We start from the raw sequence: 56,328 nt of genomic DNA, 5'->3' as shown, positions 1-56,328 counted from the left end.
AGCGGCTGCATGGACGCCCACCGCGCACCGCGCCGCAGCCACGGCGCGCTGCCCGCGGACAACTCCCGGACGATGAGCTCGCCGTCCTCGCCGCCGCCGTCCGGATCGAGCAGTTCGAAGAGGTCCTCGGTGCACACCGCGGCACCCGTGTGTCCGACGAGCGTGCTGCCCGCGACGATGAACGCGTCGACGGCGCCGGTCAGTGCCGAGACGTCACGGCACAGGCCGTCGAGCGTGTAGGTGAGCGCGGTCCCCGCCAGCGGCTCCGAGCCGCGGTCGGCGATCACCTGCATCCACCGCACCCGCGCCTGCGCGCGTTCGAAGGCGCGCGCATTGTCCACGGCGATGCCCGCGGCCACGGCCAGCACCGCGACGATCTTCTCGTCCAGCGGAGTGAACTCCGGTTCGCCCTGCTTCTCGGTGAGGTAGATGCTGCCGAACAGCTCGTCGCGCACGATGATCGGCGCGCCGAGGAAGGTGTCCATCGGCGGATGGTTCGGGGGGAACCCGACGGACGCCGGATGGTCGGAGAGCTTCGGGATCCGCAGCACCTCGGGATGGTGCAGCAGTTCGCCGAGGACGCCGCGGCCCACCGGCAGCGGTCCCATCGTCGCGCGGATCTCGGGCGCGATACCGGTGTGGACGAACGCCTGCAGTCCGAGTTCGGGACCGCGAACCCCCAGCGCGCAGTAGCGGGCCGAGAGGACGTCGGCGGCCACCTCGACGATCCGCTGGAGTGCCTGATCGAGCTCGAGTCCGCGGCCCACCAGCAGCACCGCTTCGAGCAGGTCCCGCAGCGCCGTCGGATCGCCGACGCTCGCGTGGGCCAGCGCGTCGAGCGCGGCGTGGACTTCGGCGAGGTCGCGCCTGCGAGTCATCGGACTGCCTCCTCCTGCGCTGTCCGCGCATCGGTCGCCGTCGATGCGGCCGCCGACACGAATCGTGCCACGGCGCGGGGCCGTCCCGCCGGGTGAACGTGAAGGTACGACGCGTGGACGCCGGCGTGCACCACGCCGTCCACGGCGCTTGCTCCGTCGGCCCGCCACGCCCACGCGGGCGACGCCGAACCCGCGAGATGGACTGTGCTGCGGTGGAATTCGTGTCCGGTCACCCGTTCGCCGGCGCGGTACATCGTGGAGTCGGCGAGCGCGACGGCGTCGCGGTAGCCGAGCGTCAGTCGCGGCCCGAACGTTCCCGTCCCGTCGAGGGCCCCGACCATCGGCACGCCGTCCAGCGTCGACAGCAGGTAGAGCAGGCCCGCGCACTCCGCGTGCACCGGCCGCCCGGCCGCGACATGGGCGCGCAGGTCCGACCGCAGGTCGGCGTTGGCCGCCAGATCTTCGGCGTGCGCCTCCGGGAACCCGCCGCCGATCACCACCGCGTCGGTGCCCGCGGGCAGCCTGTCGCGCAGCGGGTCGAAGCCCACCACCTCCGCGCCGGCCGCTCGGAGCAGTTCGGCGTGCTCGGCGTATCCGAAAGTGAACGCCGCGCCCTGTGCGACGGCGATCGTCGGGCGGGCGCGGCCCGCCGGCCGATCGACGCCGACCGCCGTCGTGGCCGACCACGGCTCGACGACCGGTGGCCGAGCCTCGTTCGCAATCCGCACGATCGCTGGAATATCCAGAGCCGCCCCGACTTTCCCTACGATCGCCGCCACCGACTCCACCGCCTCGTGCTGTCGTTCGGCAGCAGGGATCAGTCCCAGGTGACGGGAGGGCACGCTGAGGTCGGCGTCTCGTGCGACGACGCCGAGGACCGGCAGCCCCACGCGCTCACAGGCCTGTCGCAGCACCTGCTCGTGCCGCGGGGAGCCGACGCGGTTGAGGATCACCCCGGCGACCCGGACCCGCGACTCGTAGCCGAGGAAGCCGTGCAGGACCGCCGCGAGCGACTGACTGTGCCCGCCCGCGTCGACGACGAGCACGACCGGTGCCCCGATCAGCGTCGCGACATGGGCCGTCGACCCGACACCGAGCGGATCGGGGTCGTCGGTGATCCGGCCGTCGAACAGCCCCATCACGCCCTCGACGACGGCGATGTCGGCATCGGCGGTGGCCGCGGCGTACAGCGGTGCGATCAGGTCCGCGCCGACCAGATTGGGATCGAGGTTGCGGCCGACGCGTCCGGCGGCGACCCCGTGGTAGCCGGGATCAATGTAGTCCGGGCCCACCTTGAACGGCGCCACTCGGTGACCGGCGGCCACCAGGGCGCCGATCAAGCCCGTCGTCACCGTCGTCTTGCCGCTGCCCGACGCGGGGGCGGCGATCACGACGGCGGGAACTACCACTCGACGCCCTTCTGCCCCTTGCGACCGGCGTCCATCGGATGCTTCACCTTCGTCATCTCGGTGACCAGATCGGCGGCGTCGATCAAGGCCTGCGGCGCATAGCGGCCGGTGATCACCACGTGCTGCCTTCCCGGTCGGTTCCGCAGCACCTCGACGACCTCCTCGGTGTCGATCCAGCCCCAGTGCAACGGGTAGGTGAACTCGTCGAGCACGTAGAAGTCGTGCTCCTGGTTCGCCAGCCTGCGCGCGATCTCCGCCCAGCCCGCGCGGGCCGACTCCGCATGGTCCTCCGTCGCGTCCGCGCCGCGTTGGATCCACGACCAGCCCTGACCCATCTTGTGCCATTGCACGGGTCCCCCCGCGCCGGTCTGTCGGTGCACCTCGTCGAGTGCGAGCATGGCGCTCTCCTCCCCGACCTTCCACTTGGCGCTCTTGACGAACTGGAACACCGCGAGGTCCAGCCCGGCGTTCCACGCGCGCATGGCCATCCCGAACGCCGCCGTCGACTTCCCCTTGCCCGGACCGGTGTGCACGGCCAGCACCGGGAGGCTGCGCCGCTGCCGGGTGGTCAGGCCATCGTCGGGAACGGTCTCGGGTACGCCCTTGGGCACGGTGATTCTTCCCTTCGGAGTCGAGCGTCAGGCGACGCCGCGAACGTGGTCGGTCAGTCCGGTGGAGGTCAGCGCCTCCATCGTCGTGTACTCGGCGCCGAGGCGGCGCGCGAGCTCGACGGCGAGGCCGAGCCGGACCACACCCTGCTCACAGTCCACCACAACAGCCGAGATGCCGCGCCGGGCGATCTCGTCGGCGGCGGCGTCGGCGCGCCGGGACGCATCAGGGCCGGCCGTCGCCCGACCGTCGGTCATCACCACCAGGAGCGGACGTCGGGTCGGGTCCACCCGCGCAGCGCGCTCGATCACCTCGAGTCCGCGATGCAGGCCCTCGGCGAGCGGCGTTCGTCCGCCGGTGCGTACCTGGGCGAGTCGTGCGACGGCGATCTCGACCGACCGCGTGGGCGGCACGGCGACATAGGCGTCCTTGCCGCAGGCCACGACGACGGCTACGCGATCACGCCGCGTGTAAGAGTCGCGGAGCAGATCGACGCACGCATTCCGCACCGCAGCCAGACGCGAGCGCGCCGTCATGGATCCGGACAGGTCGACGACGAAGACGACCAGGTTCGACTCGGTCCCGATGCGCTCGGCGCCACGCAGGTCGGCGGGGGTCAGCGCAGGCAGGCCGGAGCCGTTGCTCCGCTGTGCCGCCGCAAGCACCGTACCGAACAGGTGCACCCCGGTACGCGGACCGAAATCTACTGCGCGAGTGGTGATTCCGCGGGAACTGCGGGCCTTGGACCGGCGGCCGGCGTCACCGTCGCCGACCCCTTCGGTCCGGAACGCGCGGACCCGGCCGCCGATCGACGGCCCGGAGCCGAACGCCGGACCGGACGGCGCACCGCCGCCGGGCGGGTCCGTCTCGGGACCGTCGGGATCGGTGTCGGGACCGTCGGGATCGGTGTCCGGACCATCGGGACCGGTGTCACCGGCATCCGGCTCCTGGGTGCCGCCGTCGTCGGGATCGGGACCCGCGGCCTGGTCCCCCGCGTCGAGCGCGTCGTCGAGCTGGTCGTCACTCAGTCCCGACTCGTCGAAGGGATTCCGTCTGCGCCGGTGCGGCAGGGCCAGCTCCACCGCCACGCGCACGTCGTCGGCGTCGATCTCATCGGCTCCGCGCCAGGCGGCGTGGGCGGCGGCGGTCCGGGCGACGACGATGTCGCCGCGCAGCCCGTCGACGTCGAGATGAGCGCACACCCCGGCGATCCGGCGCAGTTCCCGCGGCGGCAGTCCGACCGCGGTGACACGCTCGCGCGCAGCCCCGATACGGGCGGCGAGCTCGGCTTCCGCGCCTTCGTACCGGGCGGCGAACGACTCCGGATCGGCGTCGAACGCCAACCTCGAGGTCACGATCTCCACACGCTCCTCGACGTCGCGTGCGCCGGCCACGTCGACCACCAGGCCGAACCGGTCGAGCAGCTGCGGGCGCAGCTCGCCCTCCTCCGGATTCATCGTCCCGACGAGGACGAAGTCGGCAGCCTGCGTGTGCGAGACGCCGTCCCGCTCGATGGTGACCCGGCCACTCGCGGCGGCGTCGAGCAGCACGTCGACCAGGTGGTCGGACAGCAGGTTGACCTCGTCGATGTAGAGCACACCGCCGTCGGCCTGCGCGAGCAGACCGGGGGTGAAGTGCGCCTGCCCGTCGCGCAGCACGCGCGTCAGATCGAGGGAGCCGATCACTCGGTCCTCGGTGGCGCCGATCGGCAGGTCGACGACCCGACCCCCGTCACCGAGCAACGGCGCGAGACCGCGGACGATCGTCGACTTCGCGGTCCCCTTCTCGCCGCGGATCAACACACCGCCGATGCCCGGCGAGACCGCGGACAGGATCAGCGCGAGCTTCAGCCGATCCTGTCCGACGACGGCGCTGAACGGAAAACGGACGTCCGCGTGAGTCATGAGTGCTCAGGCGTCGCCCTGTCCGGTGAGCTGCAGGCTGCGACCGGTCCAGTCCCACAGTTCGCGGAACAGCGCCGGGTCCGAATCCAGCTTCTGACCGAACGACGGGATCATCTGGGTGAGGGTGCTCTTCCAGCCGTCGAAGCGGCCGCTGAAGCACTGCTCGAGCACCGAGATCATCGCGGGAACGGCGGTGGACGCACCCGGCGAGGCGCCGAGCAGACCCGCGATGGTGCCGTCACCGGCGGCGACGACGGCGGTGCCGAACTCGAGCTGGCCGCCGACGCCGGTCCTGCGGATCACCTGGACGCGCTGTCCGGCGGTGATGAACTCCCAGTCCTCGCCGAGCGCGCGCGGGGCGAAGTCCTGCAGGGTCTTGATCCGGTCCGCGGGGCTCGCGGCGAGCTCCGAGATCAGGTACTTCAGCAGACCGAACTCCTGCGGTGCGATCGACATCATCGGCAGCAGGTTGTTCGGCTTCACCGACTTCGGCAGGTCCATGACGCCGCCGGACTTGAGGAACTTGGGCGACCACCCGGCGTACGGACCGAACAGCAGTCCCTTGTCGTGGTTGATCACGCGGGTGTCCAGGTGCGGCACCGACATCGGCGGAGCACCGACCGCGGCCTGACCGTAGACCTTGGCCGAGTGCTTGGCGATGACGTCCGGGTTGGTGCAGCGGGCGAACTCGCCGCTGACCGGGAAGCCGCCGAAGCCCTTCGCCTCGGCGATGCCGGACTTCTGAAGCAGGTGCAGCGCACCGCCGCCCGCGCCGACGAAGACGAACTTCGCCTCGACGCGGATCTTCTCACCGGTGCGGCCGTTGCGGACCTTCATCACCCAGCTGCCGTCGGACTGCTTGGTGAGGTTCCGCACCTCGTGGCCGTAGTAGAGATCGGCCTCGCGGCCGACGTAGTTCAGCAACTGCTGGGTGAGCGCGCCGAAGTCGACGTCGGTGCCGTCGGTGAACCAGTTCAGACCGACCGGGTCCGAGTAGTCCCGGCCGTCGGCCATCAGCGGCAGTCGGGCCGCGAACTCGTCATCGTCATCGATGAACTCCATGCCCTCGAACAGCGTGTGGCTCGCGAGGGCCGCGTGGCGCTTCCGGAGGTAGTCGACGCCGTCCGGTCCGTGGCAGAAGCTGACGTGCGGGATCGGGTTGATGAACTCATCCGGCGCACCCAGCAGGCCGTTGTCGACGCCGTACGCCCAGAACTGACGCGACACCTGGAACTGCTCATTGATGTTCAGCGCCTTGGTGATGTCGATGTCACCGTTGGCGTCGGCGGGCGTGTAGTTGAGCTCGCACAGGGCGGAGTGGCCGGTGCCCGCGTTGTTCCACGGGTCACTGCTCTCCGCGGCGGCGGCCTCCAGACGCTCGAACAGACTGATCGACCAGTTCGGCTCCAGCTGACGCAGCAGCGCTCCGAGCGTGGCGCTCATGATTCCAGCGCCGACCAGCGCCACATCCGTCTTAATCACCTTGGCCACGCTGCTGCACTCCTCCACCCATAGGGCATTCACGACCTGTTTCGCGGATCATTGTTCCCCATTGTCCTGTCAGAGACAGCATCGGTTCGCGCAAGTGTGGGGTGTGCGACACCCGGTGCCACCGTGCCGCCGCCTAAGCTGGTCGGCGTGACCACCGTCAGAAGCCGCCAGTGGCGTCCCGATGAACTCCTCGACCGATACGAAGTGCTCACCATCCCGCTCGGCGACGATCCGGACGGCGAAGGCGCCATCGAGGCCACCCTGGTTCGGCAGGCGGGTTCCGCACCGGCGACCGCGGGCGCGGTGCTGTACGTCCACGGCTTCACCGACTACTTCTTCCAGGAGGAGCTGGCGGAGTTCTTCCATGATCGCGGCTACGCCTTCTACGCCCTCGATCTCCGCAAATGCGGGCGGTCGTTGCTGGACGGACAGCAGCCCCACTTCACCACCGACCTCGAGTTCTACGACGCCGAGCTGAACGCCGCACTCGACATCGTCACCGAGGAGACCACCGGCGACACCGGAGCGGACGGCGCCTCGGTGATCGTCGCGGCCCATTCCACCGGCGGACTGATCGCTCCGCTCTGGCTCGACCGGCTGCGCCGCACCGACCCCACCCGCCATCGGCGCATCAAGGGACTGGTTCTCAACAGCCCCTGGCTCGACCTCCAGGGCGAAGCGGTGCTCCGCACCGACGCCGTCGGGCTGCTGATCAAAGGCATCGGCAAGGCGCGCGCCAAGACCGAACTGCCGCGCGAACTGTCCGGCGCCTACGGCGAGAGCCTGCACGTCGACGCGCACGGCGAATGGACCTACGACCTGCGCCGCAAGCCGCTGGGTGGCTTCCCGGTCACGTTCGGGTGGCTGTCGGCGGTCCGTGCCGGTCAGCGCCTGCTCCATCGCGGCCTGGACATCGGGGTGCCTGCGCTCGTCCTGCGGTCGGACAAGTCCCGCTTCAAGGGGGCCTACCACCCCGCCGTCGACACCGCGGACTGTGTGCTCGACGTCAAGCAGATCGCCCAGTGGTCCGGCGTCATCGGCCGTCGAGTGTGGGCGGTCGCCGTCCCCGACGCACGCCACGACGTCTTCCTGTCCCTCGAGAAACCTCGCCGCACCGCCTACGACGAGGTCCAGACGTGGCTGAACGCCGTGTTCGGCGAAGGAGCGCAGCAGTAGTGGGTACCCAGCAAGTCGACCTCGCGATCATCGGTTCGGGCAGCGGCAACTCCATTCCCGACGAGCGATTCGACGATGTGAGCATCGCGATCTTCGAAGAGGGCGTGTACGGCGGCACCTGCCTCAACGTCGGCTGCATTCCGACGAAGATGTTCGTCTACGCCGCCGACGTCGCCGACACGATCCGTTCGGCCGAGCGCTACGGCGTCGCCGCGACCGTCGACTCGGTGGACTGGCCGGCGATCGTCGACCGCGTCTTCGGCCGGATCGATCCGATCTCGGCCGGCGGTAAGGAGTACCGCGTCGACCGGTGCGAGAACATCACCGTCTACTCCAGTCACGTCCGCTTCGACGGCCGCGACGACGACTCCGGCCGCTACCGCCTGGTGACCGCCGACGATGATCTGGTGCTGGCGCGGAAGGTGGTCGTCGCCGCCGGTTCCCGATCGCAGGTTCCGGACGTGATCGCCGATTCCGGCGTCCGCTTCTACACGAACAGCGACGTGATGCGGCTGCCGGCGCTGCCTGCCCGCATGGCGATCGTCGGCAGCGGATACATCGCCGCCGAGTTCGCGCACGTCTTCTCGTCGCTGGGCGTGGACGTCACCGTGATCGCCCGGAGCGCGCGACTGCTGCGCAAGCTCGACGACGACCTCAGCGCGCGGTTCACCGAAGTCGCTCAGACGCAGTGGAACGTCCGTCTCGCGACCGACCTCGCCGGTGCCGTCGAACTCGGCGACGGCGTGCGGCTGAGTTTCGCCGACGGCTCGCATCTCGACACCGACGCCCTGCTGGTCGCGACCGGACGGGTGCCGAACGGCGACCGCCTGAGTCTGGACTCGATCGGGATCGCGCTCACCGACGACGGCCGCGTGCCCGTCGACGCGCACGGTCGCACCCCGGCGCCGGAGGTCTGGGCGCTCGGCGACGTCAGTTCCCCGTACCAGCTCAAGCACGTCGCCAATCACGAGCAGCGCGTGGTTCAGGAGAACCTGCTGCTCGGCTGGCATTCCGAGGATCTGCGGTCGTTCGACCACCGCTACGTCCCGGCCGCGGTGTTCACCGACCCGCAGGTCGCGACGGTGGGGCTCACCGAAGCGGAGGCACGCGCCACCGGACGCGACATCACGGTCAAGATCCAGAACTACGGCGATGTGGCCTACGGGTGGGCGATGGAGGACACCACCGGCTTCTGCAAGCTCATCGCCGACCGCGACACCGGTGAACTCCTCGGCGCCCATCTCATCGGCCCGCAGGCCTCGACGGTCGTCCAGCCGGTGATCCAGGCGATGAGCTTCGGCCTCACCGCCCGCGAGATGGCACGCGGCCAGTACTGGATCCACCCGGCGATGCCCGAGGTGCTCGAGAACGCGCTTCTGGGTCTCGACCTGGCCTGATTCGGTCTACTGTAACCGGATGACCGGCATCGAGATCCAGGGCGCGAATGGCGAATCCATCGTCTACGACGGTGCGACCGTCGCCAAGTTCAAGCACGCGGGCAAGCAGGAGACGGCCCGCAATCCGGTGTCGACCTACCGCGAGGTCCGGATCAAGGAGAAGACCTCCCTCTTCGGGAAGCCGCGCTCGCCACGCGAGTACGACGTGCTCCTCGCGATGTCGTCGATCATGAGCCTGACGGTCGACGACGCGGGCCGGGTCGCCGTCGAGGAGCTCGTCGCGAGACTCGAACGACGGTGACCCGGCCGCGCACCGCGCGCGTCAGAACCGCGACGACCGCAGCGAGATCTCGCTGGCCAGCGCGGCCGCGGCGTTCTCCGGAATCCAGTGGTCGACACCGTGCAGTTCGGAGAAGCGGAAGTCGGAGTACACGTAACGGCCGCTGAACTCGGCCTGCTCGCGGCCGAGCGCCGCGTCGCCGTCGCTCCACACCATCGTGGTCGGAATCTCCACCGGCGGGCACGCGAGTGCGGCGGCGATGTCGCCGGAGAAATTGGCCCGGTACCAGTTGAGCGGTCCGGTCAGGGCGCCCGGCTGCAGGATCGGCTCGAGTTCGGCCGCGGTCACACCCGCCCGCCGGAGCAGCACGCCGTCGCGTCCGCTCAGCTTCTCCTCGGCGCCGTCGGCGATGAAGTCCTTGATGTAGGCCGACCGATTGCGCTGATCGCTGCCCGCCATGAGCGCATCGCGCATCGCCGACGGATGCCCGGTGCTCGCCGCCACCAGCCCGGTGAACCGGTCCGGGTACTTGGCCGCCAGATGCCAGGCGACGATGCCGCCCCAGTCGTGCCCGACCACCATCGAGTACGAGATGTTGAGGTGATCGAGGATGCCGATCACGTCGCCGACGAGCTTGTCGAGCCGGTACTCGTCGACGCCGTCCGGGCGGGCACCGGGGCTGTAGCCGCGCTGGTCGATGCGCAGGGTCCGCAGGCCGGCCTCATGGACGCGCGGCACGACGTCGTCGTAGCACTGCGAGTTCACCGGGAACCCGTGCAGGAGAACCACCCAGGGGCCGCGCGCGGGTCCGCTCTCTTCGACGGAGAAGGAGAGTCCGTCATGCTCTACGGTCAGTCTCGAGGTGGTCACCAAGCCAGGATATGACGGTCGGGAGCCGGCCGGGGCCGTCGGCGATCAACCCGTGGATACTCGGCATGTCGAGATGCTCGGTCACCAGATCCGCCATCAGGTCGAGCTGCGCGAGACGGACATCCGCGACACTCATCGCCGGGTCCGGCTCGAACCCGACGACCCCAGCGAGGCGCGCGGCCTCGCGCAGGTAGGTCCGCCGGAAGGCGTCACTCTCCAGCGCCCCGTGACAGTGCGTTCCGAAGACCGCACCGCGTCGTGCGCCCTCCGGACCGGTCCGGTGGTCGCGCAGCCACGGCTCCTCCGCACTGCGGACCACGCGTCCGTGGTGGATCTCGTATCCCCGCACCGGTACGTCGTAGGCGTGCCCGTCGAACTCGCGGAGCGTCTTCTCCGGGGCGAACTCGACGTCGACGTCGAGCAGTCCGAGCCCTGCCGTCTCCCCCGCGGCGGACTCCACGTCGTCGACGATGCGCCGGCACAGCATCTGGAATCCACCGCAGATCGCCAGGATCGGGCCGCCGCGCGCCGCGCGCTCGATCAGCGCCTCGGCGAGGCCGCGATCCCGCAACCATGCGAGATCGCTGACCGTCGCGCGAGTGCCCGGAAGCACGACGAGATCGGCGCCGCGGACGGCGGTGGCATCGTCGACCCAGGTCACGTCGACGCCCGGTTCGCAGGCCAGCGCCTCCACGTCCGTGCTGTTGGACACACGCGGCAGACGGATCGCCGCCACGGTCAGCCTGCGACGTCCGGTCGACGGCGGCCGCGGCCCACCGACTCGCCGGCCGACCGGTGCCGCGAGCGAGTCCTCGGCGTCGATCCAGAGTCCGTCGGTGTACGGGATCACCCCGAGCGTCGGTCGTCCGGTGCGTTCACGCACCATCTCGAGTCCGGGCGCCAGGATCGACGGATCGCCGCGGAACTTGTTGACGATGTAGCCGGCGACGAGCGCCTGGTCGTCGGCGTCGAGCACGGCGGTCGTGCCGAAGAGGTGGGCCAGCGATCCGCCGCGATCGATGTCGGTGACCACGACCACCGGGATGTTCGCCGCGCGCGCGAGACCCATGTTCGCGATGTCGGTGGCGCGCAGGTTGATCTCGGCGATCGAGCCGGCGCCCTCGCAGATCACCACGTCGAAATCGCGGCGGAGCGAGGCCAGCTCGTCGGCCACGATGCCCGAGAGCGCCGACCGCCACTGCTGGTAGTCGACCGCCCCGACCTCGCCGACCGTGCGGCCGCGGACCACGACGTGCGAGCGGCGGTCACCGCCGGGCTTGAGCAGCACCGGGTTGAATCGGGTGTCGGGTTCGAGTCCGCACGCTCGCGCCTGCAAGGCCTGGGCCCGGCCGATCTCGCCGCCGTCGAGGGTGACCGCCGAGTTGTTCGACATGTTCTGCGCCTTGAACGGTGCGACGCGGACACCGTCGCGGGCCAGCGCCCGGCACAGGCCGGCGACGATCAGGCTCTTCCCGGCGTCGCTGGTCGTTCCGCCGACCAGGAGCGCCCCACTCATCGTCGGGCCCGGCGAGAGTCTCGATGCGACGGCACCTCAGTCCGCATCGGGCAGCGTGAGGATCTCGGCTCCGCTCTCGGTGACGACCAGGGTGTGCTCGAACTGGGCAGTCCACTTGCGGTCGACGGTGACGACGGTCCAGCCGTCGTCCCACATCTCCCAGGGCAGTCCGCCGAGGTTGATCATCGGTTCGATGGTGAAGACCATGCCGGGTTCGAGCACGGTGTCGACGCTGGGCTGGTCGTAGTGCAGGACCACCAGTCCGTTGTGGAAGGTCTCGCCGATCCCGTGCCCGGTGAAGTCGCGGACCACGGTGTACCCGAATCGGTTGGCGTAGGCCTCGATGACCCGTCCGACGACGTTCAGCTCGCGTCCCGGCTTCACGGCCTTGATCGCCCGCTCGGTGGCGATGCGGGTCCGCTCCACCAGGTCGCGGGCCTCCTGCGAGACGTCGCCGGCCAGGAACGTCGCATTGGTGTCGCCGTGCACCCCGTCGATGTACGCGGTCACGTCGATGTTGACGATGTCACCGTCCTCGATCACCGTGGAGTCCGGAATCCCGTGGCAGATCACCTCGTTCAGCGACGTGCAGCACGACTTCGGGAAGCCCTTGTAGCCGAGCGTCGACGGGTAGGCGCCATGGTCGACCATGTACTCGTGTGCGATCCGATCGAGTTCCGCGGTGGTGACACCGGGAGCGACAGCTCGACCCGCTTCCGCAAGCGCATTCGCCGCGATCCTTCCCGCGATCCGCATCTTCTCGATCGTCTCGGGGGTCTGCACCCAGGGTTCGTGGCCTTCGTTCACCGAGTTCTTCCACGCGTACTCCGGGCGGGCGATCGAATCGGGGACGGGCAGTGTCGGCGCGACGACGCCGGGGACGAGAGGTGCGCGAACTGTCATGGACGTGATTCTACGGATGGCACCGATGTGCATCGGCATCCGATCGGGCAGTAAGGTGTGCCTAACAGAACTGCGAGCACGACAAGGCGGATTCAGGTGACGACTCCCTCCCGGTCCGCGGCCTCGGTCACCGCTGTCTGGGTTCTCGTCCTGGTCGCCGGACTCTTGCTCTCCGGGTGCACCACCGAGCCCATCGACACCGGCGCCACCGCCGCCGCCGCACACGCGACGCTGCGCTCGGGTCCGACCACCGCGACGCTGCCGAACCCGGACGTCGTCCCGGTCTCCCCCGGTCTGACGCCCGGTGCGGGGGCCGAGCGAATCGTCGCGCTCGATCGCAACGGCACCCTCGGCAGCATCGTCTTCGCCCTCGGCCTCGGGCCCCATGTCGTGGGTCGTGACCGCTCCACCACCTTTCCCTCCGCCTCGCCGCTGCCGTATGTGACCGACACCGGGCACGCGATCAATCCCGAACGAGTCCTCGCACAGAATCCGACGATCGTCCTCGTCACCGACGATGCCACGCCCGCCGGGGCGGTCGACCAGATCCGCGCCGCGGGGATCCGCGTCGCGGTCTTCACCGGGCAACGGTCCATCGCCGGCACACCCGACCTGATCCGAGGCGTCGCGGATGCTCTCGGTGTCCCCGCCGCGGGCGAGGCACTCGTCGCGCGCACGGAGAAGCAGATCGACGACGCCCGCCGATCGGTGCCGAAGCCGTCCGGCGACCCGACGATCGGCTTCCTGTACATCCGCGGGGAGCACCTGATCCTGCTCGCCGGGCCGCGCTCCGGGGCCGACGATCTGATCGCCGCCCTCGGCGGCACGGACGCGGGTACCGAGGCCGGTCTGACATCGCCCTTCACCCAGGTGAGCGCGGAGTCGATGATCCGCGCCGATCCCGAGGTGATCCTGGTGATGACGCAGGGCGCGGAATCGGTGGGCGGCATGGAGAAGGTGCTCGCGCTCCCGGCCGTCGCCGACACGTCCGCCGGGCGCAACCGCCGCATCGTCGAGATGGACGAGACGCAGATCCTGATGTTCGGCCCGGACACCGGTCTGGTCCTCGGCGCGCTGGCGAAGGCGATCTATGCGTAGCGGCCTGCGGCTGCGCGGACGCGCACTGTGGGTGATGGCGGGAACCCTCGTCCTGCTGGCTGTCGTCGTGGTGATCTCCGCAGGCACCGGTCAGGTCGACATCCCGCCGCTCGAGGTCCTCGGTTCGATCGCCCACCACTGGCACCTGGATCTCGGTCCCCTGCCGTCGCATCCGCAAGGCGAGAGCGCCCTCTGGGTCTCGCGCTTCCCGCGCATCCTGCTCGGCCTGCTCGTCGGGGTCGCGTTGGGCACGGCGGGCTGTCTCCTGCAGGGCGTGCTCGCGAATCCCCTCGCCGAACCCGGCATCATCGGCGTCTCCTCGGGTGCCGCGGTCGGCGCCTGCCTGATGATCGTCATAGGCGGTACCGGCACCAACGGATGGGCGGTGGCCGGTGCCGCGGCCCTGTTCGGGTTGATCACCACGGCCGGCGTCTATGTGCTGAGCATCCGCGACGGCGCCTCGTCGACGATCATGCTGGTGCTGACCGGCATCGCGGTCAACGCGTTCGCACTCGGCATCATCGCGTACCTGACGTACATCGCATCGACCGCGGCACGTGAGCAGATCGTGTTCTGGCAGCTCGGTTCCCTCGCGGGCAACGTCTCGTGGACGCAGGTGAAGATCGTGGCGCCGCTGGCGATCGCCGGTCTCGCGGGCGGAATGCTGCTCGTCAAGAAGCTGGACCTGCTGGCCCTCGGTGAAGTGCAGGCGGCCTCACTGGGCGTCAACGTCGAGGCGGTGCGCAGGCAAGTGATCGTGCTCGTCGCGATGCTGACCGCGGCAGGCGTCGCCTTCACCGGCATCATCATGTTCGTGGGCTTGATCGTCCCGCACGTGATGCGCCTGCTCGTCGGCCCCAGACACGCCCTGCTGCTACCCGCGAGCGCGCTCGGCGGTGCCCTGGTGATCGCCGCCGCCGACCTCGCCGCCCGCACTCTCACCGGCGGCGAACTGCCGCTCGGCATGCTGACCTCACTGATCGGCGGACCGGTCTTCTTCCTGCTCCTCCGGCAGCGGAACGCGGCGGCGAGATGGTGACGGTGACATGGCGACGGAGGAGGCGCGGATGAGCACCGGGATGACTGCAGACGGCGTCACCGTGCGGCTCGGGAATCGGGAGATCGTGCACGGCGTCGATCTCGACGCGCGACCGGGCCAGATCCTCGCGCTGGTCGGCCCGAACGGCTGCGGCAAGTCGACTCTGCTGTCGGCGGTCGCGGGCCTCCGTGCCCCGGATTCGGGAACGGTCCGCATCGGCGACCTCGACGTCCATCGCGCGGACTCGCTCACCCTCGCGCGTGCGCGCGCACTCGTGACTCAGCAGAATCGCGCCGACACCCCGTTCCCGGTCCGGGAGGTCGTCGAGATGGGCCGCTTCCCCTGGACTCGCACACCGCAGGCGCGTCGATCGGAGGACCTGATCGACGCCGCGATCGCCGAATGCGACCTGTCGGATCTGGTCGACCGTCCGTTCTCTCACCTCTCCGGTGGCCAGCAGGCACGCGTGTCACTGGCTCGCGCGCTGGCGCAGGACACGCCGGTCATGCTTCTCGACGAACCGACCGCGGCTCTCGACATCGGTCACACCGAACAAGTGCTCACGATCCTGCGCCGACGAGCCGCCGCCGGTGCCACGGTGGTGCTGGTGGTCCACGATCTGACGCTCACCGCCGCGTACGCGGACCGCGTCGCCGTGATGAAGTCCGGCCGGCTGCTCGCGACCGGCGCGGTCGACGAGGTGATGACCGCCGAACTGTTGAGCGAGACCTACGATCACCCGGTGCTCGTCTGGGACCACCCGCAGACGGGTGAACGGATCATCACACCCGCACGGTGAGCGCCGTCGTCAGGACTGCTTGGACTTCCGCTGCAGCAGGACCGTCACGACACCCAGGCCCACGAGCACCAGGCCGCCGAGGAGGGTGAGCCACAGACCGATGCCGATGCTGAAGTCCACCGACTGCGCGTAGATCCCGAGCTTGTCCTTGGCGTCACTCACGTCGGACATGTCGGCGATGGAGATGAGCGAGATGATGACACCCGCGACTATCGACGCGATGCCCGCGGCCATCGGCAGCACGGGCTGCTTGTCGGTCAGGTAGACGGTGGCCGCGGCGGATGCGGCGGCGATCAACGCCAGAATCAGGGTGAAGACGCCGTCTTTTCCGTCGGACGTTCCCGAAGCCGAACCGCTGGTGAGCGCACCGGAGTACGACACCCACGGCAGAAACGCCGAGATCAGCACCAGCACACCCGCGCCGACGGTGGCCCAGAGGTATGGGATCAGCTTGCCATCGACCGGTCCGCTCTGCGACGGCAGTCCCGGGTACTGCTGACCGTACTGCTGGTAACCGCCCTGCTGACCGTACTGCTGGTAGCCGCCCTGCTGGCCGTACTGTTGCTGGCCGTACTGCTGCTGACCGTACTGGGCCTGACCGTACTGCTGCTGGGGCTGATTGGATTGCTGCTGGCCGTACTGCTGCCCATACTGCTGATTCGGGGGCTGGCCGTACTGCTGGGGCTGGGCACCGTACTGCGGCTGCTGAGGCGCGCCGTACTGCGGGTACTGCTGCGGATTCTGTCGAGGATCCTGCGGGGGCGTGGGATTCGGTCCACTCATGCTCGGGCCGCCTTTCGTACGGTCATTGCTGCAAGAATTACACAGCACCCGCGTCGGCGTCCGTCGACCAGCCGACGGTCTACGGCCGATACCCCTCGGGAACGCCGTTCAGGAAGTCGCGACTGACGTTGACCGAGTTCGTCGAGTCGCCGCCCAAGACGATGAGGGTGGCGAAGGCGATATCGCCGCGATAGCCCGCGAACCAGGCGTGCGAACCGCCCGCGACCTCGGCTTCACCGGTCTTCCCGTACACCTCTCCGGATTCGGCGACGGACGTCGCCGTGCCCTCGGTCACCACGGCGCGCATCATCGGCCGCAGCCGCTGGTACACCTCGGCTTCCAGCGACGCCTTCGGTCCGGTGACCTTGGTCTCGCGGCCGTCGATCAAGCTCGGCACCTGTGCGTGCCCGGAGGCCGCGGCCGCCGCCACCAGCGCCATGCCCAGCGGGCTCGCGAGCACCTTGCCCTGACCGAAGCCGTCCTCACTTCGTGGGACCAGCTCCGGCTCGACGGGCACCGACCCGGACTTGACGTCGAGGCCCGGTACGTCGTAGACCGCACTGAGCCCCATCGCCGCCGCCGCATGGGCGAGGTCGGTCGGACCCATCCGGCTGGCCAGGTCGGCGAATGTGGTGTTGCAGGAATGCGCGAACGCCGTGCGCAGCGGAACCGCTCCGAGCGAGAACCCGTCGTAGTTCGGGATCGACCGCTCGCCGATCTGGATCTCGCCCGGACAGGGCACGATCGCCTCGGGCTCGGTCATCTTGTCGTGGAAGGCCGCGGCCGAGGTGACCATCTTGAAGGTCGACCCCGGGGGATACAGACCGGCGGTCGCGATGAGGCCGTCCCGGTCGGCGTCGGCGTTCTGCGCGATCGCCAGGATCTTGCCGGTCGACGCCTGAACGGCGACCAGCATCGCCTGCTTGCCCTGGACTGCGTTCACCGCGCGCTGCGCGGCGTCCTGCACCGACCTCGACAGCGTCAGCAGGACCGCGGGTGCGGGCTTGCCCGGCTCGTCCGCCACCACGTCCGCCACCAGGCCGTTGGGATTGAGCACCGACACCCGCCACCCGCTCGCGCCGGTGAGTCCACCGGCCACCTGATCGCGCACCTTCGCCAGCACCGCGGGAGCGAACCCGGGGTCGCGCGGCACCAGCACCGACTGGTCGGTGGTGACGATTCCCGGAACCGCCAGTCGGTCGCGGAGGCGGTCGAAGTCCGCAGTCTGGATCCGGCCGATCGGCAAGGGGTCGCTCTGCGCCGTCGACCGCTCGGCGATCACCTGCGGATTCAGTCCCGGAATCAGAGGACCCAGTACCTCGACGAGCCGGTGCGCCGAGTCGCTGACGCTCCCGGAGGCAGCTGCCTTCGCGGCGTCGAACGAGACACCGACGACGGTCCCGTCGACCATCACCTCCGACCCGTCCGATTCGTTCACCGCAGCCCGTGGGGGGCTCGTCTGTGACAGCGAAAGCTGTTGATCTGCACCGAGTTTCGGGTGAATCGCGGACGACTTCCAGCGCACCGACCACCCCGCGTCACTACGGCCCATCGCGATGTTCGCCGAGTACTCCCACGTGCGGCCGCCGGGGAGTGTCCAGGTGTAGGTGACCGGGACGTCGGCCACGTCCCGATCGATCCGGACTCGCCCGGTCGACGCCGACATCGACGTCGCCGCCAGACCCGTCCACGTCTCGGCGAGTTGACTCCGGGACCGCTGCGGGTCGGTGGTCAGGCTCGCGGCGCCTGCGAAGTCGTGATCGGCGAAACCGTTCAGGAACGACTGCGCCGCCGAACGCGGCCCGTCGTCCTCGGTCGCACACGAGGTCGATGCCAGGACCAGCGAGACCACGACGAGTACGGGGATCAGAACCGTCCGGGTGCGGCGTGCGCGGAATCTACTGGGCATCGGCTCCGATCTTAGGCGATCGCGCCGCGGCGTCCGTCAGTCCACCAGAACGGTCGCGAAGGTGCCGACCTGCCGGAATCCGACACGCTGGTACGTCTGTCGGGCGGCACCGTTGAAACTGTTGACGTACAGGCTCGCGATCCGCCCCTGGCGCGCGATCGCCGCGGCCACCGCCGCCGTGCCGAGCGCACCGTACCCGCGCCCGCGCCATTGTGGATCGACCCACACGCCCTGGATCTGGCCCACCTTCCGGGACATCGAACCGATCTCCGCCTTGAACACCACGCGATCACCGTCGAAGCGTGCGAAAACCCGCCGTGCCGAGATCAGAGCGGCCAGTCGACGGCGGTACGACCGCCCCTCGTCGCCGGCCGTCGGATCGACTCCCACTTCGCCGATGAACATCTCGACCGCCGCCGGGAAGTACGCATCGAGGTCGGCCATCGTGACAAGACGCACGTGCGAGTCCGGCGTGATCTCCGGATAGCCCGACAGCGACAGCAGCGGCTGGTCGGCCCGCACCTCTCGCGCGGGGCCCCACGACGGCGCGACGCGTTCCCACAGCGGAAGCACCAGCTCGGCGGCGCCGACCACTGAGGAACACAGTCGCGGCGCGCTCAACGCGCGGTCGGCGAAGACGTCCACATCGGGAAGGCCGCCGATGAGCGGCATCAGATTCGCGCCGGAGAAGGCCAGCGACACCCCCGGCTCCGACGCCGTCCACATCTCACCGCCGAGAAAGCGAGGCGACAGGCCGTAGGCCTCGACGCGAGCCGAGACCATGCACGACGCGACCGGATCGAGGTCGAGCGCCCGAGCCACCGCGTCGGCGTCCTTCGCGCCGAGCGGCCGGTCACCGAGAATCCCCAGCACGGCACACCTCCCTGCTCACCTTGCTCCGGAGGGTCTACACCACGGGAGCGTCAACTCACCGAGACGACCGGAGCGCCTCCTCCAGTCTCCCCCGACTCCTCGGCGATACGCAGCGCTTCGGTGATCAGAGTCTCGACGATCTGGGCCTCCGGAACCGTCTTGATGACCTCGCCCTTGACGAAGATCTGGCCCTTGCCGTTGCCGGACGCGACACCCAGGTCCGCTTCGCGCGCCTCGCCCGGTCCGTTCACCACACAGCCCATGACCGCGACGCGGAGCGGGATCTCCATCCCCTCCAGGCCGGCGCTGACTTCCTCGGCGAGCTTGTAGACGTCCACCTGGGCACGACCGCACGACGGACACGACACGATCTCGAGCTTGCGCGGACGGAGGTTCAGCGACTGCAGGATGGCGTCGCCGACCTTGATCTCCTCGGCCGGCGGTGCCGACAGGGAGACGCGGATGGTGTCGCCGATTCCCTCGCTCAGCAGCGCGCCGAAGGCGACCGCCGACTTGATGGTCCCTTGAAACGCCGGACCGGCTTCGGTGACACCGAGGTGCAGCGGGTAGTCGCACTGGGCCGCGAGCTGGCGGTAGGCCTCGACCATCACCACGGGGTCGTTGTGCTTGACCGAGATCTTGATGTCGCCGAAGCCGTGCTCCTCGAACAGGCTCGCCTCCCAGAGGGCCGACTCGACCAGCGCCTCGGGGGTGGCTTTGCCGTACTTCTCCATCAGCCGCTTGTCGAGCGAGCCGGCGTTCACGCCGATGCGGATCGGGATCCCGGCGTCCCCGGCCGCCTTCGCGACCTCCTTGACGCGGCCGTCGAACTCCTTGATGTTGCCCGGGTTCACGCGGACCGCGGCACAGCCCGCGTCGATCGCCGCGAAGATGTACTTCGGCTGGAAGTGGATGTCGGCGATTACCGGGATCTGCGACTTCCGGGCGATGATCGGCAGGGCGTCGGCGTCCTCCTGCCGCGGGCACGCCACACGGACGATGTCGCAGCCGGACGCCGTGAGCTGAGCGATCTGCTGCAGCGTCGCGTTCACATCGTGGGTCTTGGTGGTGCACATGGACTGCACGGAGATCGGGAAGTCGCTACCGACACCGACGTCGCCGACCCGGATCTGCCGCGTCTTGCGGCGCGGCGCCAGCACCGGCGGCGGGCCGGACGGGATACCGAGGCCGATCGAATCTGTCATGAGCCATTCTCTCCTCGAAGATCGTCACCTGCACTGCCTTCACCGGCCATCTCCGTCCGGCTTCCGACATCGGACGGCGTGCAGTATCGCCTTCTGAGTCTACCGACTCAGGAGTGCGATGATCCGGCTGCGCCGCTAGTCGCGGATCACACAGCGGAAGCCGATGTGGCACGAGCTGGTGTCGGAGTCCTGCGACTGTCGCGCCGCCGGGCGATAGCGCAGGCAGTAGTTCGGGGCGCACAGGAACGAACCGCCCTTGACGACATAGTGGTCCTCGCCGCCGTCACCGGTGCGGGTCGGGGGACAGCAGGTACTGCGCCGGTGACTGTCGGAGTACCGGTCCTCGGTCCACTCCCAGACGTTGCCCGTCATGTCGACGAGATCGAACGCGTTCGGCGGGTACGTTCCGACCGGAGTCGTCCCCGGTACCTCAGACTGCCCGCGGCCGGGTACGAACTCGGAGGGGAACGCACCCATCCAGGTGTTCGCCATCCGCCTTCCGCGCGGCGCGAACTCGTCGCCCCAGGCGTACGTCGTGTCCCCGCGGCCGGACGCGGCCGCGTACTCCCACTCGGCCTCCGTCGGGAGCGCCTTGCCCGCCCACTCCGCGTACGCGCGCGCGTCGTCGATGCCGACCTGTGTGACGGGATGTCGGTCCCGGGCGCGAACGTCGGAGTCCGGACCGAACGGTCTGCGCCACTGCGCGCCGGGGACATAAGCCCACCAGCGCCGCCAGTCGTCGAGCGGGACCTGCCGCGGCGGACGCACGAAGACCAGACCGCCGGCACGGAGTTCGCCCGGGAGGGCGTCCGGGTAGCGCGCTGGATCCGGGTCGCGTTCAGCCACCGTGACGTAGCCCGTCGCCTGGACGAAGCGACGGAACTCCGCGACGGTCACCGGATGCCGGTCGATCCAGAACGCGCCGACCTCCCGCGCGTGCGCCGGCCGTTCCTCCGGGAAGAAGTCGTCGCTGCCCATCGTGAACTCACCGGCAGGCACCCGGACCATGTTCCGGTGGATCGCGGATCGGGTCTGCACGGTGGGCGGCACGGCACCGTCCTTCTGCTGTCTCGGCGTGATGGGAATCGCAGCGAATTCTAGTCTCGCAGCGGTGCCGAGCACGATCGAACTCGCCTTCCCGGCGCGCATCGGACGCCCGGCGCGGCCTGTTCGGTCCGCACGCTCGTCCCGTGGCACGTCACCTACCGACCGCCTGTCCAGGCCTGACCGGCCGGACCGCGACCGGCCGAACCGTCAGAAGACCTTGATCGGGTTGATGACGTCCGCCGTCACCGTGAGCAGCATGAACCCACCCATGACGACGACGACCGCGTAGGTGATCGGCAGGAGCTTGTAGTAGTCGACGGGACCCGCGGGGATCTTCCCCCGCCATCGTCGGAGGGTGTTCCGGATCTTCTCGAAGATCGCGATCGCCATGTGCCCGCCGTCGAGCGGGAGGAGCGGGATCAGGTTGAAGGCACCGAGGAAGAAGTTCACGCTCAGCAGCAGACCGAAGAACATGTCCCAGTAGCCGTGCTCGACGGCCTGGCCGCCGAGCACCGATGCACCGACGACGCTGACCGGGCTGTCGGCCGCACGCTCACCTCCGGTGACCGCATGCCACAGGCCGACGACCTTGGTCGGCAGCGAGATCAGCGCCTTGAAGGTCTCTTTGAAGATGTCCCCGGTGAAGCTGAGCGCACCGCCCCAGACGGTGACGATGTCGTACTCGTTCACGTACTGGGTGTCGAGACCGACGCCGATCGCGCCGACCTCGGCGGGCGCGAGGGTGTCGCCCTCCCCCGCGACCATCCGCTGAACCTGCGTGACCGGGACCGTCAGATCCATCTGCTGCCCGTCGCGCTCGACGGTCAGCACCACGCTGCCGGTGGACTTCTGCACCTGCTGGACCATGTCTGCGGGACCGGTGACCTGATGGCCGTCGACCGCGAGGATCTGATCGCCGACCTGCACTCCGGCTTGGGCGGCGGGCGCCGGGCCCGTGCAGTCGACCGGTACGCCCTTGGCGTCGGTGCTGGTGGCGACGCATTCGACCGATTTGGCGTAGACCGGATGGTCGCCGATGATCGGCAGTCCCCAGCCGAGTCCGAGGATCACGACCAGCGCGAAGCCGAGGATGAAGTTCTGCATCGGTCCGGCCGCGAGCACCACGAGACGCTTCCAGGTCGGCTGGGCGTACATCGCCCGCGCCCGTTCGTCGTCGGTGAGCTCCTCATGCGGCGTCATGCCCGCGATGTCGCAGAAGCCGCCGAGCGGCACCGCCTTGACGCCGTACTCGGTCTCGCCGCGACGGGTGGACCACAGGGTGGGCCCGAAGCCGACGAAGTACCGCCGCACCTTCATCCCGGTCGCCTGGGCCGCCCACATGTGGCCGAGCTCGTGCCAGGCGATCGAGATCAGCAGTGCCAGCGCGAAGAGCGCGACGCCGAGCACCAGACTCACTGAAACGTCTCCCTAAGACCGTGGGAGCTCCGTGCCCCTCTTGACTTCCCTGGTGTGCCCGCGAGCGCGACGGGACGCTACGCCCCTGATCACGCTTCCGCCGCGACGAAGGCCGCGGCTCGCCGCCGCGCCCACTGGTCCGCGGCGAGCACCTCGTCCAGGGTACCCGGCCGGGACGACCACTGATCGGCGTCGGCGAGCACGTCGCCGATGATCCCGACGATTCGCGGGAAGCTGACGGCCCCGGCGAAGAAGCCCTCGGCGGCGACCTCGTTGGCCGCGTTGTAGACCGCGGTGAGGCTGCCGCCTGCCGTGCCCGCCGACCGCGCCAGGCTGATCGCCGGGAACACCGCATCGTCGACGGGCTCGAAGGTCCACGCCGACGCCGTCGACCAGTCGCACGCCGCGGACGACCCGGGCACGCGATCGGGCCAGCCCAGCGCCAGTGCGATCGGCAGTTTCATCGACGGCGGCGACGCCTTCGCGATCGTCGCGCCGTCCACGAACGTCACCATCGAGTGCACGATCGACTGCGGATGGACGGTCACATCGATCCGGTCGTAGTCGACGCCGAACAGCAGGTGCGCCTCGATGACCTCGAGCGCCTTGTTCACCAGGGTCGCCGAGTTCAGCGTGATCATCGGGCCCATCGACCACGTCGGGTGCTTGCCCGCCTGCTCCGGCGTGACATCGGCCACCTGCTCCGCGGTCCACCCCCGGAACGGTCCGCCCGACGCGGTCAGCACCAGCCGGTCGACCTCGTCGGGAGTGCCGCCGCGCAGGCACTGCGCGATGGCCGAGTGCTCGGAGTCGACCGGCACGATCTGGCCGGGCGACGCCGCATCGAGCACCAGCGCGCCGCCGGCAACCAGCGACTCCTTGTTCGCCAGCGCCAGGCGCGCGCCGGTGCCGAGCGCCGCCAGACTCGGCCGCAATCCGATCGCCCCGACGACGCCGTTGAGGACGACGTCGGCCTCGACCGACTCGATGAGCTGCACCATCGCGTCCTCGCCGCCCAGGACGCGGGCACCGAGACGGTCGCCGAGGACGGTCGCGGCGCCCGAATCGGCCACCGCGACCCGGTCGGCGGACAGCCCGGTCGCCGCGACCTGCCGTTCGAGCAGATCGAGGTTGCCGCCGCCCGCACCGAGGCCGACCACTTGGAATCGTTCCGGGTGGTCGGCGATCACCTCGAGGGCCTGGGTACCGATGGATCCCGTGGATCCGAGAATCAACACACGCGTCGTCACACCCGCCATTGTCGCGCACACCGGGCGGGTTATGCTGTAGCCCGGACTACTACCGGCCGTCATAAGGAGTGAACGTGGCAAGCACTGAGGTCGAGACCATCGATACGGGATGGGTTCGCGAGCCCGCCGACGCCCCGTCGGCACGCTTCGGCTGGCACGGCGTCGCGCGCAAGTCGATCGCGGCCGCCGCGTTCGTCACCGCGATCATCATGCTCGGCATGCTCAAGGGCAACCACGTCGGGCACATCGAGGACGTCTTCCTGATCATCATCGCCGTCGCCCTGATCGGCTACACGGTGTACGAGATGATCCCCCGCAAGGGCACCTGGAAGCGCTGACGCTCGCCAGACAGCTACGAGAAGACCCGGACGCCACGTCGTCCGGGTCTTCTCGTATATCGGTCGGGTACCCGCCGGTGGCCTACTTCTCTTCGGCGGCGAGCTGTCCGCACGCCGCGGCGATCTCCTGCCCGCGGGTGTCGCGCACGGTGCACGACACGCCGTGCTCGCGGACGCGACGAACGAACTCCGCCTCCACCGGCTTGGGGCTCGCATCCCATTCCGAGCCGGGCGTCGGGTTCAGCGGGATCAGGTTGACGTGCACCAGCGAGCCGAGCGCCTGACGGAGCTTCTTGCCGAGCAGATCGGCGCGCCACGGCTGGTCGTTCACATCGCGGATCAGCGCGTACTCGATCGACACGCGCCGCCCCGTGGAGTCCGCGTAGTAGCGCGCGGCCTCGAGCACCTCGGCCACCGACCAGCGGTTGTTGACGGGCACCAGCGTGTCGCGCAGCTCGTCGTCCGGCGTGTGGAGTGAGACGGCGAGCGTCACCGACAGACCCTCGTCCGCGAGCCTGCGGATCGCCGGTGCCAGCCCCACGGTCGACACCGTGACCGATCGGGCCGAGATGCCGAATCCGTCCGGCGACGGTGAGGTGATCTTCCGCACCGCGTCCACCACGCGCTTGTAGTTGGCGAGCGGCTCACCCATGCCCATGAAGACGATGTTCGACAGGCGTCCGGGCTCCCCGACCTCGCCGTCGCGCAGCGCACGCGCCGCCGCCCGCACCTGGTCGACGATCTCGGCGGTCGACAGGTTCCGGTCCAGGCCACCCTGCCCCGTCGCGCAGAACGGGCAGGCCATCCCGCATCCCGCCTGTGAGGAGATGCACAGTGTGTTCCGCTCCGGATAGCGCATCAGCACCGATTCCAGGAGGGTTCCGTCATGCAGTCGCCAGAGGGTCTTCCGGGTGCTGTCGTCGTCGCACGAGATGTGCCGGACCGGGGTCATCAGCGTCGGGAAGAGCTTCTCGCCGACCGCGTCACGCTTGCCCGCGGGCAGGTCGGTCATCTCGTCCACGTCCGCGTTGAGCCGGCCGTAATACTGCTTGGCCAGCTGGTTCGCCCGGAACTTCGGCAGTCCGAGGTCGGCGACGGCGTCGATCCGCCCCTGTTCATCGAGGTCGGCGAAGTGCTTCGGCGGCAGACCGCGCTTGGGGGCGTCGAAAACCAGGGGCAGAGAACTCACGCGATCCATTCTCTCATGTCACGATGGAGCTATGACGACTCCCGATCGCAGGCCAGGCGACGAGTTCGACGAATCGGCGGCCGATCCCCAGCGAAATGACACCGCACCGATGGACGTTCCGCAGGACCATCGGGTCGACGATCCGGTCGAGGCGGAGCGGCGCCGAGTCGCGGCCGCCGCCTCGGCCGCATCCGGCACTCGCACCCAGGCGACGTATGTCGGCTGGGTGGTCGGAGTCATCATCACCATCCTGTTGATCGTGTTCATCCTCGTCAATCTCGCCACGGTGCAGATCAACTTCATCTTCTTCAAGGCTGATCTCCCGATCGGCGTCAGCCTGCTGATCGCCGCGATCGCGGGCGCGCTGATCACCGCGCTGCTGGGCGGCGCGCGGATCTTCCAGCTCAACCGCGCCCTCAAGAAGGCGGGAAAGCGCAAGTAGCGGCGGGGCCGATCAGCCCCGACTCAGAGCAGCCAGGCCAGGACGGCCCAGGTGATGAACGCCGACGGCAGCAGCGAGTCGAGACGGTCCATGATGCCGCCGTGCCCGGGCAGCAGCGTGCCCATGTCCTTGATGCCGAGGTCGCGCTTGATCTGAGACTCGACGAGGTCGCCCGTCGTCGCCACGACCACCAGGAGTGGTCCGAGGACGAAGCCGATCCACCAGTGCGGGGTGTCGAGCAGCCAGATGGCGCACGCGAGAGCGCCGACGGTGCCGACGACGAGAGAGCCTCCGAGGCCCTCCCACGACTTCTTCGGGCTGATCGCGGGCGCCATCGGATGCTTGCCGAACAGCACGCCGGCGGCGTAGCCGCCGACATCCGAGCAGACCACCACGATCACCAGGGTGAAGACCCGGAACGCGCCCTCGTCCTCCCGGACCATGAACGCGCCGAACGTCGCGAGCATCGGCAGCCACGCGGTCACCAGGATCGCGACCGACAGGTCGCGCATGTAGTTCTCCGGCGCGTTCGACAGCCCTTGCGCGAACAGCTTCCACACCATCATGACCAGCACGGTCGCCGCCATCGCGACGTAGGTGCCGGTCAGCCCGTACGGCCACGACAGCCAGATCATCGCCTGACCGCCGACCAGCAGCGGAATGACCGGGACGGCGAAGCCGCCGTCCCGGAGTCGCTTTGCGACCTCCCAGGTCGCGATCGCCAGCGCCACCGAGACGACCGCGTACCAGCCGTCCGGGATCAGCAGTAGGACGGCGATGAGCAGTCCCCCCAGACTGCAGCCGACGCCGATGGCCGCCGGGAGGTTCCGCCCGGCCCGGGAGCTCCCCCCGGAAGGTTTCTCAGCCTGCTCCGGTGTGCTCGTCATACCTCGAGCAGCTCGGCTTCTTTGTTCTTGACGAGTTCGTCGACGGCGTCGGTGTACGTGCGCGTCGTGGTGTCGAGCTCCTTCTCGGCGCGAGTCACCTCGTCCTCGCCTGCGTCGCCGTCCTTCTGGATGCGCTTGAGCTCGTCGACGGCCTTACGGCGGACGTTGCGGATCGCGACCTTCGCGTCCTCGCCTTTGCCGCGAGCCTGCTTGCCGAGCTGCTTGCGCCGCTCCTCGGTCAGCTGCGGGACCGCGACGCGGATGACGGTGCCGTCGTTCGTCGGGTTGACGCCGAGGTCGGAGTTGCGGATCGCGGTCTCGATGTCGTTCATCGTCGACTGCTCGTACGGCTTGATGACGACCAGCCGCGGCTCGGGCGTGTTGATGCCCGCCACCTGCGTGATCGGAGTCATCGCACCGTAGTACTCGATGACGACCTTGTTGAACATCGCCGGATTGGCGCGGCCGGTGCGGATGGAGGCCATGTCGTCGCGCAGGTGGGCGACGGCCTTCTCCATCTTCTCCTCGGCGTCGAGCAGAGCTTCGTCGATCATGGTGCGTCTCGTTCCTTTGCTTGTGGCGGTGAAAGTGAGTGGGTGGCCGGTGGGTCAGTCGGCCCGCTCGGTGCGGACGAGGGTCCCGATCGGCTCCCCCGCGACGGCGCGCGCGATGTTCCCTCGCTCGAGCAGGTTGAAGACGAGGATCGGCATGTTGTTGTCCATGCACAGGCTGAACGCGGTCGCGTCGGCCACCTTCAGCTCCTGCTCGATCACCTCGCGGTGGGTGATCTCGCGGTACAGCCGCGCCTCCGGATTGGTACGCGGATCGTCGGAGTAGACGCCGTCGACGGCCTTCGCCATCAGCACCGCCTCCGCCTTGATCTCGAGCGCCCGTTGAGCGGCGGTGGTGTCGGTCGAGAAGTACGGCATGCCCATGCCCGCGCCGAAGATGACCACGCGCCCCTTCTCCAGATGCCGAACCGCGCGCAGCGGCAGGTACGGCTCGGCGACCTGCCCCATGGTGATGGCGGTCTGCACGCGGGTGGTGATTCCCCGCTTCTCCAGGAAGTCCTGCAGCGCAAGGCAATTCATGACGGTACCGAGCATGCCCATGTAGTCGGACCGCGACCGGTCCAGACCGCGCTGCTGCAGTTCCGCGCCGCGGAAGAAGTTGCCGCCGCCGATCACGATGCCCACCTGGACACCCGAGGAGACGACCTCGGCGATCTGATCGGCCACCGTGCCCACGACGTCGGGGTCGAGGCCGACGGACCCGCCGCCGAACATCTCGCCACCGAGCTTCAGAAGCACGCGCGAGAAACCTGCTCTGCCCTCATCTGCGGTCGACTGCGATTCGCTCATCTCTTCCTTCGCTCGAATGTCGGCACAAACTCTCTCCATCTTAGGGTGCGGAGTACCCGATCGACGCACTCCGGCCCCGGAGTCGTCCCTGACGGGCTGATTCCGGGGCCGGAAGTGAGGTTGTCTCGCCGCGGTAGTCGGCGGCCTAGCGGACTAGGACTGGCCGACCTCGAAGCGGCTGAACGCGACGACGGTGGCGCCGGCCTCGTCCAGGATCGCCTTCACGGTCTTCTTCGAGTCGGTGACCGACGGCTGGTCCACCAGGACGACGTCCTTGTAGAAACCGTTGACGCGACCCTCGACGATCTTCGGCAGCGCCTGCTCGGGCTTGCCCTCCGCCTTGGCGGTCTCCTCGGCGACGTGGCGCTCCTGCTCCACGATCTCGGCGGGGACCTCGTCGCGGCTGGCGTACTTGGCCTTCAGCGCGGCGACCTGCATGGCGGCGCCGCGAGCGGCCTCCGCGGCGGCGTCGCCCTCACCGGTGTACGAGACCACGACGCCGACGGCCGGCGGGAGGTCCGACGCACGCTTGTGCAGGTACACGGCGACCGGGCCGTCGTACGACGCGACACGGCGCAGGACCAGCTTCTCGCCGATCTTGGCCGACAGCGCCTCGACGGCGTCGGCGACGGTGCCGTCGCCCAGCTTGGCGGCCAGCAGCGCGTCGACGTCGTTGGTGCGCAGCTCGATGGCCGCACCCAGGATGTCGTCGGCGAGCTTCTGGAACTCGTCGTTCTTGGCGACGAAGTCGGTCTCGCTGTTCAGCTCGACCATGACGCCGTCACGAGCGGCGACCAGACCCTCGGCGGTGGAGCGCTCAGCGCGCTTGCCGACGTCCTTGGCGCCCTTGATGCGCAGCTCTTCGACGGCCTTGTCGAAGTCGCCGTCGTTGTTCGCGAGGGCGTTCTTGCAGTCGAGCATGCCCGAACCGGTCATTTCGCGCAGACGCTTGACGTCCGCAGCGGTGTAGTTCGCCATAGGTGGCGACCCTCCTTTGTCGATTTGTGATCGAGAGACAAGATTCTCCGGCGGGGTGATCACCCCGCCGGAGAAGGGGCCCGGTTCACAGTGCCTCGGAGCCCGATTCTTGCTTCTTGCAGTTCTTATTCTGCGGCCGGAGCCTCGGTCGCGCCATCGGTGGCGGGCGCGGTGGCCTCAGCCAGCAGCTCCTGCTCCCACTCGGCGAGCGGCTCGCCCTCGCCGGCTTCCGGCTTGGCGTCGCCCGCGGTCTGGCCGGCACGCGCCTGGACGCCCTCGGCGACGGCCGAAGCGATCACGCGAGTCAGCAGCGCGGCGCTGCGGATGGCGTCGTCGTTCGCCGGGATCGGGTAGTCGACGACGTCGGGGTCGCAGTTGGTGTCCAGGATCGCGATGACCGGGATGTTCAGCTTGCGGGCCTCGCCGACCGCGATGTGCTCCTTGTTGGTGTCGACGATCCACACGGCCGAGGGAACCTTGGCCATGTCGCGGATGCCGCCCAGGGTGCGCTCCAGCTTGTTCTTCTCACGCGTGAGCATGAGGATTTCCTTCTTGGTGCGACCCTCGAAGCCACCGGTCTGCTCCATGGTCTCCAGCTCCTTCATACGCTGGAGACGCTTGTGCACGGTGTTGAAGTTGGTGAGCATGCCACCGAGCCAACGCTGGTTCACGTACGGCATGCCGACGCGGGTGGCCTCAGCGGCGATCGACTCCTGAGCCTGCTTCTTCGTGCCGACGAACAGGATGGTGCCGCCGTGGGCGACGGTCTCCTTGACGAACTCGTAGGCGCGGTCGATGTACGACAGCGTCTGCTGCAGGTCGATGATGTAGATGCCGTTGCGGTCGGTGAAGATGAAACGCTTCATCTTCGGGTTCCAACGGCGGGTCTGATGCCCGAAGTGTGCGCCGCTGTCAAGCAGCTGCTTCATGGTCACGACAGCCATGAATATGTCCTCTCTCGCAGTTGTCACCGGCGCTCGGGTCGAGCTCCAGTCCTGGCACCCGCCACCTCGGAACACACCCGGAGGAGTCCGGGACTGCGTGTTCTGATGCCTTCTCGCGGGCGCGCGAAGTCACCCAAGACATGCCTGGGTGCGTCGCCAGACTACTCCGATCCGCTCCGACCAGCCAAATCGTCGAAGGTGTCCGGCGCCCGCGACACGCCTCGGGAGCCGACCGGAGCCGCCATGCGTCCAAAAGGTATGCGGACGAGGATGCGGGTTCGGAGACGGACGGTCGTCTGGTGGTCGGTGGTCGTGCTGGTGGTGTCGGTGTGCTCGGCGCCGCCGGCGGCGACCTCCGGGCGGACCCGATACGACTGGCCGCTGCAGCCGCGGCCTTCGGTGTCGCGCAGGTTCGACCCGCCGGCCCGCCGCTGGCTGTCCGGCCATCGAGGAGTCGACCTCGCCGCAGTCCCCGGCAGCGCCGTGCTCGCGGCCCGGGCCGGAACGGTGACCTTCGCCGGGCCGGTGGTCGACCGCGACGTCGTCGCCGTCCTGCACCCGGACGGCGTGACGACCACCTACGAGCCGCTCACGCCGCAGGTGCGACGCGGCGAGCACGTCCGCGCCGGCCAGGTGCTCGGCTATCTGCGGGCAGGCCACGCGAACTGCCGATCGGCCGCCTGTCTGCATTGGGGCGCGCGACGTGGCGACGGCAGGGCGGCCGAGTACCTCAACCCGTTGGCGCTTCTCGGTCTGCTGCGGATCCGTCTCAAACCGGTCGTCGACGACGAACGCACCGACTGAACGCGCCCACCGAACGCGCCGACTGACGAGGCGAACCCTCAGGCCCGCGGATGCGCCTGACGGTGGACGGCGCGGAGTCGTTCCACGCTCACGTGGGTGTACAGCTGTGTGGTGGCCAATGAGGAATGACCGAGGAGTTCCTGCACCACGCGGAGGTCTGCGCCACCCTCCAACAGATGCGTCGCCGCGCTGTGGCGCAGTGCGTGCGGTCCCACCGACTGCCCCGCCGTCTCGGTCGCCCGATGCACCACGGTTCGCGCCATCCGCTGGTCGAGTCGACCGCCTTTCACACCGAGGAGCAGCGCGTCCCCGGACGCAGCCGTCGCCAGCGCGGACCGGCCGCGTCGCAGCCAGTCGTCGAGCGCGGCGGCCGCCGGGCCGCCGTACGGCACCGACCGCTGCTTGTCGCCCTTGCCGATCACCCGGATCACGCGTCGGTCCGCGTCGACGTCGCCGAGGTCGAGCCCACACAGTTCGCCGACCCGGATTCCGCACGAGTACAGCAGTTCCAGAATCACCCGATCGCGGAACGCCACCGGATCTCCGTCGCCCGCACTGTCCCCTGCTGCACCGTCGACCGCGGCGGCCGCCTGCTCCGGCGCCAGGACGGCCGGCAGCACCCGGTGCGACTTCGGCGCCTGCAGCCGCTGCGCCGGGTCGGTCTGCAAGACGCCTTCGCGCACGGCCCACGCGCAGAAGGTCTTGGCAGACGAGACCTGCCGGGCGATGGTCGTGCGCGCGGCGCCGCGACGGGCGTGTTCGGCGAGCCAGGCTCGCAGGAGCGGCAGGTCCAGATCGCCGACCTCGACACCACGGGCGCCGGCGAACGCGACGAGTCCGCGGATGTCACCGGTGTACGCGCGCACGGTGTGCTTGCTGTGCCCCTTCTCGAAGCTCAGGTGATCGGCGAACGCCACCAGCACATCGGTCATGCTCGAACGGTACCCGTCATAGCTGACTCGCTAGTACGACCGCCGCGCGGAATAATCAGGGCCGAAGCCGATCACCGGCGTTTTCCTGATTGAAAGAACTCCACTGACCGATAACGAGTCCCGAGAGCCTGCGGCCGCCGCCCCCGCAGGAGTCGCCACGCCGGACGAAGCCCAGGGCGGCTCGCAGCTGGCGGTGGCAGTGCTGTGCGCGGCAGGCATCGTCGTCTCGCTGATGCAGACGATCATCGTCCCGCTGATCCCCGAACTGCCGACGCTTCTGCACACCTCGACGACGAACGCCTCGTGGGCCCTGACCATCACTCTGCTGATGGGCGCCGTGGTCACGCCGATCTCGGGCCGGCTCGGCGACATGATCGGCAAGCGCCGAATGCTGCTGGCCTGCCTGGGCGCGGTGGCCGCCGGTTCCGTGGTGTGCGCGCTGTCGTCGAGTTTGATCCCGTTCCTCATCGGACGCGGACTGCAGGGTATGGGCATCGGAACGGTCGCACTGGGCATCAGCCTGATCCGCGACATCGTCCCGCCGCAGCGTCTCGGTTCGTCGATCGGCGCGATGAGCGCGTCGCTCGGCGTCGGCGGCTCACTCGGACTGCCGTTCGCCGCCGTCATCGCGCAGCACGTCAGCTGGCACGCCCTGTTCTGGGTCAGTGGCGCGGTCGCGGTGTGCGTCGCACTGATCGTCGCGGCGACCGTTCCCGCCAGTTCCATCGCGACCGGCGGCCGGTTCGACCTGATCGGAGCGCTCGGCTTGAGCGTCTTCATGGTCTGCATCCTGCTGGCCCTGTCGAAGGGCCATGAGTGGGGCTGGACCAGCCCGGCCGTCCTCGGCTTGTTCGCCGGATTCGTCGCGTCGTCGTTGCTCTGGTGGCGGTACGAACGCGGACGGCCGAATGCGCTCATCGACCTGACGATCAACGTCTCCCGCCCGATCCTGCTCACCAACATCGCGTCGATCGCCGCGGGCTTCGTCTTCTACGCCATGCAGATGATGCCGATCCAAATTCTGATGGCCCCGGAGTCGGCACCGAGCGGCGTCGGTCTCCCGATGGTCGAAGCGAGCCTCGTCCTGATGCCCGGCGGACTGGTGATGTTCGGGTTCTCCTACGTCAGCGCGTGGATGTCGCGCAGTTTCGGCCCACGAATCGCGCTGGGCATCGGCAGCCTGGTGATCGGAGCCGGCTACTCGACGTTCCTGGTGATGCTCACCGAGGGCCACGCCGGGTGGGTCTGGCTGATCATCGTGAACTGCATCGTCGGCGCTGGTCTGGGCGTCGCGTACTCCGCGATGCCCGCACTGATCATGGAATGGGTGCCCGTGACGCAGACCGGTGAGGCGAACGGCGTCAACTCCACCATGCGCTCGATCGGCACCTCCCTGGCCACCGCTGTCGTCGGAATGATCCTCGCGTCGTCGATCGCACTGGCGGACACTCCGCACGGACCTGTTCCCGTTCCGACCACCGGTGCCTACATCATCGCCGCAACGATCTCGCTGGTCGTCTGCCTGCTCGCCGCGGTCGCCGCCTTCTCGGTCCCCCGCAGCACGCTCGTCGACGAGCCGGTCGTCTAGGCCGTCGTGCGAAAGACCGCCGCCTAAGAACCACCGAGACAGCCGAAGAGACTGTCGCTCCGCGGCTCAGCAGTTCTCGAGATCTACCGCACCACCGGCCACCGGCCGACTGCTCCTCCGGCCCCATGCCCCGGAAGCAACCCGTGTCGCCCGTACCCCGGGTGCGCTACCCAGGAACCGCGGACCTAGCCCGCCTCGGCCTTGCGGAGGTCCGCCTTCCACTGCCGGAAGCCCTCTTCGGTACGACCGCGCCGCCAGTAGCCCGAGATCGACGACGCACGCTTCGCGCTCACGCCGCGCTCCTTGCGTACGTATCCGCGGAGGTTCTTCATCACGGCCTGGGCCTCGCCATGGATGAACACGTGGGGCTCGCCGTCCGGCCACTCCGCGGCCCTGACCGCCGCGATGAGCGGCGCGTTGTCCCCGGCGGCATTCTCCGGCGCCTCGTTCGGCCCGGCACCGCGATGAATCCAGGAGATCTCCGCGCCCGCGGGCGCGGTCAGGACGAGTTCGTCCTCCGGTCCGGCGACTTCGATGAACACCTTCGCCACGGCGTCGTCGGGCAGCGCTTCCAGCGCGGCGGAGAGCGCGGGAAGTCCGGCTTCGTCGGACACCAGCAGGTGCCATGGCGCCGCCGGATCAGGCCGGTAGCCGCTTCCCGGTCCGAGGAAGCTGATGGTCTCCCCCGGCTGCACGTCGCGCGCCCACGGTCCGGCGACGCCCTCGTCGCCGTGCACCACGAAGTCGACCGCGATCTCCCGGGCCACCGGGTCGTAGCGGCGCACGGTGTAGGTGCGGAGCACCGGCTGTTGATCGGGCGGGAAGCTCTCGCGGATCGCCTCGACGTCCAGCGGCTGCGGGTATACGACGCCCTCGGGGGCGAAGACGAACTTCACGTACATGTCGGTGTCGGGACGCTCCGGTGTACCATCGCCGCCGACCGGCTGAAAGTCGTCGAAACCGTTGCCGCCCAACCAGACCCGAATCATGTGCGGCGTCAAACGCTCAGTCCGCAGCACTGCCATGGTGTTCAGCCGCTTCGCCACGTGATCTCCTCGTCGGGCCGTGAATACGTTCCTTAGGTCAGGCTAACAGGCAGTGGTCGGCGCCGCCGCGTCACCGCACCAGCTGCCAGGTGCCCTGCGAACCGTCCACCAGTCCCGCCAGATCGAGACCGGCCAGCGCGCGCAGTACGTCCGCGACCCGGACGCCGCTGACCAGTGCGATCTCGTCGACGGTGAGGCCGCCGCGGGCGGGCAGCGCCTCGAGCACCAGCGTCTGATCGCGGGGCAGCCCGTCGATCGCGGTGCTCCTGGACTCCGGTTTGAGGTCATGGCCGTCCGGCGCGGCGAGCGCGACCGCCGCGGCGGCGTCGACCACCAGGACGGCGTCCCCGTCGGCGATCATCGCGTTCGCACCCACCGAGGTCGCACTCGTCACCGCTCCGGGAACCGCGCCCAGCGGACGTCCGATGCGCTTGGCCCACGCCGCGGTGTTGGCCGCCCCCGACCGTCGCCCCGCTTCGACGACCACCACCGCAGACGACAACGCCGCCACCAACCGGTTGCGCGTCAGAAACCGGTGCTTCGCCGCCGTCGTTCCGGGCGGATACTCGGTCAGCACCGCACCGCGCTCCCCGATCTCGCGCAGCAGCTGTGCGTGCCCCGCGGGATAGTCCCGGTCGATCCCGCAGGCGAGCACAGCGGCCGTCCGGCCACCGGCGGCGAGTGCGCTGCGGTGTGCGGCGCCGTCGATTCCGTACGCTCCTCCGGAGACCACGGTCCACCCGTCGGCGACCAGGTCACCGGCCATCATCCCCGCGACGTAGTCGCCGTACGACGACGCCGCGCGCGATCCCACCAGCGCCACCGACCGCTCGGCGACGGCAGGCAGCGGTACCGGCCCGCGGGCCCAGAGCGCCAGCGGCGCGCCTCCGCGCGCCGCGGTCGACGCACGGTCGAGCGACAGCAGCTGCCACGCAGGCCAGTCCGGGTCGTCGCGGGTCACCAGCCGCGCGCCGAGTCGATCACAGGTGTCGAGATCCGGCCCGGACGTATCGGTGGCAGCGCGAGCCTCGGTGTGCCGCAAGACTCCTCGATGGGCGCTCGGCACCGATCGGGACCGGATCGCGTTCGCCGCCTCGACCGGGCCGAGATCGTCGACCAGACCGATCAGCGGTGTGCAGGGCGGCTCGGCGACCGCCGCCAGGTACGCCCAGGCCCGCCTCACGTCGTCGTTCACAGATGCCCTCCTCGATCTCGGTACATGAGCGCCGCGACGACGTCGTCCTCGTCGGGCCGGTCGGCGCCACGCAGATCCGCAAGACTCCAGGCGACCCGGAGTGCGCGATCGGCACCACGCGCGGTGATCCGTCCCAAGCGCAGCGCCTGTTCTATCCGCCGCAGTCCGGCGGCTGTCGGCCGGTAGCGCTGCCGGAGAGCGCTGCCCGGAACCTCCGAGTTGGTGAGCCATCCGTCCGACTGCCAGCGCTCCTGAGCCGCGGCCCGGGCGGCCGCGACGCGAGCGGCCATCGTCTCGGTCGACTCGCCCGGTTCCGTCATGAGCGTGCCGTCGGACGGCGGTTCCATCCGGACTCGGAGATCGATCCGGTCCATCAGCGGTCCCGACAGCTTGCCGAGGTAGCGACGGCGCTGGATCGAGGTGCAGACGCAGTCGACGTCGTGTGCGGGCGCGCACGGGCACGGGTTGGCCGCCAGCACGAGCTGGAATCGGGCCGGGTACACGGCGGTCCCGTCGCGGCGGGAGATCCGCACCTCGCCCTCCTCGAGCGGTTGACGCAGAGAGTCCAGCACCTTCGCGCCCATCTCCGCGCATTCGTCGAGGAACAACACTCCGCGGTGGGCGCGCGATACCGAGCCCGGCCTCGCCATTCCCGATCCGCCGCCGAGCAGTGCGGTGATCCCCGCGCTGTGGTGCGGCGCCACGAACGGTGGGGACGTGATGAGGGGATGGTGCTCGGGCAGCGTCCCCGCAATCGAGTGGATCGCCGTCACTTCGAGCGACTCCTCGATGCGGAGCGGCGGCAGAATGCCCGGCAATCGGCTGGCGAGCATCGTCTTGCCGATTCCCGGCGGACCGGTCATCAGCAGGTGATGGGCTCCGGCGGCCGCGATCTCGAGTGCGCGGCGCGCCGCGGCCTGACCGGCGACGTCGGCCATGTCCGGGACTGCGCGAGCCTCGGTCTCCTCGGCGTCGCCGTCGACCGTGTCGAGGACCAGGTCGCCCGCCATCCAGCTCAGCACGTCCGACAGCGAACTCGCTCCGCCGACCGCCACCCCCGAGACCAATGTGGCCTCGGCGACGTTGCCGAGCGGTACCACCGCCCGCGCGAATCCGGCGTCCCGCGCCGCCAACAACAGCGGCAGCACGCCGCGGACCGCGCGCAGCCGTCCGTCGAGGGCGAGTTCACCGACCATTACCGTTCCGTCGAGGCGGGCCGTCGAGACCTTCTTGGCCGCGACGAGAACGGCGACCGCCATCGGCAGATCGAAGCCCGGCCCGACCTTCGGCAGGCTCGCCGGAGCGAGCGCGATCGTGACCTTGGTCGCCGGAAACTGCAGGTCACTGTTGGCGATCGCGGCCCGCACCCGCTCTTTCGCCTCTCGCAACGAGCCGTCGACGTTGCCGCTGATGGTGACCCCGGGCAGGCCCGAGCTGATATTCGCCTGAATCTCGATCACGTCGGCGGCGAAGGCGTTGAGACCCACCGAGTGCACTCTCCCCAGCCCGGACACCGCTGCTACTCGCAGACGCCGACGTGATGCCACCAGGTGGCGCGTGCCAGATCCTCGGGGTCGGTGACATCGAGCTGGACCGACACCACGTCGAACCGGATCGACTCCCAGAACCGCTCCTGCTGTGCGAGCCATTGCCTCGCGAGCAGGCGCATCCGCCGTAGCTTCTGCGGCGTCACCGCCCCGAGTGGATCGGCGAAGGTCCGACTCGCCCGAGTCTTCACCTCCACGACCACCAGCGTGTCGCCGTCCGCGCCGATCAGATCGAGTTCGCCGTTCCGCGTCCGCCAGTTACGCGCCAGAATCTGCCAGCCGAGGCCGGCGACGTACTCCGCCGCGAGATCCTCGCCGATCCGGCCGATGAGCCGCCGCCGGTCCCGGCGGTCGCCTGCTTCTTGTTCCCCCATGCGGCCAAGGATCCGCGACCATCACGACATTCGGCAGGCCGGACATCGCCGTCGACCGGCGAGTGTGGAGAACTCGGAATCCGTCGCCGACACCTACTGCGCCGACACCTACTGCGCCGACACCTACTGCTCGGTGAGACTCTCCATCAGGTGCCCGCTGAGGTCACCGAGATAATCGGTGATCATATGTCTCGAGGCGAACCGCCAGACGTCGCCGTCCCGGCGGAACGTGTCGCGGTACCGGCCGGTGATGATCGGCTGCAGCGGCAGTTCCGGAGTCGACTGCAGCACCGTGAAGTATGAATGACAGGTCCCCTCGCCCGCGGCCTCGTCGACCTCGATCCGCAGATTCGTCGTCAGGTGCTTGGTCCGTGGAGTCCCGGTGTCGGGATATCGATCGTCCGGATAGCGGCGCGTCCACCTCTCGTACATGGCGCGCACTTGGTCTGCACCCGTCACCTCGCTGCCCGCGTCGGATGTGATCCGCGCGTCGGCGAACAACTCGCCGACGCCTGCGAAGTCGCCGGAGTCGATGCGCTCGGCGTACATCGCGATCAGGTTGCTGATCGCCCAATGTCCCACGGTCATGTCGTCAATCCCCTCGACTCAACCCATCACTGGTTCGAAGACGACGGTGATCGCGTGGATCTCGCCGCCCCTGACGACGAAGTGCTCGGCGATCGACGACGTCGCGAGACGCTCCCCGCCGAGATCCAGGTCCAGCTGATAGTGCGCGGTGACGTTGTCGTCCCATTCGGCGAACCGCAGCTCGCGAATGGTGCGGAGCGGCAGGTACTGCTCGCCGGTGCGCAGCGACTCGAGGATCGCCTCGCGTGACCATCCGCAGTCCTCGCCGTTCTCGAACCGCTTGGCATCGGGTGCCAGACGCACGTCGTCGGTGCGATGACTCAGCAGGGAGTCCAGATAGGCACGAGCGATCTGGACATTGGGAGAATCAGTCGTCACTGGTCAGGCCTTTCTCGGTCCCCATCGGGACCTCGGTCGGAAAGACGGCGACCGGATGGTCGTCATCGGTGGGCTCATCAGCAGTGCCTGCGGTCGAGCCGCCACGCGCAGGAGCCCGACCCGCTCGCATGAAGACGGTGATCGCGAGGCCGACCACAGCGATCACCGCACACAGCACGAACGCCACGGTGAATCCGGCTGGGTCGATGGCCCGGCCCGCGACGCCGGTCACGACGTGCGAGGCGATGACGGCCCCGACGACGGCTGAGACGGTGGCGCCGAACATCGCCTCCGTCGTGTTCTTCATCGACTGGCTGACGCTCTGCACGTTCGCCGGCACGGAGTCGACCACCAGATTCGCACTCGACGAGAAGTAGCTTCCGGTACCGATGCCCATCAGCACGCCGACGAGAACCACCGCCGGTCTCGAGTCGACGAGCCCGGCGGCGCTGAGACCGACTGCGAGCGTCAGAGCCGAGATCGCCAGAAGCATGCCCGCGCGCGGTGCATATCGCCTGCTCAGCCAGCCGCCCACAAAGCCGCACGCACAACCGACCAGCCCCTGCGCGAGCCCGAAGTAGAGGGCGTACTGGCCCGCATCGAAGAGGAGGCCACCGTCGGTCAACGGCATGCGCAACAGCTGAGGAAACAGCACACCGGTGGCCGCGTTGATCGCGCCGACGCAGGCTCCGAGCATCAGCAGCGACCGCATCGCGGGGGTGGCGAGCAGATCCAGCGAGATGAGCGGTTCCGCGGTCCGTCGCTCCACGGCGACGAAGGCACCGAGCAGCACCGCGGCGCACGCGATGGCCGGCCACCTCACCGACGGCTCAACCGACGCCACGATCACGGCGCCGACCCCGAGCCCGACGAGCAGCGCCCCCGGTACGTCGAGTCGATGCGACGCCCGGACCGGGCTCTCCGGCACGACGACGAGGACCAACAGCGCTGCCAACGCCATGTATCCCAGCAGGAACCAGAAGCACGCCCGGAATCCGTACGAGTCGATCAGCCAGCCACCGAGCAGTGGTCCGAGGACCGCGCCGGTTCCGGTGCCCACGCCCATTGCACCGAGCGCGATCGGCACCTGACTCGGCGGAAGGAGATCCCGCATCAGGCCGATGCTGACCACGACGCCGACCACCGCCGCCCCCTGCAGTCCACGGCCGAGAAGCAGCGCCGGGAAGTTCGGGGCCAGCGCGCAGATCAGAGACCCGACCATGAAACTCCCCGCACCGCACAGCAGGAGTCGCTTCTTCCCGTGGATGTCGGCGAGTTTCGACAGCACCGGCGCGGAGATGCCCGCGATCAGCATCGTCGCGGTCACCACGAGACCGGACTGGTCGGTGCCGAAGGCTGCACCGATCTCCGGTAACGCCGGACCGACGAGCGAGTACTCGAAGGTGACGATCTCCGTCACCAGTGCGACCATCACCACGAGGACGACCACGCGTGCCCGGCCGGTGATGCGGCCGGAAGCGATCATCGCGCCGCCAGCACGTGGTCGACGATGCGACCGGCGAGGTCGCCGGGCGACTCGTCGGCTCCGGCGAGCCGCAACTCAGGGTCGAGCGGCACCTCGTACGGGTCGTCCACGCCGGTGAAGCCGTGGATCTCCCCCGCGTCGGCGCGCTGGTACAGCTTCTTGGGATCGCGTGACCGGCAGACGTCGATGGGCGTGTCGACGTGGACCTCGGTGAAGCCGAGATCGGCGTCCGCGTGCACGGCGCGCACCGCATCGCGGTCCGCGCGGTACGGGCTGATCAGTGACACCACGGCCACCACACCGGCATCGGCGAGGATCTTCGCGACCTCGCCGACCCGGCGCACGTTCTCGGCGCGGTCCGTCGAGGTGAACCCGAGATCCGAGTTCAGTCCGAGGCGGAGATTGTCGCCGTCGAGCAGGTAGGCGGGCGTTCCCGAAGCGACGAGTCTGCGCTCGACCTCCACCGCGACCGTCGACTTGCCCGACCCCGACAGCCCGGTGAGCCAGACCGTCTGTCCGCGAGTGGCGCGATCCGACCGGCGTACCGTCGGCTCATGCCACACCACCGTGGACTCCTCGACGGCAGGGCCGGTGATCATGCCGGCGGCGACGGTGTCGTTGGTGACCTCGTCGATCAGGATGAAGCTGCCGGTGACGCGATTGGTCCGGTAGGGATCGAACAGCAACGGCTGCTGCGTGCGCAGCGCGAGCCGGCCGATCTCGTTCAGTCCCAGCGTCTGGGCCTTCTCGTCCCGATGCAGGGTGTTCACGTCGAGCCGGTACGACAGCTCGCTGACCACTGCTTTCGTCTCACGGGTGGCCTGCCGCACGATGTACCGGCCGCCATCGCGCAGCTGCGAACGATCGGAGAACCAGCAGACCAGCGCGTTCACGCGATGGCCCACGTCGGCCCGGTTCTGCGGGCGGCACAGCATGTCGCCGCGGCTGATGTCGATGTCGTCCTCGAGTTCCACCGACACCGCCGCGGAGGCGAACGCCTCGTCCAGCTTCCGGCCGCCCGGCCCCCACACCGCCTTGACCCGCGTCGAGAACCCGGACGGCAGCACGACCACCTCGTCGCCCTTCTTGAACGAGCCGCTCGCGACGGTGCCCGCGTAGGCGCGGTGGTCGTGGAGTTCGCGCGTCCGACTCGACTTCGGCCGAATGACGTACTGGATCGGCAGTCGCGCGTCGATCAGGTTCTGATCCGACGCGACGTGCACCTCTTCGAGATGGTGCAGCAGCGAACCGCCCTCGTACCACGGCATGCTGCCGGTCTTGTCGACCACGTTGTCGCCCAGCAACGCCGACACCGGGACGAAGGAGAGATCGCCGACGTTGAGCTTGGCAGCGAACTGCTTGAACTCGTCGCAGATCTCGTCGTAGCGATCCTTCGACCAGTCGACGAGGTCCATCTTGTTGATACAGACCACCAGATGCGGGATGCCCAGCAGACTCGCGATGAACGCGTGCCTGCGCGTCTGCTCGACGAGTCCGTTCCGCGCGTCGATCAGGATGAGCGCGAGATCCGCGGTGGACGCGCCGGTGACCATGTTCCGGGTGTACTGCGCGTGGCCGGGCGTGTCGGCGATGATGAACTTCCGCTTCGGAGTGGCGAAGTAGCGGTGCGCGACGTCGATGGTGATGCCCTGTTCCCGTTCGGCGCGCAGCCCGTCCGTCAGCAGAGCGAGATCGGCGCCCTCGCCGCCGCGCGCGATACTGGTCTGCTCGACGGCGGCCAGCTGGTCCTCGAAGATCGACTTGGAGTCGAACAGCAGCCGGCCGATAAGGGTCGACTTCCCGTCGTCGACGCTGCCCGCGGTGGCGATGCGAAGTAGTTGCGACATCAGAAGTAGCCCTCTTTCTTACGATCTTCCATTCCGGCCTCGGAGATCCGGTCGTCGGCGCGGGTGGCGCCGCGTTCGGTGACGCGGGTGGCCGCGACTTCCGCGATGACGTCGTCGACGGTCGTCGCCGCCGATTCGACGCAACCGGTGCACGTGGCGTCGCCGACGGTGCGGAATCGGACGAGTTCCTCGTACGACTCCTCGCCGGGCAGTCGTTCCAGGAATCGGTTGTCGGCGAGCAGCATGCCGTCGCGCGGGATCACCTGGCGGCGGTGCGCGTAGTAGATGCTCGGCAGCTCGATGTCCTCGTCGGCGATGTACTGCCAGATGTCGAGCTCGGTCCAGTTGCTGATCGGGAACACGCGGATGTGCTCGCCCTTGCGGTGTCTGCCGTTGTACAGATTCCAGAGCTCGGGCCGCTGGCTCTTCGGATCCCACTGTCCGAACTCATCGCGGAAGCTGAAGATCCGCTCCTTCGCGCGCGCCTTCTCCTCGTCTCGGCGCGCACCGCCGAACGCGGCGTCGTATCCGCCCTCGGTGATCCCGCGCAGCAGCGTGGTGGTCTGCAGCCGGTTGCGTGACGCGCCGGGCCCGGTCTGCTCGACGACCCGTCCGGCGTCGATGTCGTCCTGCACGCTCGCGACCACGAGCCGGAGGCCGTAACGCTCCACCATCGCGTCGCGGAACTCGATCACCTCGTCGAAGTTGTGGCCGGTGTCGACGTGCATCACCGGGAACGGCATCGGCGCCGGCCAGAAGGCCTTCATCGCGAGGTGCAGCATCACGACGGAGTCCTTGCCGCCGGAGAAGAGCATCACCGGTTGCTCCATCGTCGCCGCCACTTCACGGAAGATGTGGACGGCCTCGGCCTCCAGCGCGCGCAGGTGCGAGAGCGCGTAGTCGGGAACGGTTGCGGTTGTCACGGAGTCTCCTCACAGAGATCCGCCTCGATGCGTGTTCCAAATATCGAATACGTGAGACGGATATTGAACTGACCCGCTCACGCTATGAACCGCATCACACACAGTTCAACGGCGTGTCCCTCTCAGTGAGACAAACGGATCACGACCGCCGACCGACTCGGTGATGCGTCGCGCCGACGCCACGAGGGCGTCGCCGAGCTCGGCGGCATCGGCCACCACCGTCGTCCGGTCGACGTACATCGTGACGACCGCGGTCTGCCGCCCGTTGACGTCGAAGGTAGGGGCCGCGATCAGATTCACCTGATCACCGTCGGACAGGTCCAGACCCGACGAGGTGAAGTAGAGCCCCTCCCCGACCCCGGCCGCCATCTGCGCCAGCAGCTGCCGGACGTCGGGCGGCAGATCATGGGCGCTGGCACCGGCGAGGACGGCGTGCAACCGCATCTGCTCACGGCTCAGACGCTCGACGACGTACCCGCGCGACCGCGCCACCGCCAGCACCTCGACGAGACGGTCGCGATCGACCTCGGCGGGCAGCACCGACTTCCGCGTCAACCATCGGTCGAGCTCGGCGTCCGACTGCCACATCAGATAGAGGATGCCGACCGGCGGCGCATACGGGAAGGTCTGTCCCACGCGTGCGGGCGACTCGAGCCCGGGCGCGGTGACGACCTCGGTCACCACGATCTCATCGCCGATCACCGCCGACGACGCACAGACCGCCGAGAACCGAGCGGACAGCGCCGTCAGCTCCTCACGGACGGCGGGACTGACGGTCCGTCCACGCTGCGCCGCCGCGCCGAGTGCGATCATCCGCGCGCCCAGCCGGTAGGTCTTGTCGGCGCTGTTCCGGGTCACGTAGCCGGCGCCGCACAGCTCGCTGACGATGCCGAGGCAGGTCGGCTTACTGACCTCGCAGTTCCGGGAGAGGTCGGCGAGTGAGAACTGTTCCGACGGACGCGAAGCCAGGAAGTCGAGAATGCGGACAACCCGCGCGGTCGGCGGCGACATCCGGCTACTGCCGGGACTTCCCGCGGTCGACTCGGCCGAGACCTCGGTCGTCATTCAGCAATCCTCCCACTGAGCTGTTCCAGTATTCGAACAGTCTAGACATGGCCCGCTGAGTGGGACGTGACCGTTGCCACACATCGAATGGTCGACTTACGTTCCATTCCACTAGTGAACGCCACTATTCGATATTTGGAACGACCGTGTCCCCTGGTGGATACAGGAAGACGGGTCATGCCCCTCGACGACGAACTCCGACGACTCACCGACGAAGCGGCGATCTACCGCGCCCTCACCGCGTACTGCCACGGCATCGACCGACGGGACCTGGAGCTCGTCCGGTCCGTCTATCACCCCGGCGCAGTCGATCATCACACCGGATTCGACGGCCCCGTCGAGGAGTTCATCGAGTGGGTCGGCCCGGTCCTCGGCAAGCTCGGCGGCACCATGCACACGCTCGGCAACCACCGAGTCGAACTCTTCGGCGATCACGCCATGAGCGAAACGTACGCCACCGCGACGCACTGGGGTCGGGACTCGAGCGATCTCGGATCCAACTTCACGACCGGCGTCCGCTACGTCGACCACTTCGAACGCCGGAACGGCCGCTGGGCGATCGCCGAGCGCTTCGCCGTCCGCGAGTGGTTGCGAACCGAGGGCGATCGATTGACCGGCGTCGCTCCCCGGACCGACGAGGACCCGACTCGGACCTTCCGATCACAGCTCGAACAGCTCACCACCGAAGGGAACACATCTTGCTGACCGACGATTTCGCGACGAGCCTCGCCGAGGCCGAGAAGCTCATCTCGACCGCACCGCATATCCGCACACCGCAGGACCTGCACGACGGCTACCAGTACCTGGCCGCATGCATCCAGGCCGTCCTGCACAACGAGTGGTCTACCGAACTCGCCGCACCGTTCTTCATCCACGGCGCGGGGCCGTTCACCAAACAGGGCCTCGACAACCCCGACACGATGTACTTCAACACCGACATCTCCGACGACGCCGAGTACCTCGTGGTCGGTAAGCGCGGCACCACCGCGGACCTGTCGTTCCAGCTGCTTGCGGGCAGCCACACCGATTCGGAGGTGCCCGCCAGCGTCGCGGCGTTCGACGACCGCGATCTCGACATCGACGAGGACGGGAACTTCACACTGCGTCTCGGGCCGGATCCGACGCCCGCCCCCGGGTACCTGCCGCTGCCGAAGGGCACCACGATGCTCCTGGTTCGCGAGGTGTACAGCGACTGGACCGAACAACGAGGCCAGATCCGCGTCGAACGGCTCGACACCGCGGGACAGCCGCTCCCCGCACTGACCGCCGAGCGCGCCGAGAAACACTTCGACAAGGCCGGCCGCGACCTCATCATGCGCATCAAGACCTGGCTGCAGTTCCCCGAGTGGTTCTACCTGAATCTGCCGGTGAACACCCTCACCGAGCCGCGCATCACTCCCGGCGGCCTCACCACCCAGTACTCCTCGGTGGGCCACTACGACCTGGCCGCCGACGAGGCGATGATCATCACCGTCCCCGAATCGGACGCGCCCTACCAGGGACTGCAGCTCGGCAGCCTCTGGTACATCTCGCTCGACTACATCAACCGGCAGACCTCGCTCAACACCACGCAGTCGCAGACCGATCCCGACGGCATGATCCGGATCGTCGTGAGCGAGCAGAATCCCGGCATCGTGAACTGGCTCGACACCATCGGTCACGCCCGCGGATACCTGCAGTTCCGCTGGCAGCGGCTCTCCCGGCCGCTCACCGAGGCCGACGGCCCGACCTGCGAGATCGTCAAGATCTCCGAGGTCCCCGGCAAGCTCCCCTACTACGCCGACAACCAGATCACGCCGGACGCGTTCGCCGAGCGCATCGCCGACCGCAAGGCCGGCTTCAGCAACCGGATGCTGGGCTGAGAGGAACGCAGATGACCGCAACCGTCCAACCGTCCGGGTCTGTTCAGGCCACGGGACTCCTGCAGGACAAAGTGATGATCGTCGCGGGTGTCGGCGGCGGCCTCGGCCGATCCATTGCCGTCCGCGGTGCCGCCGCCGGTGCCGACGTAGTGCTCGTCTCCCGCACCGAGTCGTATCTCGACGACGTCGCCAAGGAAGTGGTCGACCTCGGCCGTCGTGCGATCACGGTGCCGGCCGACCTCACGTCGGAGAACGACGCGCGCGGCGTCGTCGAGCAGACCCTCGCCGCATTCGGCCGCATCGACACCCTGGTCAACAACGCCTACCTGATGCCATCGATGGTCGACTTCAGCCAGACCGATTTCCAGCACATCCGCGACGCCTTCGAACTGTCGGTCCTGGGCTCACTGCGGATGAGTCAGCTCTGCACGCCGTCACTGGCGCAGACCCAGGGCTCCATCGTGATGGTCAACTCCATGGTGCTGCGTCACTCCGATCCGACCTTCGGCAGCTACAAGGTCGCCAAGAGCGGCCTGCTGTCGATGGCGCAGACCTTGTCGAGCGAGGTCGGCCCCCTCGGTGTCCGCGTCAACTCCATCGCCCCCGGCTACATCTGGGCCGACACGCTCCGCGGCCATTTCGCCGAGGTCGCCGAGCAGACGGGCACCACCGTCGACGCCCTCTACACGGCGACCGCCGCGAACTGCGACCTGCGCAGACTCCCCGAACCCGACCAGATCGCCGACACCGTCACCTTCCTCGCGTCCGACCTCGCGTACGCGGTGACCGGTCAATGCCTCGACGTCAACTGCGGCGAATACCACCACTGATCCGGAAGGACCCCTGTGAAATCCCCTTTCAGCATCGACGAGGTACACGAGGCCGCCAGCGCCCGGACCGGCCTCTCGGACTTCGGCGAGACCGACTACCTCGAAGGACTGCGCGTTCTCATCGACAGCTACGCGCGCGAAGCCGGTCTCACCGGTCTCGGTGTCGCGTCCACCCGAGAGATCGTCATCGGCGGGCTCATCGCGCGACTCAAGAGCGAGGCGGCCCTCCGTGATCATCCGCAGCACCTCGACGTGCCCATCGACCGGCCGATCTTCCTCACCGGCCTCCCCCGCACCGGAACCACGGCTCTGCATCGCCTGCTCAGCGTCGATCCCGGCCATCAGGGCATGGAGATGTGGCTGGCCGAGCGACCACAGCCACGGCCGCCGCGCGATCAGTGGGCCGCCAACCCCGATTACCGGGAGATCGACGACGCCTTCGCGGCGCAGCGCGAGGCGAATCCCGATCTGATGGGCATGCACTACATGGACGCCGACGTCGTCGAAGAGTGCTGGCGTGTGCTGCAGCAGTCGATGCGCTCGATCGCGTACGAGTGCCAGTGCCATGTGCCGTCGTACTCCGAGTGGCTGCGCACCGAGGACTGGACGCCTGCTTACCGGCGTCATCGCCGAAATCTGCAGCTGATCGGCGCCAACGATCAGGACCGACGCTGGGTGCTGAAGAATCCGAGCCACATGTTCGCGCTCGACGAGATCATGTCCGTGTATCCGGACGCTCTCGTCATCGTGACCCACCGCGATCCGAAGACGGTGATCGGTTCCATCAGCAGCCTCAACCGGCAGTCGGCCATCGGCTGGTCCGAGTCGTTCTCGGCCGAGCAGCTGGGTGCCGCGCAGCTCGATCTGTGGGCCCGCGGACTGGAGCAGTTCAACGAGGCCCGCGCGTCGTACAGCTCCGACCAATTCCTCGACGTGGACTACCGCGACTTCGTCGGCGACCCGATCGGCACGGCCGCGGGCGTCTACGCGCACTTCGGCCTCGACCTGAGTGACGAGGCGCGAAGCGCGATGGAGGCCGAAGTCGTCGCGAGTCGCAGCGGTGACCGAGCGCCGTCGCACACCTACGACCTCGCCGAGTTCGGACTCACAGAGCAGCAGGTCGACGACCGTTTCGCCGAGATCGGAGTCGGAGTATGAGCAAGCGGCAGTTCACCCTCAACGTGGCGATGAATCCCCTCGACCAGCTGGTTCCGCTCGCCCAGGCCGCCGAAGCCGCCGGCTTCACCTCGATCGGTCTGCCCGACGCCATCTTCTACCCGGAGGTCGCGTCGGCCCCGTACCCGTACACGCCGGACGGTACCCGGATGTGGAATGAGAACACTCCGTGGGCCGATCCGCTGCTCGCCGCGACGGCCATGGCGGCGGCGACCTCGACAATCCGGTACTACACGCAGGTCATCAAGCTCGGCTCGCGCAATCCCGTGCTCCTCGCACGGCAGATCAGCTCGGTCGCCCACTTCACGGGCAACCGGTTCGGTCTCGGTGTGGGAATCGGCTGGGCGCCGGAGGAGTTCCTCTGGTGCGGTGCTCCGTACGAGAATCGCGGCAAGCGGGTCAACGAGATGATCGAGGTGATCAAGTTGCTGCTCACCGACGAGATGGTCGAGTACCACGGGGAGTTCTTCGACTTCGACCGGCTGAAGATGAGTCCGGCCCCCACCGAGCCGGTACCGATCTACGTCGGCGGCCACGTGGACGCGGCACTTCGACGCGCCGCGAAGTACGCGGACGGCTGGAGTTCGGCGATGATGACCTTCGACGAGCTCACCGGAACCATGGCGCGCCTCGAGCGGTTGCGCGAGGAGTACGGGCGCGCGGACGAACCGTTCGAGATCCAGGCCTTCTGCATCGACCGGTTCTCGCACGAGGGTTACGAGGAGCAGTTCGAGGCCGGCGTGACCGATATCCTCACGTCGCCGTGGCCACTCTACGGACTCGACTTCGACAGTCCGCTCGACGAGAAGATCGATGTCATCAAACGCTTCGCCGAGGAGAACATCGCGGTGACGCCGAACACTGCGGTCGGCGCGCGGTAGCCCTCGGGTGAAGACCAGGCCCGGTAGGCGAATCGGTTCCGCCTTCCGGGCCTGCTTCATATCTGGGCCGGATCACCTGCCGACCGTCGTCACGGCTCGTCGGGCAGCCGCAGCTCGGACTTCTCGAGCTCCTCGATGTTCACGTCCTTGAACGTCACCACACGCACCTGTTTCACGAACCGCGCGGGCCGATACATGTCCCACACCCAGGCGTCGGTCATGTGGATCTCGAAGTAGACCTCGCCGTCGGAGTTCCGGGGCACCAGATTCACACCGTTGGCGAGGTAGAACCGGCGCTCGGTCTCCACGACGTACGTGAACTGACCCACGATGTCCTTGTACTCCTTGTACAGGGACAGCTCCATCTCGGCTTCGTACTTCTCGAGATCTTCAGCGCTCATCAGGCCAGCCTATCGCGGACGTTCCGGTACGACATACGGTGCTCCACGGACGGCCCGCGCGCATCCAGACAGGCCATGTGCAACGCCGTGCTGTACCCCTTGTGGACCGCGAACTCGTAGCCCGGCAGCTCCGCATCGAGCGCGACCATCATCCGGTCGCGCGTCACCTTCGCGAGGACCGAGGCGGCGGCGATGCAGGCGGCGTTCGCGTCGCCGCCGATCACCGGAAGCGACGGCGCGGGCAGCCCGGGGACCTGGAAGCCGTCGGAGAGGACATAGCCCGGACGCACCGAGAGTCCGGCGACGGCGCGCCTCATCCCCTCGATGTTCGCCACGTGCACACCCAGGCGGTCGACCTCGGCCGCCGGGATCGCCACCACGTTCCAGCTCACCGCGTGCCGGACGACGGCGGTGTAGAGCCGCTCCCGCGTCGCCTCGGACAGCTTCTTCGAGTCGTCGAGGGAGGCCAGCGACTTCAGTTGCGCCGCGCCGAGCACGCAGGCCGCGACGACCAGCGGCCCGGCACATGCGCCGCGGCCGGCCTCGTCGACGCCCGCGACGGGCCCCAGCCCCTGCCGCGCGAGAGTGAATTCGAGGGTGCGCAGGCCGGCCGCCTTGCGCACCGGCGACCGCGGCGGCCACCGTGTCGTTCGGGTCATGCGTACGTCATCCAGGTCGAGATCGATGGGGCGGAGCGAGGTCCGTCAGCTCTGCGGGTTCACCGAGCCGACTCCCCCGATCCGGGAGAACGGGTAGATGATGAAGCGGACCTTGCCGCGCACATCCGAGACCGGAACGGTGCCCTGGTACTCGTCATCGATGTGCGCGCGGGAGTCGGCCGAATTGCTCCGGTTGTCGCCCATCACCCAGAGGTTGCCCTCCGGCACCTTGATCGGGCCGAAGTCCTCGCCGTAGCACGAGCCCTGGCCCAGGACGCCGCCCGACTGCTGATAGGTCTGCGCCTGCAACTGCTTGTCGATGTACGGCTCATTCAGCGCCTTGCCGTCGACGGTCACCCCCTTGCCGTCCGCCTCGCGGCACTGAACAGTCTGCCCGCCGGTCGCGATGACCCGCTTCACGAGATTGTTCTCATCGGGGGGCGCCAGGGCGAACCAGGCCAACACGTCCTGCACCTTGTGCATCACCGGGTTCGACGACCGCGGCGACGACCACCCGCCGTCCCACGAACTCGTGGGCGCCTTGAATACCACCACGTCGCCGGGTTCCGGGTCGCTGAAGCGATAGACCATCTTGTCGACGACGATGTGGTCGTTGGTGCAGCCGTAACAGCCGTGCAGCGTCGGCTCCATCGACTCGGACGGCACCACGTACTGGCGGAAGAAGAACTGGGTGAAGACGAACATCAGCACCAGCACGATCGCGACGATGATGAGCAGCTCACGAAGCCAGCGGCTCTTGCCCTTCTCCTCGTCGTCGGAGGCGTCCTCCTGGAAGGTGAAACCGGGATCCGACTGCGCGTCCTCGCCGCTGCCGGACTCCTCGTTCGCCTGCGACGGGTCGTCCCCGCGTGAGTTGTCATCCACGTAGAACAGGGTAGCGATGTCGGCGCCGCAGGTGACCGCGCGGTTCACTTTCGCTTCTCCGTGTCACCTCCGGTGCCCGGAGACGACGAAACCCCGCGCGCGGGCCGAGTGATCGGCACCGGGAGCGGGGTCTCGAGTCTGCGTCGCGGAGGCGACGTGAAGATCAGCGCTTCTCCTTGATCTTGGCGGCCTTGCCACGCAGATCGCGGAGGTAGTACAGCTTGGCGCGACGGACGTCACCGCGGGTCAGCACGTCGATCTTGGCGATGTTCGGGCTGTGGACCGGGAAGGTGCGCTCGACGCCGACGCCGAAGGAGACCTTGCGGACGGTGAAGGTCTCGCCGATGCCGCCGCCCTGGCGACGGATCACGACGCCCTTGAAGACCTGCACGCGCTCCTTCGAGCCCTCGATGACCTTGACGTGCACGTCAAGGGTGTCGCCGGGGGCGAACTCGGGGATGTCGTCGCGGAGGGACTGCTTGTCGAGGAAGTCCAGGGTGTTCATATCTCGTCCAATCTGGGCGGGGCAGAGGAACCTGGCGGCCGCACCGAGTTCTCGGCGAGGTTCGACCGGTTCGTGCCCGTGGCATGTGAGGTCGTGCGCTGCGTCGGGAAGACATGAAGTCCCCAGCAGGCAACCTGAAACATTGTGCCACCTCGACCCACCCCGAGGGAAATCCGGGCACCACGGCGTCCGACGCGCGGAACGATCCGAACGTCACAGTGTCAGATCCAGTTCTTGTTCGACGTCCGCGGCCGGACCGCCGAGTTCGGCCGACGGCGGCTCCTCCGCATTCCGCACCGACCTCGGGAGTTCGCCGATCACGGCGGGCGCGACCAGCGGCTGCGGACCGAGGACCAGTATCCCCTCACCCTCCGACCGCAGGTACTCCGACGGCCGGTGGCCTCGCTCCTCGGTGTCGTGACGGCGCGCCGCCGGCGAGCCGTACGGGCCGCTCCCCGATCGCGAGCCGCCGGTCGAGGCCGCTGTGCTCGACGCTCCGGTGGCGGAGACTCCGGGGTTCGGGGCCGCGGCCGCCGCCGAGGGCACCGACAGCGGCCCACCCGCCCTCGGCGCGGTGATCGGCATCCTGGGGCTCCCCGCCGTCGGAACGGGGATCGGCGCTCCCGGCAGCGGGCCACGCACCGGCGGCGGCATGCTCACCGGCATCACCTGTGCTAGCGGACCGGAGGCGGTCGACGGCACCGGTCCCGAACGTGGGCCATCGGTGCCCGATCCTCCGCCCGGCGGCGCCGCGCCCGGACGCGGCGTGTCGGCGGGGTCACTGGACGGCGATCCCGCGATCGTGGAACCGGGGGCGGCCGTCGGTGGACCGTCGCCGGGTGCGGACTGTGGTGACACAGTCCCCGGCTGCGGAATGGCGTCCGAGTCGGGTCGTCGGACGTCGCCGGCGACCGTCGTCGGTCCCGATCGCGCCACGTCGTTCCGGGAATCGCCCGCGACATCGAGGGTCGAGCCGGTCTGCGGGCTCGCGCCGGGATCGGATGCGGAAGCAGACAGTCCGCTGGCCGAGGCATCCATCGGCGCGTTGTAGACGGCCGCCAACTGCCCGCCGGCACCGAGCAGTGCGGCGAGTGCCCCGCCGTCCGGAGTCGCACCGCGGGCGGCCGCGAGCACTCCGATCGCCGCGATACGCGGCCGATAGGCCACCGCCGAGGCGAGGATCCCGGAGGCCGAGGCCAACGATGCACTCCCGCCGGCGAGCCGCTCGGCCGTGGTCGTCACCTGTCGCGCGACCTGGGTTCCGGCCCGGGTTCCGCCATCCGCGGCAGCCCCGACCAGGACGCCGGTGCCGAATGCCGCCGCCAGCCGTTCGCCCACGGCTCGGGCCGCGTCGACGATCCGGCGAATCTCCGCAGCGTCGGCATGTGCAGCCGCCGGATCCATCGAGTCGAGGCGCGCGAGGATCTCGTCAGCCGAGACCGTCCACGAGGTACTCATACCTTGTTGGACGCGCGGCAGAGGCTGCCGGTTCCCCGACACGCCAAATCAGTCGGTCAGCAGATCGGGTCGACGCTCGCGGGTGCGGTCGAGCGCCTGCTCGCGCCGCCAGGCGGCCACCTTCCCGTGGTCGCCGGAGAGCAGCACCGCAGGCACTTCCAAGTCGCGCCACACTTTGGGGCGCGTATAGCTGGGGCCTTCGAGGAGGCCGTCCGAGAACGAATCCTCTTGGTGCGACTGCGGATTGCCGAGCACTCCGGGCATCAGCCGGGTGGTGGCCTCCACCATCGCCAGCACGGCGACCTCGCCGCCGATCAGCACGAAGTCGCCGAGCGAGACCTCCTCGACGCGCACGCGCCGGGCGGCGTCGTCGAAGACGCGCTGGTCGATCCCCTCGTACCGACCGCACGCGAACACCAGGTGACGCTCGGAACTCCACCGCTGCGCGGTGGCCTGAGTGAAGGGAACACCGGCCGGCGTGGGCACCACCAGCAGCGCGTCGTCGGGGCAGACCGCATCGAGGGCCTCACCCCACACCTGGGGCTTCATCACCATGCCCGGTCCGCCGCCGTAGGGGGCGTCGTCGACGCTGTGGTGGACGTCGTACGTCCATTGCCGGAGATCATGGACGCCGACCTCGATCAGACCGGCGTCGATCGCCTTGCCGAGAAGCGCCGCACGCATCGGTTCGAGGTACTCGGGAAAGATCGTCACCACGTCGATGCGCATGTCAGTCCTCGATCGGCTCGATGAGGCCGTCGGGCGGATCGATCTCGATGCCCTCGCGGGTCACCGTCGGCACGATCTCGCGTACGAACGGGACCAGCACTTCGCGCCCGTCCGTGGTCGTCACCGACAGCAGCTCGCCGCCGGGCAGATGCAAGACCTCTTTCACGACGCCGACCTCGACGCCGTCGACCGTCGAGACGGGCAGGCCTTCGAGCTCGTGGTCGTAGAACTCGTCGGGGTCGTCGCCGGAGTCGACGTCGGCGGCGTCGATGACGAACAGCGTCCCGCGCAGTCTGTCCGCCTCCTCGCGTCCGCGGACGTCCGCAAGCGACAGCAACAGCCGCCCGGCATGCATCCGGGCGGCTGTCACTTCGTATTCGGTTTCCCCGCCGCCCGCGTTGCGCGCGGCACGCCCACGAAGGCGCGTGCCGACTGCGAAACGGTCGGCGGGGTCGTCGGTGCGGATGTCGACGACGACTTCTCCACGGATGCCGTGCGTCTTGACCACACGACCGATCACCAGATCCATCAGATCCGAATCCTGCTTTCGATCAGCGATCGGTGTCGACGATGTCCACGCGCACACCGCGGCCGCCGATGCCGGCGACAAGGGTGCGAAGCGCGGTGGCGGTGCGGCCGTTGCGGCCGATCACCTTGCCGAGATCGTCGGGGTTGACGTGGACCTCCACCATGCGGCCGCGACGGCCGGTGATGAGGTCGACCCGGACGTCGTCCGGGTTGGCGACGATGCCGCGAACGAGGTGTTCGACGGCGTCAGCGACAACGGCGCTCACGCGTCCGCCTTCGCGTCACCGGCCTCCTCGGCTGCCTCGGCCGGAGCCTCGGCAGCGGCGTCGTCGGCCTTCTCCTCAGCCTTCTTGGCCTTCTTCTTCGCGGTGGTCGCAGCGACCGACGGCTCGTTCTCGGCGGCGGCGAGCGCGGCGTTGAACAGGTCCTGCTTCGAGGTCTTCGGCTCGGCGACCTTCAGGGTGCCCTCGGCGCCCGGCAGGCCCTTGAACTTCTGCCAGTCACCGGTGATCTTGAGGATGGCGGCGACCGGCTCGGTCGGCTGTGCGCCGACACCCAGCCAGTACTGAGCGCGCTCCGAGTCGACCTCGATCAGCGACGGCTCTTCCTTCGGGTGGTACTTGCCGATGGTCTCGATGACGCGGCCGTTGCGACGGGTGCGCGCGTCCGCGACGACGATGCGGTACTGCGGGTTGCGGATCTTACCGAGCCGCGTGAGCTTGATCTTGACAGCCATGTGGGCGTCTCCTTGTGTCACTGCGCAATTCAGCGGCCCGCCGATCGGCGACGAGCCCGGTTTTGCGGTCTCTTTCGGGGTGACCGCCGGTCGGCCGTGGCCGGCTCCGGCGAACCAGCGTTCTATTCTGCCAGAACCGCCTGTCCGCCCCCAAACCGGATGCGCCGTCGACCGCCGCGAATGTTCGGTCACGACACGAAGCCGGTACCGTGGCACCGGAGATCGGCGGCCGCACCGGCCGCCGTCATGACGTTGCGGAGACCTGAGAGCCCATGCTGCACGCCCTGTCGCTCGCTTTCGTCGACTCGGTCAACGTGCTTCTCATCGGCGTCCTGGTCGCGCTGGCGCTGATGCTCGGTCCCGGCCACTATCGGCGGATCGCGCCGCTGGTCCTGATCGGCGACTGGCTGGGCGTCTTCCTGCTCGCCGTCGCCGTGATGCTGGTGTTCGACGGGCTCAAGTCGGTGGTCGACACGGTGATCGCGTCGCCGCTGTTCGGCATCCTGCTGATCCTGACCGGGGTGCTGACGGCGATCCTGACCTGGCGCGGCGGCGACTCGTCCGACATGGTCGACAAGATCCTCACTCCCCTGCGCGCGCCGTCGCCTCTGACCATGCTGGTCGGCTTCGTCCTCGGCGTCGTGCAGTCGGCGACCTCGGTGCCCTTCTACGCCGGCCTGGCGGTGTTCTCCACCGCCGACGCGTCATTCCTGGAGCGTTACATCGGACTCCTGCTGTACGCGACGGTCGCGCTCAGTCTGCCGCTGCTCGCCGGGCTGGCCCTGGTGGTCGTCCGCGCCCGGCCGCACTGGTGGATCGGGCGGGTGTTCGCTTACGGACGCCGCAACCGCGACGTGGTGATCCGGTATGCCGGCTGGCTCGTCACCGCACTGCTCATCGCCATCGGCGTCCTGCAGATCATCAGCTGAACTCGCACGACCACCACGTCAGGTCCCTGGAAATCGGACATCCGACAGGGACCTCGCCCGCTACGCGTTGGTAGTGCGAGAACTCAGTACTGCGAGAACTCAGACGACTCGTTCGCCGCCACAGACCACGTGCAACGGGCGCCGCAACGTCGTCAGGTCCTGTCCGGGATCAGAGTCGAGCACCAGGAAGTCCGCGCGCGCACCGTGCTCGATGCCCGGGACGCCGAGCCAGTCTCGCGGAGCCGTCGAAGCGGCGTCCAGCGCCTCGATCGGTGACAGCCCGATGCCGACCAGCGATTCGATCTCGTCGACGATCCGGCCGTGCTCGATGGTGCCGCCGGCGTCGGTGCCCGCGTAGATCCGGACCCCCGCCTCGCGGGCCTGCGCGAAGACGTCTCGACGACCGGCGTGCAGTGCCAACATGTTCGCCTTGTACTTCGGGAACCTGTCGGCGCCCGCCGCGATGTCGGGGAAGGTCTCGAGCTGAATCAGCGTCGGGACCAGCGCGATGTCACGCCTGACCATCTCGTCGATCAGATCCTCGTCGAGGCCCGTGCCGTGCTCGATCGAGTCGAAGCCCGCTCCGATGATGTCGGGCAGCGCGTCGGCCCCGAAGACGTGGGCGGTGATCCGGGCGCCGTTCTCGTGCGCCGCGGCGACCGCCGCGTCCAGTTGGTCGCGGGTCCACAGCGGCGCCAGATCACCGACCTCGCGGTCGATCCAGTCACCGACCAGCTTCACCCAGCCGTCGCCCGCGCGGGCCTGCGTGGCCACCTCGGCGGCCAGCTGCTCCGGATCGTCGAGTTCGACGCCGTAGTCGCGCAGATACCGCTTCGGCCGAGCGATGTGCTTGCCCGCGCGCACGAACCTCGGCCCGTGCGCATCGGCGTCGAGCGGATGGGTGTCGACGGGCGATCCCACCTCGCGAATCAGCATGGTGCCGGCGCGGAGATCTCGTTGTGCCAGTCCCCTCGCCTGCTCGATC

Annotated in this window: 58 protein-coding genes (2 of these 58 cut by a window edge); 16 read left to right on the top strand and 42 right to left on the bottom strand. The window is 68.7% G+C overall.

The features are described from left to right. The 5 genes in view from SCNU_RS08235 to mqo are tightly spaced (at most 27 nt apart) and all read right to left on the bottom strand, a layout consistent with a single transcriptional unit that may run on beyond the window. A protein-coding gene (locus SCNU_RS08235; protein ID WP_009678899.1) for a GAF domain-containing sensor histidine kinase crosses the window boundary here: on the bottom strand, positions 1-878 show its 5' portion. The gene continues 745 nt to the left of window position 1, outside the view; the window shows 878 of its 1,623 coding nt (coding positions 1-878); its start codon is at positions 876-878; its stop codon lies beyond the left edge, outside the window. Continuing rightward, positions 875-2,287 (bottom strand): cobyrinic acid a,c-diamide synthase CobB, encoded by a 1,413-nt coding sequence (locus SCNU_RS08230; protein WP_040517994.1) that lies wholly within the window; start codon positions 2,285-2,287, stop codon positions 875-877. The genes SCNU_RS08235 and SCNU_RS08230 overlap by 4 nt, the downstream gene beginning before the upstream one ends. After that, on the bottom strand, positions 2,281-2,898 hold the full coding sequence (gene cobO, locus SCNU_RS08225) for a cob(I)yrinic acid a,c-diamide adenosyltransferase (RefSeq protein WP_009678897.1): 618 nt from the start codon (positions 2,896-2,898) through the stop codon (positions 2,281-2,283). Before cobO ends, SCNU_RS08230 begins: the two co-directional genes overlap by 7 nt. A gap of 27 nt (positions 2,899-2,925) precedes the next feature. Beyond that, positions 2,926-4,800 carry an AAA family ATPase gene (locus SCNU_RS08220; protein ID WP_009678896.1) on the bottom strand — a complete coding sequence of 625 codons (1,875 nt, stop codon included), beginning with the start codon at positions 4,798-4,800 and terminating at the stop codon, positions 2,926-2,928. Positions 4,801-4,806: 6 nt separating this feature from the next. Then, positions 4,807-6,291, bottom strand: coding sequence for a malate dehydrogenase (quinone) (mqo, locus tag SCNU_RS08215; RefSeq protein WP_009678895.1), 1,485 nt, complete (start codon positions 6,289-6,291; stop codon positions 4,807-4,809). 138 nt (positions 6,292-6,429) lie between these two features. Between mqo and SCNU_RS08210 the strand changes: the two genes are divergently transcribed. From SCNU_RS08210 to SCNU_RS08200, 3 genes are read left to right on the top strand one after another with little or no spacing between them, the layout of a single operon-like run. Further along, the gene (locus SCNU_RS08210) at positions 6,430-7,467 is read left to right on the top strand and encodes an alpha/beta hydrolase (protein ID WP_040518036.1); all 1,038 of its coding nucleotides are present in this window, start codon (positions 6,430-6,432) and stop codon (positions 7,465-7,467) included. After that, positions 7,467-8,864, top strand: coding sequence for a mycothione reductase (locus SCNU_RS08205; RefSeq protein WP_009678893.1), 1,398 nt, complete (start codon positions 7,467-7,469; stop codon positions 8,862-8,864). Before SCNU_RS08210 ends, SCNU_RS08205 begins: the two co-directional genes overlap by 1 nt. A gap of 19 nt (positions 8,865-8,883) precedes the next feature. Then, the gene (locus SCNU_RS08200; protein ID WP_009678892.1) at positions 8,884-9,165 is read left to right on the top strand and encodes a hypothetical protein; all 282 of its coding nucleotides are present in this window, start codon (positions 8,884-8,886) and stop codon (positions 9,163-9,165) included. A 21-nt stretch (positions 9,166-9,186) separates the two neighbouring features. Here the strand turns inward: SCNU_RS08200 and SCNU_RS08195 are convergent, their stop codons facing one another. The 3 genes from SCNU_RS08195 to map are packed head-to-tail and all read right to left on the bottom strand — an operon-like array spanning position 9,187 to position 12,433. Next, positions 9,187-10,014 carry an alpha/beta fold hydrolase gene (locus SCNU_RS08195; protein ID WP_238526404.1) on the bottom strand — a complete coding sequence of 276 codons (828 nt, stop codon included), beginning with the start codon at positions 10,012-10,014 and terminating at the stop codon, positions 9,187-9,189. Further along, positions 9,983-11,530, bottom strand: coding sequence for a cobyric acid synthase (locus SCNU_RS08190; RefSeq protein WP_009678890.1), 1,548 nt, complete (start codon positions 11,528-11,530; stop codon positions 9,983-9,985). Before SCNU_RS08190 ends, SCNU_RS08195 begins: the two co-directional genes overlap by 32 nt. A 36-nt stretch (positions 11,531-11,566) precedes the next feature. After that, positions 11,567-12,433: a type I methionyl aminopeptidase gene (gene map / locus SCNU_RS08185; protein WP_009678889.1), complete on the bottom strand. Its 867-nt coding sequence runs from the start codon at positions 12,431-12,433 to the stop codon at positions 11,567-11,569. Positions 12,434-12,529: 96 nt separating this feature from the next. Between map and SCNU_RS08180 the strand changes: the two genes are divergently transcribed. Genes SCNU_RS08180 through SCNU_RS08170 form a run of 3 tightly spaced genes read left to right on the top strand, consistent with a single transcriptional unit; the run spans position 12,530 to position 15,369 of the window. Then, the gene (locus SCNU_RS08180) at positions 12,530-13,531 is read left to right on the top strand and encodes a heme/hemin ABC transporter substrate-binding protein (protein ID WP_009678888.1); all 1,002 of its coding nucleotides are present in this window, start codon (positions 12,530-12,532) and stop codon (positions 13,529-13,531) included. After that, positions 13,524-14,570, top strand: a complete 1,047-nt coding sequence (locus SCNU_RS08175) for a FecCD family ABC transporter permease (protein ID WP_009678887.1) — start codon at positions 13,524-13,526, stop codon at positions 14,568-14,570. Before SCNU_RS08180 ends, SCNU_RS08175 begins: the two co-directional genes overlap by 8 nt. A 7-nt stretch (positions 14,571-14,577) precedes the next feature. Beyond that, the gene (locus SCNU_RS08170) at positions 14,578-15,369 is read left to right on the top strand and encodes a heme ABC transporter ATP-binding protein (protein WP_009678886.1); all 792 of its coding nucleotides are present in this window, start codon (positions 14,578-14,580) and stop codon (positions 15,367-15,369) included. 9 nt (positions 15,370-15,378) lie between these two features. On the opposite strand, the gene SCNU_RS20595 is transcribed toward SCNU_RS08170, so the two are convergent. The 7 genes from SCNU_RS20595 to dxr form a co-directional block, all read right to left on the bottom strand. Beyond that, positions 15,379-16,152: a hypothetical protein gene (locus tag SCNU_RS20595; RefSeq protein ID WP_009678885.1), complete on the bottom strand. Its 774-nt coding sequence runs from the start codon at positions 16,150-16,152 to the stop codon at positions 15,379-15,381. Between the two features lie 79 nt (positions 16,153-16,231). Then, entirely contained in the window at positions 16,232-18,061 is a 1,830-nt protein-coding gene (locus SCNU_RS08160; protein WP_009678884.1) for a penicillin-binding transpeptidase domain-containing protein, read from the bottom strand. 36 nt (positions 18,062-18,097) lie between these two features. Continuing rightward, a complete protein-coding gene (locus SCNU_RS08155; RefSeq protein ID WP_009678883.1) occupies positions 18,098-18,934 on the bottom strand; it encodes a GNAT family N-acetyltransferase in 837 nt (278 codons plus the stop codon). Between the two features lie 50 nt (positions 18,935-18,984). Next, the gene (ispG, locus tag SCNU_RS08150) at positions 18,985-20,139 is read right to left on the bottom strand and encodes a flavodoxin-dependent (E)-4-hydroxy-3-methylbut-2-enyl-diphosphate synthase (RefSeq protein ID WP_009678882.1); all 1,155 of its coding nucleotides are present in this window, start codon (positions 20,137-20,139) and stop codon (positions 18,985-18,987) included. Between the two features lie 135 nt (positions 20,140-20,274). Beyond that, entirely contained in the window at positions 20,275-21,147 is an 873-nt protein-coding gene (locus SCNU_RS08145; protein WP_050792792.1) for a formylglycine-generating enzyme family protein, read from the bottom strand. Between the two features lie 246 nt (positions 21,148-21,393). Then, entirely contained in the window at positions 21,394-22,602 is a 1,209-nt protein-coding gene (locus SCNU_RS08140) for a M50 family metallopeptidase (RefSeq protein ID WP_009678880.1), read from the bottom strand. A gap of 89 nt (positions 22,603-22,691) precedes the next feature. Beyond that, the gene (gene dxr / locus SCNU_RS08135) at positions 22,692-23,861 is read right to left on the bottom strand and encodes a 1-deoxy-D-xylulose-5-phosphate reductoisomerase (RefSeq protein ID WP_175284089.1); all 1,170 of its coding nucleotides are present in this window, start codon (positions 23,859-23,861) and stop codon (positions 22,692-22,694) included. Positions 23,862-23,926: 65 nt separating this feature from the next. Between dxr and SCNU_RS08130 the strand changes: the two genes are divergently transcribed. Beyond that, positions 23,927-24,190 carry a DUF2631 domain-containing protein gene (locus tag SCNU_RS08130; protein ID WP_009678878.1) on the top strand — a complete coding sequence of 88 codons (264 nt, stop codon included), beginning with the start codon at positions 23,927-23,929 and terminating at the stop codon, positions 24,188-24,190. Positions 24,191-24,272: 82 nt separating this feature from the next. Here the strand turns inward: SCNU_RS08130 and rlmN are convergent, their stop codons facing one another. Further along, positions 24,273-25,379, bottom strand: a complete 1,107-nt coding sequence (gene rlmN, locus SCNU_RS08125; RefSeq protein WP_040518027.1) for a dual-specificity RNA methyltransferase RlmN — start codon at positions 25,377-25,379, stop codon at positions 24,273-24,275. Between the two features lie 31 nt (positions 25,380-25,410). Here rlmN and SCNU_RS08120 point away from each other — a divergent pair, with 31 nt between their 5' ends. Continuing rightward, on the top strand, positions 25,411-25,821 hold the full coding sequence (locus tag SCNU_RS08120) for a LapA family protein (RefSeq protein ID WP_009678876.1): 411 nt from the start codon (positions 25,411-25,413) through the stop codon (positions 25,819-25,821). Between the two features lie 23 nt (positions 25,822-25,844). Here SCNU_RS08120 and SCNU_RS08115 read toward each other — a convergent pair whose 3' ends face one another. From SCNU_RS08115 to rpsB, 5 genes are all read right to left on the bottom strand, one after another. Beyond that, entirely contained in the window at positions 25,845-26,708 is an 864-nt protein-coding gene (locus SCNU_RS08115; RefSeq protein WP_009678875.1) for a phosphatidate cytidylyltransferase, read from the bottom strand. After that, positions 26,705-27,262 carry a ribosome recycling factor gene (frr, locus tag SCNU_RS08110; protein WP_009678874.1) on the bottom strand — a complete coding sequence of 186 codons (558 nt, stop codon included), beginning with the start codon at positions 27,260-27,262 and terminating at the stop codon, positions 26,705-26,707. Before frr ends, SCNU_RS08115 begins: the two co-directional genes overlap by 4 nt. 54 nt (positions 27,263-27,316) lie before the next feature. After that, positions 27,317-28,069: a UMP kinase gene (gene pyrH / locus SCNU_RS08105; RefSeq protein ID WP_009678873.1), complete on the bottom strand. Its 753-nt coding sequence runs from the start codon at positions 28,067-28,069 to the stop codon at positions 27,317-27,319. A gap of 153 nt (positions 28,070-28,222) precedes the next feature. Beyond that, positions 28,223-29,047 carry a translation elongation factor Ts gene (tsf, locus tag SCNU_RS08100; RefSeq protein ID WP_009678872.1) on the bottom strand — a complete coding sequence of 275 codons (825 nt, stop codon included), beginning with the start codon at positions 29,045-29,047 and terminating at the stop codon, positions 28,223-28,225. Positions 29,048-29,172: 125 nt separating this feature from the next. Next, on the bottom strand, positions 29,173-29,991 hold the full coding sequence (gene rpsB / locus SCNU_RS08095) for a 30S ribosomal protein S2 (protein ID WP_009678871.1): 819 nt from the start codon (positions 29,989-29,991) through the stop codon (positions 29,173-29,175). Positions 29,992-30,261: 270 nt separating this feature from the next. On the opposite strand from rpsB, the gene SCNU_RS08090 reads away from it, so the two are divergent. Next, a complete protein-coding gene (locus tag SCNU_RS08090; protein ID WP_009678870.1) occupies positions 30,262-30,795 on the top strand; it encodes a M23 family metallopeptidase in 534 nt (177 codons plus the stop codon). A gap of 38 nt (positions 30,796-30,833) precedes the next feature. Here SCNU_RS08090 and SCNU_RS08085 read toward each other — a convergent pair whose 3' ends face one another. Beyond that, the gene (locus tag SCNU_RS08085) at positions 30,834-31,727 is read right to left on the bottom strand and encodes a tyrosine recombinase XerC (protein ID WP_009678869.1); all 894 of its coding nucleotides are present in this window, start codon (positions 31,725-31,727) and stop codon (positions 30,834-30,836) included. 193 nt (positions 31,728-31,920) lie between these two features. Here SCNU_RS08085 and SCNU_RS08080 point away from each other — a divergent pair, with 193 nt between their 5' ends. Beyond that, a complete protein-coding gene (locus SCNU_RS08080) occupies positions 31,921-33,315 on the top strand; it encodes an MFS transporter (protein WP_009678868.1) in 1,395 nt (464 codons plus the stop codon). Between the two features lie 185 nt (positions 33,316-33,500). Here the strand turns inward: SCNU_RS08080 and SCNU_RS08075 are convergent, their stop codons facing one another. The 10 genes from SCNU_RS08075 to SCNU_RS08030 form a co-directional block, all read right to left on the bottom strand. Continuing rightward, entirely contained in the window at positions 33,501-34,361 is an 861-nt protein-coding gene (locus tag SCNU_RS08075; RefSeq protein ID WP_009678867.1) for a siderophore-interacting protein, read from the bottom strand. Positions 34,362-34,431: 70 nt separating this feature from the next. Then, positions 34,432-35,556: a DNA-processing protein DprA gene (gene dprA, locus SCNU_RS08070; protein ID WP_009678866.1), complete on the bottom strand. Its 1,125-nt coding sequence runs from the start codon at positions 35,554-35,556 to the stop codon at positions 34,432-34,434. Next, positions 35,553-37,070, bottom strand: a complete 1,518-nt coding sequence (locus SCNU_RS08065) for a YifB family Mg chelatase-like AAA ATPase (RefSeq protein ID WP_175284088.1) — start codon at positions 37,068-37,070, stop codon at positions 35,553-35,555. The genes dprA and SCNU_RS08065 overlap by 4 nt, the downstream gene beginning before the upstream one ends. Before the next feature lie 5 nt (positions 37,071-37,075). Next, complete coding sequence (locus SCNU_RS08060) at positions 37,076-37,477, bottom strand: YraN family protein (protein WP_009678864.1); 402 nt, start codon at positions 37,475-37,477, stop codon at positions 37,076-37,078. Positions 37,478-37,600: 123 nt separating this feature from the next. Continuing rightward, a complete protein-coding gene (locus SCNU_RS08055; protein WP_009678863.1) occupies positions 37,601-38,065 on the bottom strand; it encodes a nuclear transport factor 2 family protein in 465 nt (154 codons plus the stop codon). An 18-nt stretch (positions 38,066-38,083) separates the two neighbouring features. Then, positions 38,084-38,443 (bottom strand): DUF8021 domain-containing protein, encoded by a 360-nt coding sequence (locus tag SCNU_RS08050; protein WP_009678862.1) that lies wholly within the window; start codon positions 38,441-38,443, stop codon positions 38,084-38,086. After that, positions 38,433-39,929 carry an MFS transporter gene (locus SCNU_RS08045; protein ID WP_009678861.1) on the bottom strand — a complete coding sequence of 499 codons (1,497 nt, stop codon included), beginning with the start codon at positions 39,927-39,929 and terminating at the stop codon, positions 38,433-38,435. The genes SCNU_RS08050 and SCNU_RS08045 overlap by 11 nt, the downstream gene beginning before the upstream one ends. Beyond that, positions 39,926-41,776, bottom strand: coding sequence for an adenylyl-sulfate kinase (cysC, locus tag SCNU_RS08040; RefSeq protein WP_009678860.1), 1,851 nt, complete (start codon positions 41,774-41,776; stop codon positions 39,926-39,928). Before cysC ends, SCNU_RS08045 begins: the two co-directional genes overlap by 4 nt. After that, complete coding sequence (gene cysD / locus SCNU_RS08035; RefSeq protein WP_009678859.1) at positions 41,776-42,699, bottom strand: sulfate adenylyltransferase subunit CysD; 924 nt, start codon at positions 42,697-42,699, stop codon at positions 41,776-41,778. Before cysD ends, cysC begins: the two co-directional genes overlap by 1 nt. 105 nt (positions 42,700-42,804) lie before the next feature. Further along, positions 42,805-43,764, bottom strand: coding sequence for an IclR family transcriptional regulator (locus SCNU_RS08030; protein ID WP_009678858.1), 960 nt, complete (start codon positions 43,762-43,764; stop codon positions 42,805-42,807). A 177-nt stretch (positions 43,765-43,941) separates the two neighbouring features. On the opposite strand from SCNU_RS08030, the gene SCNU_RS08025 reads away from it, so the two are divergent. From SCNU_RS08025 to SCNU_RS08005, 5 genes are read left to right on the top strand one after another with little or no spacing between them, the layout of a single operon-like run. Next, positions 43,942-44,469: a nuclear transport factor 2 family protein gene (locus SCNU_RS08025; protein WP_009678857.1), complete on the top strand. Its 528-nt coding sequence runs from the start codon at positions 43,942-43,944 to the stop codon at positions 44,467-44,469. Continuing rightward, positions 44,463-45,626 carry a hypothetical protein gene (locus SCNU_RS08020; RefSeq protein ID WP_009678856.1) on the top strand — a complete coding sequence of 388 codons (1,164 nt, stop codon included), beginning with the start codon at positions 44,463-44,465 and terminating at the stop codon, positions 45,624-45,626. The genes SCNU_RS08025 and SCNU_RS08020 overlap by 7 nt, the downstream gene beginning before the upstream one ends. Before the next feature lie 11 nt (positions 45,627-45,637). Then, on the top strand, positions 45,638-46,456 hold the full coding sequence (locus tag SCNU_RS08015) for an SDR family oxidoreductase (RefSeq protein WP_009678855.1): 819 nt from the start codon (positions 45,638-45,640) through the stop codon (positions 46,454-46,456). A 15-nt stretch (positions 46,457-46,471) separates the two neighbouring features. After that, the gene (locus SCNU_RS08010; RefSeq protein WP_009678854.1) at positions 46,472-47,614 is read left to right on the top strand and encodes a sulfotransferase family protein; all 1,143 of its coding nucleotides are present in this window, start codon (positions 46,472-46,474) and stop codon (positions 47,612-47,614) included. Continuing rightward, positions 47,611-48,513 (top strand): TIGR03619 family F420-dependent LLM class oxidoreductase, encoded by a 903-nt coding sequence (locus tag SCNU_RS08005; RefSeq protein ID WP_009678853.1) that lies wholly within the window; start codon positions 47,611-47,613, stop codon positions 48,511-48,513. The genes SCNU_RS08010 and SCNU_RS08005 overlap by 4 nt, the downstream gene beginning before the upstream one ends. An 89-nt stretch (positions 48,514-48,602) precedes the next feature. On the opposite strand, the gene SCNU_RS08000 is transcribed toward SCNU_RS08005, so the two are convergent. The 9 genes from SCNU_RS08000 to rpsP all read right to left on the bottom strand — a co-directional run bounded on the left by SCNU_RS08000 (position 48,603) and on the right by rpsP (position 54,414). After that, positions 48,603-48,914, bottom strand: coding sequence for a DUF2469 domain-containing protein (locus SCNU_RS08000; protein WP_009678852.1), 312 nt, complete (start codon positions 48,912-48,914; stop codon positions 48,603-48,605). Next, positions 48,914-49,573 carry a ribonuclease HII gene (locus SCNU_RS07995; protein ID WP_009678851.1) on the bottom strand — a complete coding sequence of 220 codons (660 nt, stop codon included), beginning with the start codon at positions 49,571-49,573 and terminating at the stop codon, positions 48,914-48,916. The genes SCNU_RS08000 and SCNU_RS07995 overlap by 1 nt, the downstream gene beginning before the upstream one ends. A gap of 45 nt (positions 49,574-49,618) precedes the next feature. Next, on the bottom strand, positions 49,619-50,458 hold the full coding sequence (lepB, locus tag SCNU_RS07990) for a signal peptidase I (RefSeq protein WP_238526402.1): 840 nt from the start codon (positions 50,456-50,458) through the stop codon (positions 49,619-49,621). Between the two features lie 163 nt (positions 50,459-50,621). Further along, entirely contained in the window at positions 50,622-50,963 is a 342-nt protein-coding gene (gene rplS / locus SCNU_RS07985) for a 50S ribosomal protein L19 (protein ID WP_009678849.1), read from the bottom strand. 213 nt (positions 50,964-51,176) lie between these two features. Next, positions 51,177-52,421: a YML083C domain-containing protein gene (locus SCNU_RS07980; RefSeq protein ID WP_009678848.1), complete on the bottom strand. Its 1,245-nt coding sequence runs from the start codon at positions 52,419-52,421 to the stop codon at positions 51,177-51,179. 48 nt (positions 52,422-52,469) lie between these two features. Next, entirely contained in the window at positions 52,470-53,150 is a 681-nt protein-coding gene (gene trmD, locus SCNU_RS07975; protein WP_009678847.1) for a tRNA (guanosine(37)-N1)-methyltransferase TrmD, read from the bottom strand. A 1-nt stretch (position 53,151) separates the two neighbouring features. Next, positions 53,152-53,679, bottom strand: a complete 528-nt coding sequence (rimM, locus tag SCNU_RS07970; RefSeq protein WP_009678846.1) for a ribosome maturation factor RimM — start codon at positions 53,677-53,679, stop codon at positions 53,152-53,154. Between the two features lie 22 nt (positions 53,680-53,701). Beyond that, entirely contained in the window at positions 53,702-53,944 is a 243-nt protein-coding gene (locus tag SCNU_RS07965) for an RNA-binding protein (protein ID WP_009678845.1), read from the bottom strand. Then, positions 53,941-54,414 carry a 30S ribosomal protein S16 gene (gene rpsP, locus SCNU_RS07960; protein WP_009678844.1) on the bottom strand — a complete coding sequence of 158 codons (474 nt, stop codon included), beginning with the start codon at positions 54,412-54,414 and terminating at the stop codon, positions 53,941-53,943. The genes SCNU_RS07965 and rpsP overlap by 4 nt, the downstream gene beginning before the upstream one ends. A 272-nt stretch (positions 54,415-54,686) precedes the next feature. Between rpsP and SCNU_RS07955 the strand changes: the two genes are divergently transcribed. Further along, entirely contained in the window at positions 54,687-55,343 is a 657-nt protein-coding gene (locus tag SCNU_RS07955) for a sulfite exporter TauE/SafE family protein (protein WP_009678843.1), read from the top strand. Between the two features lie 99 nt (positions 55,344-55,442). Here the strand turns inward: SCNU_RS07955 and SCNU_RS07950 are convergent, their stop codons facing one another. Beyond that, positions 55,443-56,328, bottom strand: partial view of an amidohydrolase family protein gene (locus SCNU_RS07950; protein WP_009678842.1) — the 3' portion only. The gene runs 191 nt beyond the window's last position; the window shows 886 of its 1,077 coding nt (coding positions 192-1,077); its start codon lies off the right edge, out of view — the gene reads right to left on this strand; its stop codon occupies positions 55,443-55,445.

The sequence above is a fragment of the Gordonia neofelifaecis NRRL B-59395 genome (assembly GCF_000192435.1).
GTDB classification, from domain to species: domain Bacteria; phylum Actinomycetota; class Actinomycetes; order Mycobacteriales; family Mycobacteriaceae; genus Gordonia; species Gordonia neofelifaecis.
Note: the sequence above shows the minus strand (reverse complement) of the source record. Positions and strands in the feature narration are given on the sequence as shown.

Excerpts from the sequence above, each read along its gene's own strand:
- SCNU_RS08220 (WP_009678896.1), bottom strand. The coding sequence starts at position 4,800 with ATGACTCACGCGGACGTCCGTTTTCCGTTCAGCGCCGTCGTCGGACAG.
- SCNU_RS08200 (WP_009678892.1), top strand. The coding sequence starts at position 8,884 with ATGACCGGCATCGAGATCCAGGGCGCGAATGGCGAATCCATCGTCTAC.
- SCNU_RS08190 (WP_009678890.1), bottom strand. The coding sequence starts at position 11,530 with ATGAGTGGGGCGCTCCTGGTCGGCGGAACGACCAGCGACGCCGGGAAG.
- map (WP_009678889.1), bottom strand. The coding sequence starts at position 12,433 with ATGACAGTTCGCGCACCTCTCGTCCCCGGCGTCGTCGCGCCGACACTG.
- SCNU_RS08175 (WP_009678887.1), top strand. The coding sequence starts at position 13,524 with ATGCGTAGCGGCCTGCGGCTGCGCGGACGCGCACTGTGGGTGATGGCG.
- SCNU_RS08170 (WP_009678886.1), top strand. The coding sequence starts at position 14,578 with ATGGCGACGGAGGAGGCGCGGATGAGCACCGGGATGACTGCAGACGGC.
- SCNU_RS20595 (WP_009678885.1), bottom strand. The coding sequence starts at position 16,152 with ATGAGTGGACCGAATCCCACGCCCCCGCAGGATCCTCGACAGAATCCG.
- SCNU_RS08160 (WP_009678884.1), bottom strand. The coding sequence starts at position 18,061 with ATGCCCAGTAGATTCCGCGCACGCCGCACCCGGACGGTTCTGATCCCC.
- ispG (WP_009678882.1), bottom strand. The coding sequence starts at position 20,139 with ATGACAGATTCGATCGGCCTCGGTATCCCGTCCGGCCCGCCGCCGGTG.
- SCNU_RS08145 (WP_050792792.1), bottom strand. The coding sequence starts at position 21,147 with ATGGTCCGGGTGCCTGCCGGTGAGTTCACGATGGGCAGCGACGACTTC.
- dxr (WP_175284089.1), bottom strand. The coding sequence starts at position 23,861 with ATGGCGGGTGTGACGACGCGTGTGTTGATTCTCGGATCCACGGGATCC.
- SCNU_RS08120 (WP_009678876.1), top strand. The coding sequence starts at position 25,411 with ATGACGACTCCCGATCGCAGGCCAGGCGACGAGTTCGACGAATCGGCG.
- SCNU_RS08115 (WP_009678875.1), bottom strand. The coding sequence starts at position 26,708 with ATGACGAGCACACCGGAGCAGGCTGAGAAACCTTCCGGGGGGAGCTCC.
- frr (WP_009678874.1), bottom strand. The coding sequence starts at position 27,262 with ATGATCGACGAAGCTCTGCTCGACGCCGAGGAGAAGATGGAGAAGGCC.
- pyrH (WP_009678873.1), bottom strand. The coding sequence starts at position 28,069 with ATGAGCGAATCGCAGTCGACCGCAGATGAGGGCAGAGCAGGTTTCTCG.
- tsf (WP_009678872.1), bottom strand. The coding sequence starts at position 29,047 with ATGGCGAACTACACCGCTGCGGACGTCAAGCGTCTGCGCGAAATGACC.
- rpsB (WP_009678871.1), bottom strand. The coding sequence starts at position 29,991 with ATGGCTGTCGTGACCATGAAGCAGCTGCTTGACAGCGGCGCACACTTC.
- SCNU_RS08090 (WP_009678870.1), top strand. The coding sequence starts at position 30,262 with ATGCGGGTTCGGAGACGGACGGTCGTCTGGTGGTCGGTGGTCGTGCTG.
- SCNU_RS08085 (WP_009678869.1), bottom strand. The coding sequence starts at position 31,727 with ATGACCGATGTGCTGGTGGCGTTCGCCGATCACCTGAGCTTCGAGAAG.
- SCNU_RS08060 (WP_009678864.1), bottom strand. The coding sequence starts at position 37,477 with ATGGGGGAACAAGAAGCAGGCGACCGCCGGGACCGGCGGCGGCTCATC.
- SCNU_RS08055 (WP_009678863.1), bottom strand. The coding sequence starts at position 38,065 with ATGACCGTGGGACATTGGGCGATCAGCAACCTGATCGCGATGTACGCC.
- SCNU_RS08045 (WP_009678861.1), bottom strand. The coding sequence starts at position 39,929 with ATGATCGCTTCCGGCCGCATCACCGGCCGGGCACGCGTGGTCGTCCTC.
- cysC (WP_009678860.1), bottom strand. The coding sequence starts at position 41,776 with ATGTCGCAACTACTTCGCATCGCCACCGCGGGCAGCGTCGACGACGGG.
- SCNU_RS08030 (WP_009678858.1), bottom strand. The coding sequence starts at position 43,764 with ATGACGACCGAGGTCTCGGCCGAGTCGACCGCGGGAAGTCCCGGCAGT.
- SCNU_RS08025 (WP_009678857.1), top strand. The coding sequence starts at position 43,942 with ATGCCCCTCGACGACGAACTCCGACGACTCACCGACGAAGCGGCGATC.
- SCNU_RS08015 (WP_009678855.1), top strand. The coding sequence starts at position 45,638 with ATGACCGCAACCGTCCAACCGTCCGGGTCTGTTCAGGCCACGGGACTC.
- SCNU_RS08005 (WP_009678853.1), top strand. The coding sequence starts at position 47,611 with ATGAGCAAGCGGCAGTTCACCCTCAACGTGGCGATGAATCCCCTCGAC.
- SCNU_RS08000 (WP_009678852.1), bottom strand. The coding sequence starts at position 48,914 with ATGAGCGCTGAAGATCTCGAGAAGTACGAAGCCGAGATGGAGCTGTCC.
- SCNU_RS07995 (WP_009678851.1), bottom strand. The coding sequence starts at position 49,573 with ATGACCCGAACGACACGGTGGCCGCCGCGGTCGCCGGTGCGCAAGGCG.
- rplS (WP_009678849.1), bottom strand. The coding sequence starts at position 50,963 with ATGAACACCCTGGACTTCCTCGACAAGCAGTCCCTCCGCGACGACATC.
- SCNU_RS07980 (WP_009678848.1), bottom strand. The coding sequence starts at position 52,421 with ATGAGTACCTCGTGGACGGTCTCGGCTGACGAGATCCTCGCGCGCCTC.
- trmD (WP_009678847.1), bottom strand. The coding sequence starts at position 53,150 with ATGCGCATCGACGTGGTGACGATCTTTCCCGAGTACCTCGAACCGATG.
- rimM (WP_009678846.1), bottom strand. The coding sequence starts at position 53,679 with ATGGATCTGGTGATCGGTCGTGTGGTCAAGACGCACGGCATCCGTGGA.
- rpsP (WP_009678844.1), bottom strand. The coding sequence starts at position 54,414 with ATGGCTGTCAAGATCAAGCTCACGCGGCTCGGTAAGATCCGCAACCCG.
- SCNU_RS07955 (WP_009678843.1), top strand. The coding sequence starts at position 54,687 with ATGCTGCACGCCCTGTCGCTCGCTTTCGTCGACTCGGTCAACGTGCTT.